A 56920-nucleotide genomic window follows, 5' to 3' on the forward strand; every position below is an offset into this window, starting at 1 on the left:
TGCGTGTGACCACAATTGCGCCGGGGGCTGTCGAGACCGAGTTGCTCAGCCACACCACTGATGAAGCGATCAAGACCGGTTATCAGGCCTGGAAACAGGAAATGGGCGGAACGGTGTTGAGTGCCGAGGATGTGGCGACGGCGATTGCCTATGCGTATGAGCAGCCGCAGGGCGTGTGCATTCGCGAGATCGTCATGGCCGCGACCCGCCAGCAAGCCTGATGTTTTGATTGAATTCCCCTTGTAGGAGCTGCGGCACGCTGCGATCTTTTGATCTTGCTTTTGCATTGAAAAATCACAATCAAAAGATCGCAGCGTGCCGCAGCTCCTACAGGGAGGTGTCGGTGATGTTCAGTTCGTGTAATCGACGTTCGATAAACCTTCGCTCCGGCTCTTGTCGGGTTAATTCCAGAGCTCGGAGGTAAGCCGTTCGCGCTTCCTCCACCCTTCCCAACTGCCGACAGAATTCCGCCCGCGCCGAATGCGCCAGATGGTAATCCTGCAGTTCACCGCGATCCAGAATCCCCTCGATCAAGCGCAACCCGGCCAACGCTCCATCACGTTTGGCCACCGCCACCGCGCGGTTCAACTCGATCACCGGCGACGGCACCGCCCGCAACAGCACGTCATACAACCCGACTATTTGCTCCCAATCGGTCTCCTCGGCTGTAGGTGCCTCGGCATGCACTGCGGCAATCGCCGCCTGCAAACAATATGGGCCAAACCGCCGCGTGGTCAGTGCGCACTCCACCAGTGCACAGCCTTCGGCGATCAACTCGGCATCCCACTGCGCACGATCCTGATCATCCAGCAACACCAGTTCACCACTGGGTGAGGTGCGCGCCGGCCGACGCGATTCGTGCAGCAGCATCAGCGCCAGCAGGCCCATGACCTCGGGTTCCGGCAACAACTCCATCAACAACCGCCCCAGTCGGATCGCCTCGCGGGTCAGATCGTCTCGGGTGACTTCAGCGCCCATCGACGCCGAATAGCCCTCGTTGAACACCAGATAAATCACCCGCAGCACACTGTCGAGGCGCTCGGGCAACTCGCTCAGGCTCGGGACTTGATAAGGGATTTTCGCGTCGCGAATCTTCGCTTTGGCGCGCACGATTCGCTGGGCAATTGCCGCAGGCGCCGAGAGGAATGCGCGGGCGATTTCCTCGGTGGTCAGGTCGCAGACTTCTCGCAAGGTCAGCGGCACTTGCGCATCGGCCGCCAGCGCCGGGTGACAACAGGTGAAGATCAGCCGCAGGCGATCATCTTCCACGTCCTCACCACTCCAGTCGGCCTGTTCGAGTTCTTCCAGTTGCGCCAGCAGCAAGGGTTGCGCGGCCTTGAAGCGCGCACGCCGACGCAACACATCAATCGCCTTGAAGCGCCCGGTGGACACCAGCCAGGTGCGTGGATTGTCCGGCACGCCGTCGCGCTGCCAGCGCTCGACCGCGACGAAGAACGCCTCGTGCAAGGCTTCCTCGGCGAGGTCGAAATCACCCAGCAGACGAATCAGCGTCGCCAGAATCCGCCGCGAGTCTTCGCGATAGACCTGCTCGACCCGCGTGCGCAGCTCAGACATTCAACTGCCGCACCGGCCGCACTTCAACGCTGCCGATTCGCGCCGCCGGAATGTTGCCCGCGACCTGGATCGCTTCATTGAGATCCTTGGCGTCGATCAGGTAGAAACCGGCCAGTTGCTCTTTGGTTTCTGCAAACGGGCCATCGGTGATCGACAATTTGCCGTTGCGCATGCGCACGGTGGTCGCAGTCTGCACCGACTCCAACGCTTCGGCAGCGACCATCCGCCCGCTGCCCTGGATCGACTCGGCGTATGCCCAGCATTCGGCATCTTCGGGGCTGTCGGGCGACGCGTGCAGAAGGCGCTCATCGCTGTAGACCAGGCATAAATACTTCATGGCGGTTCTCCTGATTCGAACGGATCAACTATGGCTGAAGATCACGGCTGCACATCAAACAGGGTCGCGCCGCTCATCGGATCGAACGGGGCCGACCAGTGTTCGTGAGCGATTTTCCACGCCCCGCCGATCTGCCGATAGCACGCGCTGACACGCATCCAGCAGCTCTGGGTTTCGCCCTTGTCATTGGTGCCGCCGCAGTTGGCCACCCAATGGGCGAAAGCGAGGTTGTCGGCGCTCTCGATGGCGATTTCGTGGAACTCGAAAATGTGCGGGCCGGGGCACATTTCCATGCACGCCACCCAATGCGCGCGGTAGGCCGCTTTGCCCTTGAATTGCAGGGCCTTGATCGCGTCGAAAGAAACGATGTCGTCGGCGTACAGCGCCATGACTTTCTCCACGTTCTTGGTCATAACGGCTTCGCGGTAAGTGTTGATCAGGGTCTGGATCTCAGTCTGTGCGCTCATGGTGTTCTCCGTGGTTTTTGTTGTGAAGACACCCTTAGTCGCTCGGCGAGTCGGCAGATCGACAGGCGAAACAAAAGATTTCCACGGAAGGCAAAGTCGCTAGAATCCGAGGTTCATCTTTGTAGGAAAAAGGAAATTCCCGTGTCAGCCCAACTCGTGCCGTACGACAGCTTGAACGCTTTGCAGCGTCAGCAAGTCGAGGCGATTGAAATCCATGCCGAGCAGATCAAGTTCTCCGGTGACATCCATGGCGCTCTGCACACCTTGCTGTCGAAACCCGCCCCCGGCGTGAAGGGCTTCGCGCTGCTGGCTGATGACGTACCCGTAGCGTTTCTGTTGCTCAAACGTCCGCCGGTATTGCCGGCGTGGGCCGATGAACACAGCGCCACATTGCATGCATTGCAGGTTGATCACCGGGCCCAAGGCAAGGGTTATGGCAAAGCCTGCCTGCAAGCGCTGCCGCAGGTTGCGCGTCAGGCGTGGCCGGAGATCAAAGGGCTGGAGTTGTCGGTGGATGCTGACAACGATGCCGCGATTGCGCTGTACGCCAAATACGGTTTCGTCGACAGCGGCGAAGCGTACAAGGGCCGGATCGGTTACGAGCGGCGCATGGGGCTGTTTTTCTAAATCATCGAGGGATGCACGATGATCGATTCAATCGAAGCATTGGAAGCTATTTACGGACTGCCCCACGAACGTGCGGTGCGCAAGCAGATCACCTTTCTCAACGCGGATTATCAGGCGATGGTGCGCGTCTCGCCGCTGGTGATCGTCAGCTCGGTGGGCGCCGATGGCCTCGACAATTCACCGCGTGGCGATGCACCGGGGTTTGTGCGGATCATCGACGAACGCACGCTGGCGCTGCCGGATCGCCCGGGTAACAACCGCATCGATACCTTGCGCAATGTGCTGCACGATCCGCGAGTGTCGCTGCTGTTCATCATCCCGGGGATTGGCGAAACGTTGCGGGTCAACGGCACCGCGACGATCAGCGCAGATCCGGCGCTGCTGGAAAGCTTTGCGGTGAATGGCAAACCGGCGAAAACCGTGTTGCTGGTGACGGTGGAAGCGGCGTTTTTCCATTGTTCGAAAGCTTTTGTGCGCTCGGATGCGTGGAACCCGGAAACGCACCTGCCACGCTCAGCGTTGCCCTCTGCTGGCGCCTTCCACAAGCGCCTGAATGACGGCCAGTTCGATGCGGACAGTTACGACCGCGAAGCGCCAAAACGGGTGCTGGACACGCTGTACTAAACGCAGAGCTGCAAACACAACAAAACCCTGTGGGAGCGAGCCTGCTCGCGAAAGCGCTAGATCAGTCAACAAATCGGTTGGCTGACACGGCCTCTTCGCGAGCAGGCTCGCTCCCACAATTTAGATGGGTGCCGGTTCAGAGAGTGAGGATCATCTCGTGCCACGCCATGCCGCCGTGGTCGGACTCCGACGGTTTGATGTAGGCAAAGCCAAATCCGGCGTATAGGGGAATATGCTTCTCCTTGCACATCAGATGAATCGTCGCTTTATCCATCCCGCGCATCCGTTCGATGAATTCGCCCATCAAACGCTTGGCCAAACCCTGCCCCTGATAATCCGGGTGCACCACCACCGACATGATCACCACGTTCGGCCCTTTCGGGTCATGGCCGATCAGCTCCTTGAACGCCTCATCCGACATCTGCACATCAAACGCTGCGCCTGAATTGACGAACCCCGCCACCACGCCATCCACCTCGGCGACGATAAAACCATCCGGCCAAGTGGCGATGCGCGTGGCGATCTTCTCGCGGGTGGCGGCTTCGTCGCCTTCGTAGGCAACGGCTTCGATGGCGTAGCAGCGATCGAGGTCGGCGGCGGTGACGTTACGAATGAGGGTGTTCATGGCAACTCGAAAATCAGCAGAAGAAAGAGCCGAAAGCATAATTGAATAAGGTCTGCATATCGATCCGCAGGTGCAGCGTAAAGCCTGCGTATAAGCGCTTTTCTTTGGCTTCGCGGGCGGCTACTTGTAGGGCGTGTCTCTGACTACCCTTGAGGGAAACCGCTTATGAGCAGCGTTGAGATTGGCCTGTTGATGGTGTTGGGCATCAGTACTTTCGGCTTTATCACCCTGGGCATCGACCTGATGCGCACGCGTCGGACCAACAAGGCAAAACAGAGATGAAAACGAGGCGGCGGATCGTAAATCCGTCGCCTCATTGTTTGATTACCGCCGGGCTTCGACCGGTACGCAGATTTCCAGCTTGCCGGTTTTACGCGCCGGGTTGAAGTCCGCGCTGTATCGCTCCAGTTCCGGAGCGTTGAGCTCCACGTAGTGGGAGGCTGGCAGCCAGGTCTTGTAGATGTATTGCAGGGTCTGCGGCAGGTGCTCCAGAGAGCCTTTGTGCTCGAACACCGCGTATTGTCGGGGCAAAACCTCAACCCAGCGAAACGTATCCTGAGGCAACTCATCGAGCTTGCTGATTTCCACCCCAGCGATGTAATCGAACCCACCCTTACCATCGAAATTGCAGCAGACGCCGTAGGTGACTTCACCTTTCTGACCCGGAATCTGGCCCAGATGGGGCAGGAATTTTTCCCACAACGCCGGAATGTTATGCGCGGTTTCCTGGGTATATCGCTCACCCAGCCCTGCAATCAGCAGGAAGTGTCCATGTTCGAAGCGAGGTTCAGCCACTTCGACGCGTTTTTGCTCATCCATGACTCGACTCCTGGAACAAAAAAGGGGTTCGGCTGGGAGTATAGAAAGCCAAACCCATTTCGCACGGTTACAACGAATGGAGCTGCTCGACGGCACCCGATCCGACAAACTCGTTATAGCCGGATACGATCACGTACACCGCGAAATAGCAGAAGATCGCTGCAGATGCCATGTAGGAGTAGCGCAACAGCTTGTCGCCGAGCAGCTTGCCGCCGTGGCTGGCGGCAAAGCACAAACCGGCCGACCAGAGCAGCCCGGCGCAGAGGAAACCGCCGAGGAACAGTGCCGAACTCAGCGGGCCACCGCCACCGGAACGAGCGATCAGCGTGCCACCGACCGCGGCGAACCAGAGGATCGCGCTCGGCGACGACATCGCCAGAAAAATCCCCCGAAAGAATTCCTTGCGATGAGAGTTCTGCCCCACTTCCGCCGTCTCGGCCAGCAGCGCTTCGTGATGTATCGCCGAATAGATCATCTTCGCCGCGAAGTAGATCAGCAGCGCCGAACCACCGATCCACAACACCCAGCGCACGGTTTCGTATTGCAGCAGAACCGTCATTCCGGCCAGCGCCAGCACGGCGTATATCAGGTCGCCGACACAAGTGCCGAGACCCAGCGCGAAGCCCTGAAAGTAACCACGCTGCATCGCCAGCGTGATCATTGCGATGTTGGCCACGCCGATATCCAGGCACAGCGAAAGGCTCAGCAAGAAGCCGCTGGTGAATTCCATCAACCATTTTCCTTGGGACAAAATTGTTTACAAACGGGCTGGACAGTATGCCATCACTGACCTTATCTTCCGCCACAGGTCACCGCAGTGACCAGCGTCGCTCGGACGGTTCCGGGCGCTTACGTTATCCGAGGCAACAATGGCTGAACAAGGTTCGCCGCGCCGCTTTGCGCGCATAGATCGACTCCCCCCTTACGTTTTCAACATCACCGCCGAGCTGAAGATGGCTGCGCGTCGTCGTGGTGAAGACATCATCGACTTGAGCATGGGCAACCCCGACGGCGCCACGCCGCCGCACATTGTCGAAAAACTCGTACAAGTTGCCCAACGCGAAGACACCCACGGTTACTCGACGTCCAAGGGCATTCCGCGCCTGCGTCGGGCGATTTCCAACTGGTACAAGCAACGCTACGAGGTCGATATCGACCCGGAAAGCGAAGCCATTGTCACCATCGGTTCCAAGGAAGGCCTGGCGCATTTGATGCTGGCGACGCTGGATCAGGGCGACACGGTGCTGGTGCCGAACCCGAGTTATCCGATTCACATTTACGGTGCAGTGATTGCCGGCGCTCAAGTGCGTTCGGTGCCGCTGGTACCGGGCGTGGACTTCTTCGACGAGCTGGAACGGGCAATTCGTGGCTCGATTCCGAAACCGAAAATGATGATCCTCGGCTTCCCGTCGAACCCGACTGCGCAGTGTGTGGAGCTGGATTTCTTCGAGCGGGTGATCGCCCTCGCCAAGCAGTACGACGTATTGGTGATTCACGATCTGGCGTACGCCGACATCGTCTACGACGGCTGGAAAGCCCCGTCGATCATGCAGGTGCCGGGCGCCAAGGACATCGCGGTGGAGTTTTTCACCCTGTCCAAGAGCTACAACATGGCCGGTTGGCGCATCGGTTTCATGGTTGGCAACCCGGAACTGGTCAACGCCCTGGCGCGGATCAAGAGCTACCACGACTACGGCACGTTCACCCCACTGCAAGTCGCGGCGATTGCTGCGCTGGAAGGCGATCAACAGTGCGTGCGCGATATCGCCGAGCAGTATCGCCAGCGTCGTAACGTGTTGGTGAAAGGCCTGCATGAACTGGGCTGGATGGTCGAGAACCCGAAGGCGTCGATGTATGTCTGGGCGAAGATTCCCGAGGCGTATGCGCATCTGGGTTCGCTGGAGTTCGCCAAGAAACTGCTGGCCGAGGCCAAGGTGTGCGTCTCGCCGGGGGTTGGTTTTGGTGAGTATGGCGATGACCACGTACGCTTTGCGCTGATCGAAAACCAGGACCGGATTCGCCAGGCCGTACGCGGCATTCGCGGGATGTTCCGGGCCGATGGATTAGTCACGAAAACTGGCGCCTGACACCTGCCCCCTGTGGGAACGAGCCTGCTCGCGAAAGCGGTCTGTCAGTCAACATATTGGTTGGCTGGCATGGCCTCTTCGCGAGCAGGCTCGCTCCCACATTGGTTCTGGGTGGAACCTGAAATTCAGGCACAAAAAAACCGCATCGCTGCGGTTTTTTTGTGTCTGCAAGAAGCTGTTTAAACGAACAGCGACAACAGCAGGATAAAGCCCAACGCGACCACCGACAGGATGGTTTCCATCGCCGTCCAGGTCTTGAAGGTCTCGGCCACGGTCATGTTGAAGTACTGCTTCACCAGCCAGAAACCGGCGTCGTTCACGTGCGACAGAATCAACGAACCGGCACCGGTAGCGAGTACCAGCAACTCACGGTTGACGCCCGGAATCATCCCCACCACCGGCACCACAATGCCCGCGCCAGTGATGGTCGCCACGGTGGCCGAACCGGTCGCGATACGGATCACCGCCGCCACCAGCCACGCCAGCAGGATCGGCGAGATCTGCGCGCTGACCGCCATGTGACCGATCACGTCGCCCACGCCGCTGGTCACCAGCATCTGCTTGAAGCCACCGCCCGCACCGATGATCAAAATGATCGCGGCGGTTGGCGCCAGGCTCGCATCAAGCCACTTGAGGATTTGTTGGGAACCGATGCCCTGCTTGTGGCCGAAGGTGTACAGCGACAGCAGCAACGCCAGCAGCAGCGCCGAGATCGGGTGACCGATCATGTCCATCCAGGTGCGGAAGAAGTTACCGTCCGGCAGCGCCACGTCAGCAAAGGTTTTCAGCAGCATCAGGAACACCGGCAGCAGCACGGTGATCAGGGTGATGCTGAAGCTCGGCAGTTTCGCCGAGTCGTCGTTTTCGCGGGCCAGTTGATCGACCAGTTCCTGATTCGGTGTACCGGGAATGTGCTTGGCGATGAACGTACCGAAGATCGGGCCGGCAATGATTGCCGTCGGCAGCGCAACGATCAGACCGTAAAGAATGGTCTTGCCGATGTCGGCGCCGAACACGCCGATGGCCAGCAGCGGACCCGGGTGCGGCGGCACCAGGCCGTGTACGGCGGACAGGCCGGCGAGCAGCGGGATACCGATCTTGATGATCGACACACCGGTACGACGCGCAACGATGAACACCAGCGGAATCAGCAGGACAAAGCCGATTTCGAAGAACAGCGGAATGCCCACCAGGAACGCGGCAAACATCATCGCCCACTGGACTCTTTCTTTACCGAACGCCCGGATCAGGGTCTGGGCGATCTGATCCGCACCGCCCGATTCGGCCATCATTTTGCCGAGCATGGTGCCGAGCGCAAGGATGATGCCGACGAAACCGAGCACGCCACCAAAGCCGTCCTGGAACGCTTTGATGATGGTGCCGATCGGCATGCCCGAGGTCAGGCCGAGAAACGCCGCAGCGATGGTCAGGGAAATGAACGGGTGAATCTTGAACTTGGTAATCAGGACAATCAGCCCGATTACCGTAACCACTGCGTCTAGCAGCAGGAACGTGTCGTGGGACATGCCAAACATTGGGGGTGTCTCCTGGATTGTTGTTGTTATTAAAGCGGGTTAAACAGAAGTCGTGAGGACCGCGCAGTCTCTTTCAACACACTCATACCGCCTGCTTCAGACCGTGGGCCTGCCACCAGACGTGAGCCTGGGACGCCAGTTCATCAACGCTGTGGATCGACGCATTCAGCGCCAATGTCAGCGGCTCGCCCTTGGGCGATTCGAGGGTGGCGAACTGGCTTTCGATCAACGTGGCCGGCATGAAGTGGCCCGGGCGGTGCGACACACGCTCGGCAGCGACTTCAGGGGTCAATTCAAGAAACACGAAGCCCAGGCCCGGCAAGGCACTGCGCAGCACTTCGCGATAACTGTGTTTAAGGGCGGAACAGGTCAACACCGGGCGCTTGCCCAATGCATCGACGCGACGCAGTTCATCGCACAGGCTGTCGAGCCAGCCGGCGCGGTCGTCGTCGTTCAGGGGGATCCCCGCGCTCATCTTTTCGATGTTCGCGGCCGGATGGAAAGTATCGCCTTCAATGGCAGTGGCGCCGCTCAATTGGCACAGGGCCTCGCTGACGCACGTCTTGCCGCAACCGGCAACGCCCATGATGACCAGGGCGGTGATGGGATGACTCATATAACACCTCAGCGCGCAGACAGCGCTACCTTTGCTAGCTATGACTCTAGTGCACAGGCAGAAGTTGCCGACGCCTTCTTGTCGTTTTTTTGGGTTGCAGCAGGTTTGCGCCCAACGCCAAAAAGCGAAGATCAGGCAGGACCTCGCTTACGCATTTACAGCTGCATCAGGACAGCGCTACCTTAGTGCCTTGATTTTTGTTTGGCAAGCCGCCCGATGACCACCCCTAAAAACGATAAAAATACCCGCACCACCGGCCGTCCCACCCTTAATGAAGTTGCCCGCCTGGCCGGTGTAAGTCCGATTACTGCCTCGCGCGCCCTCAGAGGTGTGAGCACTGTGGCCACCGAACTGGTGGAAAAAGTGCAGAAAGCCGCCAGTGAACTCAACTACGTGGTCAACCCTGCTGCTCGCGCATTGGCCTCGGCACAGAGCCATTCGGTGGTGGTTTTAGTACCGTCGCTGTCCAACTTGTTGTTCATCGATACGCTCGAAGCCATTCACCGGGTACTGACGCCCAAGGGTTTTGAAGTGCTGATCGGCAACTTCCATTACTCACGCGATGAAGAAGAAAACCTGCTGCGCAACTACATGGCTTATCAACCGCGTGGTTTTCTGCTGACCGGGTTTGATCGCACCGAAAGTTCGCGACGGATGATCGAGGCCAGCAATATCCCCTGCGTGTACATGATGGAGCTGGACAGCGCCGCCGGGGTGAATTGCGTAGGGTTCTCGCAGCTGAGTGCCGGCGAAACGGCGGCCGAACATTTGCTTTCCCGTGGGCGCCAGCGGCTGGCCTACATTGGCGCGCAACTCGATCAGCGCACCTTGCTGCGCGGTGAAGGTTTCCGCAAAGCGTTGCAGAAGGCCGGTCGTTATGACCCGGACCTGGAAGTGCTGACGCCACGCGCGTCGTCCGTGGGCCTGGGCGGTGAGTTGTTCATGCAATTGCTCGCGGCGCACCCGGACGTCGATGCGATCTTTTTTGGCAACGATGACCTGGCTCAAGGTGCGTTGCTCGAGGCGTTGCGTCACGGCATCAAGATTCCCGAGCAAGTGGCGATTCTGGGTTTCAACGACTTGCCGATGTCCGAACACATGGTGCCGCGTCTGAGCAGCATCAATACCCCGCGCGAAGCGATTGGCCGGCGCGCCGCCGAGCAGATGCTGACGCTGATGGCGGGCAACTCGGTGGCACGCCCGGTTGAAGACATGGGTTTCGAACTGAAAATCCGCGAAAGCACCTGATCCCCAAAGATTCGAGGTTGAAACACCATCCTGTGTGCGAGCCTGCTCGCGAAAGCGGTGTGTCAGATAAGCCTGTGCCGAGCGACACACCGCTTTCGCGAGCAGGCTCGCTCCCACATTGGATCTCCACAGACTTTAGTGACTGAGTAGATCGACCAAGGCCGATGCGCCTTTCTGTAGCGGCTGGCTCTTGAGCCACACCGCATGCACCGGCAGCACCAGGCCGTTTTCGATGTTGCGGAAATTCAGGCGTTTCAGCCGTCCGCTGTCCAGCCGCGACTGCACCACCGACAGGGGAAAATTTCCCCAGCCCAGTCCCGCCTCAACCATTTCCATCGCTGTCTCGAGGCTGTCGGTGCGCCAATAAGACTCCGCCACCAACGGCCGTGTCTCGCTGATGGGTAAATCGCGACTGGCCACAACAACCTGTCGCACATGCACCAGGTCCTCGAGAAACAAATCCCGACCCTGCAACAACGGGCTGTCTGCCGCCAGCGTGGCGGTCATCCGCTCGCTGCCGACAAACTGAAACTGTTCCAACACATTCACGCTCAACCCGGCAAACGCCAGGCACACGCTGACCCGACCGCTGTGCAACATAGCCAACACGTCATCCTGCGGCGCGGTCAGCACTTCGATGTCGAGCAACGGGTGACGCTCGGCAATCACCTTGATCGCCGCCAGCAAACGCCGCCGATCAATGTCCGCAACCACGGCAATCGACAACTTGCTCTCCAGCCCCAACGACAACTCCACCGCGTGCACTTGCAGTTGTTTGAGTTGCTCGGCGATCAATCGCGCGTGGGGCGCCAGTGACAGCGCCATCGCGGTCGGTTGTGGTTCGCGATGACTGCGGTCGAACAACAAATAACCGAGCTCGGCCTCAAGGTTGCCGATACCCATGCTCACCGCCGACGGGACTTTACCCAACGCCCGAGCGGCAGCCGAAAACGAGCCGCGTTCGATCACGGCCAGAAAGAGTTGAATGCTGTCGCTGTTGAAATTCACTTGGTTAACCCGTCAATGCATTTATCTATCAGAGAAACTGAAAGTAGCTGACTTTTTCTGTCAAACCTATTGAAGCTATCTTTCGCCGCCTGCGCCAGCCCCGCTGGCCATTGATTCGACGAAAAGAGGCAATCTGCATGCAAGGCGTTAAACGCAAACTGGTTTACGTGTCGCTCTATGAAATCATCGGCATGAGCTTTTCCGCCCTCGGTCTGGCGCTGTTGTCCGGCACCTCGCCGGGCAGCACCGGGCCATTGGCAGTGATCATCACCACCATCGCCGTGACCTGGAATTTCATCTACACCTCACTGTTCGAGCAGTGGGAAAGTCGCCAGCCATCGCGCACCCGCACCGTAAAACGGCGCATCGCCCACGCCGTTGGTTTTCAACTGACGCTGATCGTGTTTCTGATTCCGCTGATCGCGTGGTGGATGAACATCAGCCTGGTGCAGGCATTTCTGCTCGATCTGGCACTGATCATTTTCATCCCGTGCTACACGTTTGCGTTCAACTGGCTGTTTGACCGGATTTTCGGTTTGCCGGCCTCGGCGTTGCCGGATGCAGCGACAGCGGCATAAATCGTTAATTCGTAAACAGATATTGCAAAAAATCAGCGGTTTAGCCGATTAAACCGCGCATATTCACAATCCGCGAACTCCGATAGCAGGCTAAGCTTTTCCATCAATAAAAAATGGATCAGCCTCATGACCGCTCACGCACCCGCCGCCGCCGCCGCGCAAAGCGACGGCATCGACCCGATTCGCGCCGCCCAGGTTTCCGCCCGCATCGACCGACTCCCCGCCGTCGCGACGATCTGGCGGTTGGTGGCGCTGCTGTCGATCGGTGGATTTTTCGAACTCTACGATCTGTTTCAGACGGCCTATATCAGCCCCGGCCTGATTCGCGACGGCATCTTCGCCACCGGCAATCAGGGTGTGTTCGGTTTCTCCGATCAGGCAGCGTTTGCCTCGGCGACGTTCCTCGGCCTGTTCCTCGGCGCCAGCCTGCTCAGCCCGTTGGCGGATCGCTTCGGCCGTCGGGCGATCTTCACCTTCGCACTGGTCTGGTACACCGTGGCGACGGTGTTGATGGGCATTCAGAGTTCGGCGCTGGGCATCATCGGCATGCGCTTTCTGGTCGGCATCGGTCTGGGTATCGAACTGGTGACCATCGACGCCTACCTCTCGGAACTGGTGCCCAAACGCATGCGCAGTTCGGCGTTTGCCTTCGCGTTTTTCGTGCAGTTTCTGTCGGTGCCGGCGGTGGCACTGATGTCGTGGTGGCTGGTGCCGCAAGCGCCGTTCGGCGTGTCCGGCTGGCGCTGGGTGGTATTGGCCAGTGCGGTGTTTGCGCTGTTTATCTGGTGGCTGCGCAAGCGCCTGCCGGAGTCGCCGCGCTGGCTCGCGCAGCATGGCCGGTTCGATGAAGCCACGCGGATTCTCGACGACATCGAAGCGCGCTGTGAAAAGGATCACGGCAAACCACTGGACACGCCCGAAGCGGTTCCCGTCGATGTCGAAGGCAAGGGCCGTTTCGCCGACATCTGGCAGCCACCCTATCGCCGTCGCGCACTGATGTTGATTGTTTTCCACATTTTCCAGGCCATCGGTTTCTTCGGTTTCGGCAACTGGTTGCCAGCGTTGCTCTCCGGTCAGGGGGTCAGCGTTACGCACAGTTTGATGTATGCGTTCATCATCACCCTCGCCTACCCGCTCGGGCCGTTGCTGTTCGTGAAGTTCGCCAATCGCTTCGAGAACAAATGGCAGATCGTCGGCTCCGCCCTCGGCGCAATGACCTTCGGGACGTTGTTCGCCCTGCAGACCAGCGCATTCGGGCTGATCTTTTGCGGCGTGATGATCACGTTCTGCAACGCCTGGCTGAGCTTCAGTTATCACTCGTACCAGAGCGAACTGTTCCCGACCAATATCCGCGCACGGGCAGTGGGCTTCTGCTATTCGTTCAGTCGCTTGTCGACGGTGTTCAGCAGTCTGTTGATCGGCTTTTTTCTCGACAGCTTCGGCACGCCGGGCGTGTTGGCGTTCATTGCCAGCAGCATGTTGATCGTGATGCTGACCATCGGCTGGTTCGGCCCGCGCACACGCAATCTGGCGCTGGAAAACATTGCCCATCGTTGAGGGCCGGCGGTCATCCCCTGCCGCTCATCGGCAATGGATGACCGCTGTTAACATCGGACTTATTTGCTAACTTGTTGAATTTAAATAACTTAATCGACAGGCACGTTAATTGCTGCGGTACGTCAGTCAGCAATTACCTACAGGTCAATTCATCATGTTGGTCAGCGCCAAACAACAGCAAATCATCCACCTGCCCAAGCAGCTGAATGACGACGCCACCTCCACCGCTGCGGCCGGTCTGCAAGGCGGCCTGCACGGTGCCATGCTGCAGACCCTGCAAAACCAGACGCAGGCGCAAGCCACCGATGCGACCGCCAAGGTCCAGGATTCGGCCACGCAGATCGCCACCCAGCAAGTTGCCGAAGCGACACGCATCAGCGACAACGTCGACGAAGCGTTCGCCAAGACTCGCGTCAACCTGCAATCGACCGACGCCACCACGGCCTCGGCAAAATCCGCCACCGACGAATTCAAGGATTACATGAGCAAGACGCCCGAGCAGCGTCTGCGCGACAGTGTCCTGCAATCCATGGGGCTGACCGAAGACGACATCAAAGCCATGCCGCCGGAGAAACAACTGGCCATCGGCAAGGAGATCGCCGAGCGCTTGCAGGACAAGATGAAGCTGGCGCAGGCGGAAAAGGACAACGATGTGAAGGACAGTGACAAGCAGGCGGGCAAGTTTCTGGCTGCGCTCTGATTTCGGCCTGAATGATAATCCCTTGTAGGAGTGAGCCTGCTCGCGATAGCGGTTAGTCAGTCACCGAAAATGTCACTGATATATCGCTATCGCGAACAGGCTCACTCCTGCAGGTTTGGCTGCGTTTTCAGTTCAGTTGCAGGGTTTCATTGAACTGACTGATCGCATCCACCACATGCCGTGAACCCTGCTGAATTTCCTGAATCACCGCCCCCGCCTCATTCGCCAACTCCACCCCAAGCCCGGTGCGGCTCAAACTCGATTGCATGCTCGACACCGCACTCAACGACAAATCATGGTTCTTGCGCACCACGTCGACAATCTCCAGCGTCGCCTGACTGGTTCGTGCCGCGAGGCTGCGCACCTCGTCCGCGACCACCGCAAACCCGCGCCCGTGTTCGCCGGCCCGCGCCGCTTCGATTGCAGCGTTGAGTGCCAGCAGGTTGGTCTGATCGGCAATGCCGCGAATGGTCTGAACGATGGTGCCGATGATGTCCGACTGTTTGCTCACCGCATCGATGCTCACGGCGGCTTCGTTGAGGTCGCGGGAAATGTCCTGAATGATCTGCACGGTTTGCTGCACGACCTGTGAGCCTTTTTGCGCGCAGGCGTCGTTTTGCACCGACGTGCTGTGGGCCGATTCGGCAGCGTTCTGCAGGGTGGTCATCTGATGGGTGATATCGCTGGCGAACTTGACCACTTTGTACAAACGGCCCTTGGCATCGAACAGCGGGTTGTACGAGGCCTCCAGATAAACCATCTGCCCGGACTTGTTCTTGCGCTCGAAACGATGGGAGTGATATTCGCCGCGATTGAGCGACGCCCAGAATGCCTTGTATTGCGCAGACTCGGCTTCTGCGCGGTGGCAAAACAGACTGTGGTGATGGCCGACGACTTCGTTGAGCGAGTACTGCATGGTTTTCAGAAAGTTGTCGTTGGCGGTGATGACATTGCCTTCCGGGGTGAACTCGATCACCGCCATCGAGCGGCTGATCGCCGCGAGCATGCTTTCTTCTTCGTGTTCCTTGTGCACTCGGGCAGTGATGTCCGATGCCACTTTGATCACACTTCTGACCTGTTTATCCGGGCCGTAAACGGGCATGTAGCTGGCTTCAAGCCAGACTTCCTTGCCAGCCTTGTTCAAGCGCAGAAACGTGCCACTGATCGGTTCGCCACGGGCCAGGTCACGCCACAACCTGGCGTATTCCTCGCTGCGGTAAAACGCTTCTTCGCAAAATACCCGGTGATGTTTGCCGCGCACTTCCTCAGCGCTGTAGCCCATGGTTTTACAGAAGTTTTCGTTGGCATCCAGAACGATGCCGTCAGGGCTGAATTCAATCATTGCCATCGAGCGGCTGATCGCCGCCAACTTGGCGTTGGCTTCGGTCAGGGCGCAGCTGAATCGCTCGATTTCCTGCAGGTCAGCCTTGTGATGTAGGTTGAACATGGTTGTATCACCTTCCGCGCGTTCTTTTGATTTGATGAAAGTTCAGGTCTTTCAGAATCCACCACTACGTTCCACAGAACAGGCACACGCATTCCTCCACAGGAGGAAATTGTCAGGTGATAAATGATGATCAATCGGAGCGTCCATGCAGCAGCGCTCTAATCAAGACATCCTTCTCTTGATAGCCCGCACGCGGGCCAGCCCTAACGCGTTGAAGAACTTCCATGTACAAGATGCTCCTTGTTGGTTCAGTGTCGGTGCCTTGGCTTGCGCACTCTGGCAGCATGAATTTGCGCACTAACCGTGCACGGTCGACATAGTTAGTTACAGAGCAGCATAGCCAGCGCAAAGCCTTGCGCAAGGCCACTAGTCGGCCAGTAGCTGGCACTTTTTGCACAAAAATCGATTCAGCGCGGGAGGTGTTGGCGGGTCTGACGCTATCGCTGGCAAGCCAGCTCCCACAGGGTTCTGCGCTATTTCAAATCAGCGCACTATCTGTGGGAGCTGGCTTGCCAGCGATGAGGCCATTACAAACACTGCGAAAACAACAGAAATGACTTACAGACTTCCACTCACCTTGTCAGCAACTTCTCCCGGCACCCAAGGCTTCCAGACCTGCGGCTGATCACGCAAAAACGCCTCGGCCACCGCCCTTGGTTGCTGGCGTTTTTCACTCATGCCCGCCAGCGTCTGGTTGAGCAAATCAATCGGCAAATCGACCTTCTCGAAGAACGCCACCAAATCCGGATATTGCGACTTGAACGGCGCCGACACGCCAATCGCCAGGCTCGCCGGCATTGAGCGGGTGCCCTTTGGATTCGGGTTATTGGCATCAGCCAGGGTCTTCCAGGCCTCGGCATCAAACGCTGGTTCATCCAGTTTCACCAGTTTGAACCGCCCCAACAGTGGCGTTGGCGACCAGTAATAGAACAGCACCGGTTTGCCACGCTTGATCGACGACGCCACTTCGGCGTCCAGCGCTGCGCCGGAGCCGGTGCGGAAGTTGACGAAGCTGTCGGTCAGGGCATACGCCTTGAGCTTCTGACTGTTGACGATCTCCGAGGTCCATCCGGTCGGGCTGTTGAGGAAACGCCCACGAGTGGGGTCTTCCGGGTCGCGGAAAACATCCTTGTAGCGCGGCAGATCCGCGACCGACTTCAGCTCTGGCGCCAAAGCCTTGATGCCACGCTCGGGGTCGCCCTTGATCACGTACTCCGGCACCCACCAGCCTTCGGTCGCGCCTTTGACCGTGTCACCCAGGCCAAACACTTTGCCTTCGTTGGCCGCCTTGACCCACGCCGGACTGCGCCCGGCCCACTCTTCGCCGATCACTTGAATGTCGTTTTTCGCCAGCGCGGCTTCCAGGCTGACAGTGCTGCCCGGCAATGTGTCGGTCGGGTAGCCGTAACCTTTTTCGACAATCACGCGCAGCACTTCAGTGATGAAACTACCGCTCTCCCAAGTGATGTCACCAAAATGAATCGGCGCAGTGTTGTCCTTCGCCGATACCGCGCCGACGCTCAGGCTCAGCGCCAGCAACGAGCCGCCGAGCAGGGTTTTGATCGATCTCATGCAGACCTCTTGTCTTGTAGGAATTGGTTGGCGCTGTGGCGATCGCACAGCGCTTGGGTACGCGTCATGTACGCACTTACCGAACGTTGGGAGATCCCCAGTTCGGCGGCAATTTGTGGGTACGTCAGGCCGTCGATGCGCGCGAGCAGAAAGGTCGAACGGACTTTGTCCGGCAAGCGCTGCAAGCTGTGGTCGAGACGGTTGAGGGTTTGCGTCAGTTGCGCGAGCACTTCGGGCGAGGTGGCGAAATCGATCTCGACTTGCTGCGCATGACGACGCTCCAGATCGGCCCGGCGCCAACGCTGATAGAGCAGACGCTGGGCGACGGTGGTCAGCAGCGCGCGGGGCTCACGGATGGCGCTCAATGCCGGAGCTTCGAGCAGCTGCGCGAAGGTTTCGGCAGCGATGTCTTCGACGCTGGCTACATCGTGCAGATGACGGCGCAGGTACAGGCAGAGCCACGGGTAGTGGGCGCGGAACAGGGTGTCGAGGTTGTAGCGATGGGACAGATCGGCGCCGGACATAGGGGCTCCTTGGTGAAGGGTCGCTGAATGTCCGGTGATCCGGTGGCGCGATCGTAGCAAGGCGCCTTATGCATTAATAATATTTAAATCTTATTTTTATATTTCCTTTTGGAATTTAAGATCAAAAGATCGCAGCCTTCGGCAGCTCCTACAACGGCAATATGTAGGAGCTTCCGAAGGCTGCGATCTTTTAACGCAAGCGGCCGTACCCCAAATCCTCAGCCTCACACTGATAATCGAGAACCACCCGATAGTCGCCTTCAGTGGCCGGCAGCACTTCAGCCAGTCTCAATGTCTGTGCAACGGCGGGAAGTTCGCGCAGGGCCTGGTTCATCACTTGCCGCAGGAGTTCGACGCGTTCGTCGGTAGCGCTGGCAACCGTGATGAAAGGCAACGTCGGACTGCAAGCACTGCGCGCGAGTACCCGCAAGCCGCTGACCTCTTCAGGCGCGTGTTGCGCAAGATAGGCATAGGTGACGCTGTCGATAGCCGCCAGATCGGCACGCTGGTCGCGCAGCCAGCGCAGACTCTCGCGGTGACCGCCACTGGTGCCGACGGCAGTGAAGAATTGACCGTCCTGTTGCAACGGCGCCAGGCGCTGGCGCAACAGGTTCATGCCACTGTTGGAGTCTTCGCTGTTGATCACCCCACGGCTGTGGCGAAATTCGCCAAGGGTTTTGCGTGAGTCATCGGCTCGGCTGAGAATCAGGCTGCAATGCTTGCCGGCACTGGCGTCGGGCAGTTCGTAACGCGGGCGACCGATGACGCGCACCCGCCCCTTTAAAACCGTCATCAACGGATAGCCGCAGGTTTGCGTGACAAGCAGAGCGGGCGACAGCCAGAGTTGAGGCAGCGACAAGCCTTGAGCATTCAACCGCGTATGCCCGAGGTGTTCGAGAATGCGCGCGAGCCAACGCTCATTGGCCACGCGGATGGGCTCGGGGGCGGCATACATCAGCAGTTCGGCGTGGTGCTGGGTCATACACATGTTTCCAGGCTACACATATATCCGATGTAGGAGTGAGCCTGCTCGCGATAGCGGTGCATCAGTGACATCTGCAGTGCCTGACACACCGCTATCGCGAGCAGGCTCACTCCTACAGGGTCGGTGGTGTTTCTGAGATTAGTGGTAAGGGTGTTGGGGGCTGTCGATCGGTTTGAAGCCATTCTGCCGCCAGAGCTGCCCATACCCGCGCACCAGAAACCCGCCACTGCGCAGCACCCATTGTTCGCGATACAGCCAATAGACCTTGGGCAAGTCGTACCAGGCAAGGCCCGGCAAATCGTGGTGCACCAGATGAAAATTCAGGTTCAGAAACAGCCAGCGCCACGGCCACCCGGCTTCGTTGAGTACGGTACGCATCTCCGGTTGCGCGTGCGGTCGGTGTTCATAGTAGGAGCGGAGCATCGCAATCGACAGTGCCGGCACACTGATCAGCAGCAGGTAATGCCACACCGGCAGCGCACTGTAGCGAGCGATAAACCAGAGCATCAGTAACGTCAGCGCGCCGTGGGTCAGCCACATCAGCCACGCTTGGCGCTCACCGTTGTTCAATCGTTGCAGCTCCTCCCTCGCCAGCGCAATCAGCCCCAGCGGTGCGCCAATCAGGAAACGCCCCAGTACGGTTTTGTTCAGCCAGTGCAGGCTACGTTCGAACAGCGAACTGCCCTGCCAACTTGCACTGCTCAGGTAACGGCTTTCAGGATCGACACCAGGCACGGTCAAGTCTTCGTCGCGGTGATGCAACAAATGGCTGTCGCGATACAGCGTGTACGGATACCAAACCGCCAATGGCGCGTAGCCAAGGATTTTGTTCACGGTTTTGGAGCGCGTTGGATGCCCGTGCAGCAATTCGTGCTGCACCGACAGCCACAGCACCAGCAATGGAATCAACAGCAACGTGCTCAGGCCGAGACCAAGCGTGCGGCTATTGAGAAGGATGGCAAACCAGCCGCCATATACCGCGATCAGCAACAACCAGGTCGGCCATTCGCTGCGGGCCGTGAAGCGTTGGCGCAGGGATTCGATATGCAGACGGTGCGCGGCGTCGAAGTAATGAGGCATGGCGTTGCTCGAAACGGGGATCTTCCCCTTCTGTGCAACGACGCCGATAAATCTTGCAGATTATTTTCAGATTCAGGCGGGAGCCCGAGAACCGGGCTCCGGAAAGGCGTGATCAATGACCGAAGATGTCGACTTTCTTGGCTTTTTTCTCCGCACGTTTTTCAATCGCGGTCTTGGCCGGTTTCTTCTTGTCGGCTTTCTTTGAATTCATACCTTTGGACATGATGGTTACTCCATTCACAGGGCTGTAGGCTCAGGTATACACCTATCCCGAGGCGCGCGTTCTTTTATAATCGCCGCCTCCCCCACCGCCAGTCCGATCCCATGCCAGATACCCAATACAGCCTGCTCGATGAATCTCTTTGGCCGTTGATCAACAAGTTTTACCGCAGCCACCAATCGTCGATGAAAGCGGTGCGCGATGCGCAATTGTGGGTCGCGCGGCGCGGAGAGATTGTGGGTGCGTTGTGTTTGCGGCCGGTGTCCGGCGGGCAATGGTTGACCGGACTGTTTGTTGATCCGGGGTGTCGTGAACAGGGCGTTGCCGCGCAGCTGATCGCAGCGGCGGTGCAGGATGTGAGCGAGCCAGTGTGGCTGTTCTGTCATCCGGATTTGCGCGATTTTTATGAGCGACGCGGGTTCACGTTCGACCCGGCGCTGCCACAAGCGATGGCGGAGCGCTTGAGCCGGTATGCGCGGAGCAAACCGATGATTGCGATGGAGCTGATTCCTGCTCAATCCTGATGTGCAATGCAAAACCAAAATGGCAGCGAGCCTGCTCGCGAAAGCGCTGGGTCAGTCACAGAACCTGTCACTGAAATTACGCATTCGCGAGCAGGCTCGCTCCCACAGGGGTATGTGCCGGGTCTTGGATCAGTCGTCGGCTGTGGGATCGAGATCCGGGAACATCACTTCGGTAAACCCGAACTTGCTGAAGTCGGTAATCCGCGACGGGTACAACCGGCCGATCAGGTGATCGCATTCGTGTTGCACCACGCGCGCATGGAAACCTGCGGCCACACGCACGATCGGCTGGCCCTTGGGATCAAAACCTTCGTAGCGAATCTGTTGGAAACGCTCCACCGCACCGCGCAGACCCGGCACCGACAAACACCCTTCAAAACCCTCTTCCGTGAGCGGATTCAGCGGCGTGATCAGCGGATTGATCAGGATCGTCTGCGGCACCGCTTCCGCGTCCGGGTAGCGTTCGCTGTGCTCGAAACCGAAGATCACCAGTTGCAGATCGACACCGATCTGCGGCGCGGCGAGGCCCACGCCACCGACGCTTTCCATGGTCTGGAACATGTCGTCGATCAGTTGCCACAGTTCCGGGCTGTCGAACATTTCCGGCGGCACCGGCGGGGCGATGCGCAGCAGGCGCTCGTCACCCATTTTGAGGATTTCACGGATCATGGTCAGGCTTCGTCAGTGTCCGGCTTGAGCGAGTGATCGCGGCCCAGGCCCGAGACATGTTGTTTGGGTTGTTCATCGAGTTCGCCGGGGACTTTTTCGCCCGCATCCTTGCCCTCGCTGGACATGTGCTCGATCACCGCGTTCATCTCCGCGCCGAGCAACAGCACTGCGGCGGAAATGTAGAAGTACAACAACAGCACGATGATCGCACCGATGCTGCCATACATCGCGTTGTAGTTGGCGAAGGTTTTGACGTAGAACGCAAAACCCAACGAGGCGATGATCCACACCACCACGGCCAACACCGAACCCGGTGTAATAAAGCGGAATTCCTGTCTGACGTCGGGCATCACGTAGTAGATCAGCGCCACGGCGACCATCATCAAAATAACGATCACCGGCCAGCGCGCAATCGTCCACACGGTGACGATGACTTCTTCAAGGCCGACCTGCGCAGCAATCCAGCCCATCACTTGCGGCCCGAGCACCATCAGTGCGGCGGCCACCAGCAGCATGCCAGCGATGCCGACGGTGTAGACAATCGACAACGGAAAGCGCTTCCAGATTGGCCTGCCTTCGACCACGTCATACGCTGCATTCATTGCGCTCATCATCAGGCGCACGCCGGCAGAAGCGGTGTACAGGGCGATGACGATACCCACCGAAAGCAATCCGCCCTTGGACTGCTGCAACTGATCAATCACCGGGTTGACCTGCTCCAGGGCCTGCGGTGGCAGCACCAGTTCCGATTGCAGGCGCAACCAGGAAAAGAAGTCCGGCAGGTGCAGGAAACCGATCAGGGCAATCAGGAACAGAATGAACGGGAACAGCGAGAACAGCATCTGGTAAGCCAGCGCCGAGGCATAGGTCGACATCTCGTCGTCGACGAATTCAGTGACCGTGCGCACCATTACTCGGTGCAGGGGCAGACCTTTCATGTCTGGAAATATCATTCGCGTCTCCTTTCGCCGCATTACAGGTTGAAGTCGTGGCGACTCAGGGGCCGTTTTTTACATCACGTTAGCCTACTTGGCGACCCTTGGTGGGCGCGCGCAGCCTTTCGACACAAAAACGGCCATCCTTGGATGGCCGCTCGTGTTTTTCGTTCAAGGCTGAATCACGCCTTGTCGACGCCTTTCTTGACAGCATCCTTGGCTTTGCCGACTGCTTGCTGGGCTTCGCCTTTTTTCTCTTGAATCTTGCCTTCGGCTTGCAGTTTGGTGTTGTCAGTGGCTTTACCTACGCCTTGCTTGACGTTACCGACCGCTTCGTTGGCCATGCCTTTTACTTTATCGCCTGTGCTACTCATGGTGTTTCTCCTTGGTGCAATTAGGGGGAAAAGTCAGTACGTAATGATTGACCGGGCAGGTTTGCGCCAAGTTTCATTTATTTTTTGCGGGATCATTTCGTCGCGGCGCGCAGGTTAGGCTTTATGTTTGCGTGCGCAGCCCCGAGAATGCGCAATATATGGGCGCCAAGCGCCATGAACCGATCCCGCAGGAATGTTATGAAACTCGATAAAAAGCTCGCCATCGCCCGTAGAAACCAGGAACTGGGCGGCGCCGTGCTCGGCACCAACAACTGCCACTTCGCCGAACTGAACCGTAACCGCAACATCTGGTGGTTCGATTTGCCGGTGACACGTCTGGCCGTGGGTCAGTACGAGTGGATTCACCTGTTGATGCACACGCCGGCCACCGACGAACTGCTGCACCTGAAAGTGCCGACAGGGTTTCTGCGTGAAAAGCTCGAAGGACTGGTGATCCGCAACGAGGGCAAGCGCAAGGCTGCGTTGAGCCTGGAGTTGAGTGCAGACAAGGATTCGTATCTGCAGGACATGCGTCCGACGGGCACCAACGTCAACTTCGCGCCGTTTCGCCAGTAAAAAATCAAAAGATCGCAGCCTTCGGCAGCTCCTACACAGGAGCGCTGCCCCGAACCGGGGATGCGCTACCACGCCGATCCATGTAGGAGCTGCCGAAGGCTGCGATCTTTTGATCTGTCTTTAAAGAAAAGCCCCGCATCTGCGGGGCTTTTTGGTTTAAGCGGCGGACTTGGCCTTGATCTTCTTCAGCTCTTCGTCGCGCAACTCTCGGCGCAGGATCTTGCCGACGTTGGTGGTCGGCAGCGCATCGCGGAACTCCACCGAACGCGGCACCTTGTAGCCGGTGACGTTGGCGCGCATGTGATCCATCACCGTTTCCTTGGTCAGGGTCACGCCCGGTTTGGCGACGATGAAAATCTTGATCGCTTCGCCCGACTTCTCGTCCGGCACGCCGATGGCCGCGCACTGCAACACGCCCGGCAGGGTTGCCAGCACATCTTCCAGTTCGTTCGGGTAGACGTTGAAGCCAGAGACCAGAATCATGTCTTTCTTGCGATCGACAATGCGCATATAGCCATCCGGCTGAATCAGCGCGATATCACCGGTCTTCAACCAGCCTTCGCTGTCGAGCATTTCATCGGTGGCTTCCTGACGCTGCCAGTAGCCCTTCATCACTTGCGGGCCCTTGATGCACAATTCGCCGATTTCACCCAGCGGCTGCTCGACACCGGCATCGTCGATGACTTTGCACAGGGTCGACGGCACCGGAATGCCGATGGTGCCAATCTGGATGTTCTGGATCGGGTTGACCGTGGCCACCGGGCTGGTTTCGGTCATGCCGTAACCTTCGCAGATCGAGCAACCGGTGACGGCCTTCCAGCGTTCGGCAGCGGCCAGTTGCAGGGCCATGCCGCCCGACAACGTGACTTTCAGCGCCGAGAAATCCAGCTTGCGGAAACCTTCGTTGTTGCACAGCGCGACGAACAGAGTGTTCAAACCGACGAAGCCGCTGAACTTCCACTTCGACAGCTCCTTGACCATCGCCGGCAAATCGCGCGGGTTGCTGATCAGGATGTTGTGGTTGCCGATCAGCATCATCGCCATGCAATGAAAGGTGAACGCATAGATGTGGTACAGCGGCAGCGGCGTGATCAGGATCTCACAACCTTCATTGAGGTTCGAGCCCATCAGCGCCTTGCACTGCAGCATGTTGGCGACGAGGTTGCGGTGAGTCAGCATCGCGCCCTTGGCCACGCCGGTGGTGCCGCCAGTGTATTGCAGCACCGCAACATCACCGCTGTGCGGGTTGGCTTCGGCGACAGGCTGGCCCTGGCCCTTGCTCATCACGTCATTGAACTTGACGGCTTTGGGCAGGTGATAAGCCGGCACCATCTTCTTCACGTACTTGATGACGCTGTTGATCAGCAGACGCTTGATCGGCGGCAGCAAGTCGGCGACTTCGGTGACGATGACGTGTTTGACGCCGGTTTTCGGCACCACGGCCTCGGCCAGATGCGCCATGTTTGCCAGGCAAACAAGGGCTTTCGCACCGGAGTCGTTGAATTGGTGTTCCATTTCCCGCGCGGTGTACAGCGGGTTGGTGTTGACCACGATCAGCCCGGCGCGGATGGCACCGAAGACGGCCACCGGGTATTGCAGAACGTTGGGCAGTTGCACGGCGATTCGATCGCCGGGCTGCAAGTCGGTATGCTGTTGCAGATACGCGGCAAACGCACCGGACAATTCGTACAGTTCACCGTAGGTGATTGTCTTGCCCAGGTTGCTGAAAGCCGGTTTGTTGGCGAAGCGTTGGCAGGACTGCTTCAACACTGCCTGAATATTCGGGTACTCGTCTGGATTGATGTCGGCAGCAATTCCAGCGGGGTACTTATCCTTCCAAAAGTCTTCGATCATGGAAGCCCACTCCTCAGCAACGCGAATTCTTCACCGCATTTGATGCGATTATTATTGGTGTTTGTTTTGTATTGGTGAATCTGGCTTTTATATAGGCCGAGAAGTCACAAAGCGCGCCGAGAGTAGCAGCTTTGCCAAGGGTCGAATAGAGGGAAAAGCAGCCCATGCAGTCATGTTCGTGACTCAAGACTTGCTAACGGTCATTTTAGAGCAAAAATCCTAGAACTCTTTAAAAGCCCCGGAATTTGGGGCTTGGAAGCAAAAGATCGCAGCCTGCGGCAGCTCCTACATGGGATGTGTTCCCTGCAGGAGCTGCCGAAGGCTGCGATCTTTGTGTTTCTGCGCCCTTAGGCGATATCGCGCAACTCACGGCGCAGGATCTTGCCGACCGGCGTCATCGGCAACGACTCACGCAGCACGATGTGCTTGGGCACTTTGTACGCGGTGAAATTCTCTTTGCAGTACGCCTTCAATTCTTCAAGGCTCACGCCGTTCTCGCGCGCCACCACAAACAGCTTCACCGCCTCGCCGGAACGTTCGTCCGGCACGCCGATCACTGCACAGTTGGCGACTTTCGGGTGAGCCATGACCACATCTTCGATCTCGTTCGGGTACACGTTGAAACCGGAGACGATGATCATGTCCTTCTTGCGATCGACGATGCGCACGAAACCGTCCGGATCGATCACTGCAATATCGCCAGACTTGAACCAGCCCTCGGCATCCAGCACTTCCGCGGTGGCTTCAGGTTTGTTCCAGTAGCCCTTCATTATTTGCGGGCCTTTGATGCACAGCTCGCCGCGCTCGCCCATCGGCTGTTCGACGCCGTCATCATTGATGACTTTGAGCTGCGTGCCCGGCACCGGCAGGCCAACCGTGCCCAGCCGTGACTGATCACCGTACGGATTGGTGCAGGCTACCGGAGAGGTTTCGGTCAGGCCGTAACCTTCGGTGATGCGGCAACCGGTCATTTGCTCCCAACGTTCAGCGGTGGCTTTGACCAGCGCGGTGCCGCCGGAGTTGGTGAGTTTCAGGCTGGAGAAATCCAGGGTCTTGAAGTCCGGGTGCTCCATCAGCGCGACGAACAAGGTGTTCAAGCCCAGCAACGCCGAGAAACGCCAGTTCTTCAGCTCCTTGATGAACCCGGCAATGTCGCGCGGGTTGGTGATCAGCACATTGTGGTTGCCGGAAACCATCATGCACATGCAATTCGCGGTGAAAGCATAGATGTGGTACAGCGGCAGTGGCGCGATCATCACCTCCTGGCCTTCGCGCAACAGTGGCTGGCCATCCGGGCCGAGTTGCGCGAGGCAGGCGCGCACCTGTTGCATGTTCGCCACCAGGTTACCGTGGGTGAGCATCGCGCCCTTCGCCAACCCGGTGGTGCCGCCGGTGTATTGCAGCACGGCGATGTCGTCGAGGCCGACCTTCAACGGCTTGATGCCCAGACCCCGGCCCATGCGCAGCGCGCTTTTGAAGGCGATAGCCTGCGGCAGCGAATAGGCAGGAACCATTTTCTTCACTTTGCTGACCACGGTGTTGACCAGCCAGCCCTTGGCGGTGGGCATCAGGTCGCCCATCTTTGCTTCGATCAGGTACTGGATGTCCGTGTCGGGCAGTACTTCCTGGACTTTCTGGCCGAACATGTTCAGGTAAACCAACGCACGCGCACCGCAATCCTTGAACTGATGGCGCATCTCCCGTGCGGTGTACAACGGGTTGGTATTGACCACGATCAGCCCGGCGCGCAACGCACCGAACACGGCAATCGGGTAATGCAGGACGTTGGGCATCTGCACGGCGATACGATCGCCCGGCACCAGGTCGGTATGCGCTTGCAGATAACCGGCGAAGGCAGCGCTCTGGCGTTCAAGCTCGGCGTAGGTCAGCGTGATGCCCATGTTGCTGAATGCCGGGCGATCCGCGAACTTCTTGCAGGAACGCTCAAACACCTCGATCACCGACTTGAACTCGCCCATGTCGATGTCCAGCGGTACGCCGGCCGGGCGTTTGTCGTTCCAGAAATCAGGTTGCATTGTTCTTGTCCTCTTTACCTGAGCCGATCCGGGCCGCTTTCTGTCATTTCTGAAAAAGCGGAGCTTCACGGACACTAGCAGTTATGGCCATTCAGGCAAATAAGGGCAAAGCCGTCATTGATCGTGTGAATCTTCCTGCCGTGGCGTGGGCTGATCAGACGCGCTATACAATGTCCCGACTCTGAGCAAAGGAATCGCCATGACCCACGACACCCTATGGCTGGATGCGAGTGACCGCAGCCGCCTGTACGTCAATCGCTGGTTGCCGCTCGCGCCGCTCAAAGCGGTGGTTCTGCTGGCTCACGGCATGGCTGAACACAGCGCTCGATACGCACGATTGGCCGACACGTTTTGCGACAAAGGATACGGCGTGTACGCCCCGGATCTGCGTGGACATGGCATTACTGCCGAAAACGGTACCCTCGGGCATTTCGCCGATGACGATGGCTGGTGCAAAGTGGTCGGCGACCTCGCCAGCCTCAATCAACACATCGGCCAGCAACACCCCGGTGTACCCATCATCCTGCTCGGCCACAGCATGGGCAGCTATCTCGCTCAGGGTTATCTGCTGCACCACAGCGCCAGTCTGCAGGGGGCGATTCTCAGCGGCTCGAACTTCCAGCCGGTGGCTCTGTATGGCGCCGCGCGACAGATTGCCCGCTTCGAAAAACTGCGTCAGGGCGGCAAGGGCCGCAGTGCGCTGATCGAATGGTTGTCGTTCGGCTCGTTCAACAAAAAATTCAAACCGGTGCGCACGCCGTTCGACTGGCTGAGCCGCGATCCGGCCGAGGTCGACAAGTATGCCGCCGATCCGCTGTGCGGCTTTCGCTGCACCAATCAGCTGTGGATCGACTTGCTCGGCGGCTTGCAGCAAATCAGCAAAGCGTCCAATCTCGCCCAGATCGACCCGGGCCTGCCGTTGCTGGTGATCGGCGGCGAATGTGATCCGGTGAGTGACGGCAAGCGTCTGACAGATCTGGCCAATGCATTACGCTCGGCCGGCAGCCAGAACCTGCAACTGAAGATCTACCCGCAGGCGCGGCACGAATTGTTCAACGAAACCAACCGCGACGAAGTGATCGCCGATGTGCTGGCCTGGATCGACCAGGCGCTGGGCCATCAACGCCCTCACCGCAGCGAATAATTTTTTGTGGATTCATTTAATCCGTCACAGGAATCAAGACCGATGACCCAGGTTACCAACATCCCTTACGAAGCCCTCGAAGTCGGCCAGACCGCCAGCTACAGCAAGACCGTCGAAGAACGCGACATTCAGCTGTTCGCCGCGATGTCCGGCGACCACAACCCGGTGCACCTGGACGCCGAGTTTGCCGCCGCCAGTATGTTCAAGGAGCGCATTGCGCACGGTATGTTCAGCGGTGCGCTGATCAGTGCAGCAGTGGCTTGCGAAATGCCTGGGCCGGGCACTATTTATATCGGCCAGCAGATGAGCTTTCAGAAGCCGGTGAAGATTGGCGACACGCTGACAGTGCGCCTGGAAATCCTCGAAAAACTGCCGAAGTTTCGTGTGCGCATTGCCACTCGCGTATTCAACCAGCGCGATGAGTTGGTGGTGGATGGCGAGGCCGAGATTCTGGCTCCACGTAAACAACAGACCGTGACGTTGCCTACTTTGCCGGCGATCAGCATCGGTTAAGCAGTTACGCAAAAAGTGGGAGCGAGCCTGCTCGCGAAGGGGTCGTGTCAGTCAACAACATCGTTGCATGACACACCGCATTCGCGAGCAGGCTCGCTCCCACAGTTTTTTCAGTGACGCTTACGAACGAGCGCGAGCCTGGTTACGCAGGGCTTTCACCTGGTCGTGGTTGCGTTGTACGCCATGGTATTGGCGCTCAACCAGATCACGAATACCGACCAGATTGTGCTTGTTGATTTTCTCGATGGCTTCACGATAAGCCTTCAGCGCATGGTCTTCACCGCGCTCGGCTTCGTTCAGCACAGCCTCTTCGTCTTTGCCGGTGAACATGGCTTTGACGTCGACCCAGCGACGGTGCAGGTCACCGCTGACGCTGGTGGAAGTTTCCGGATCGCCACCCATCGAACGTACGGCCGCTTGCAGTTCAGCAGCTGCGGTCGCGCAATCGGCAGAGCGAGTGACAAACAGGGTTTTCAGTTCTGGATGCTTGATGTCTTCGGCGCAAGTCTTGAACCCTTCCTGACCGTCCTTGCAGGTTTCAATCAGGTCATTGAGTACAGAGATGGCTTCTTTATTCATGTCGGTCATTTTTCAATTCCTTGCGATCGGTGGAAGATGCAAGGGATATTGCAGTGTGCGTGCCAGCTTTGCAGAAAGATTTAAATCGTTATTTATCAATCACTTAAAGTTAAATGAACTATCTGTATTGCGGTTATTTGCATGATCTGTCATTTGGCCTGCATGCAGAATGCCTGTATTTTCCACTCTGATTTGAAGCCAGACGATCTCACTGATGAATCCCGAAAAACTCGAACTGCTGATCACCCGCGAAATGCCTTTCGGCAAATACAAGGGCCGGATCATCGCCGACCTGCCGGGGCCTTACCTGAACTGGTTTGCCCGCGAGGGTTTTCCTCACGGCGAACTCGGCGGCCTGCTTGCGCTGATGCAGGAGATCGACCACAACGGCTTGTCTGACTTGCTCGAACCGCTGCGCGCCAAACATGGCAAACCCGCCCCGCGCCACTGAAGCGCCCTCCTCTTTAGAGCCAGCCGCCATGCCCGATAACACCCGCCGCGCCCGTGACGAAGCCTTTTGGCAAACGTTCGCCGACCGTTACGACGTTCAACCCGGCCCCGTGAACCTGGAAAACGGTTATTTCGGGCGCATGTCGCGCACGGTGATCGAGGAGTACCAACGTAACGTAGAGCTGATCAACACCAGCAACTCGGTATATGTGCGCCAGCGCTTCGAGCAACACGACAATCTCGACATCCGTGCACAACTGGCCGAGCTGATCGGCGTGCGCGCACAGAGTGTCGCTTTCACGCGCAATGCCACCGAGGGCTTGCAATCGCTGATCCGCAATTACAACCGCCTGGAGCCGGGCGATCAGGTGCTGATCTGCGACCTTGAGTACGACACGGTCAAGGGTGCCATGCGCTGGCTGGCCAAGCATCGCGGCGTTGAAGTCATTGAAATCGCCCATGCGCATCCGGCGAGCTTCGACAGCCTGCTGGACGCCTACCGTGAAACGTTCATCCGTCACCCGAAATTGAAACTGATGGCCCTGACGCACGTCACCCATCGCACGGGTCTGGTGATGCCGGTACAGGCGATTGCCGCGCTGGCCAAGGAGCACGGGGTCGACATCATCCTTGATGGTGCCCACGCCCTCGGGCAGATCGAGTTCGACTTCGAAGCACTCGGCATCGCCTTCGCCGGGTACAACCTGCACAAATGGATCGGCGCCCCGCTGACACTTGGCTTCCTCTATATCGCCCCGCAGCGTCTTGGCGATATCGACCCGGACATGGGCGAGATGCATTACCCCATCAACGACATCCGCGCCCGCACCTCTTACAGCACACCCAACATCCCGGCGCTGATGACGTTGCCGTTGGTCTTCGAGGAGCATCGCTCACTCGGCGGTGCCGCGGCCAAGGGTGCGCGCCTGAATTACCTGCGTAACCTGTGGGTCAGCGCCGTCCGTCATTTGCCGGGCATCGAGGTGCTGACGCCGGACGATCCGCGCCTTTATTGCGGGATCACGGCGCTGCGTTTCACTCGCCATGACGATCAACAGGCGATGGCCGAGCGTTTGCTCAACGACTTCAATCTGTTCACCGTGGTGCGCACCGGTGCCGCGTGCGGGCCGTGCATCCGGATAACGCCGGGGCTGACCACCACCGCGGGTGAAATGCAATTGCTCACCCGCGCGCTGAACGAACTGCGTTAGTTGGCCTAGACGGTGTATTTGTCGAAGTCCTCGGGCTTGATCTGCGACGACACCGCGAAGGTGTCGATGCCGATGGTCAGGTGTCCGAAGAAGCCGTCTTCATAGGTGTCGCGGCCGATCGGCCACACGGCCAGGGTCGAAGCTTCGCCGCCCATGCCAGCGTAGATACTGTCCTCGACATTGTTCAGCGCCGCCGAGGATCGCCCGCGATAGGCTTTGGCATTGAGCACCGAGCGCGAGACGACCTCGGGAAAGTACAACTGGCCGACCCAAGCGACGTTGCGCTCTTCAAGATATTCGCTGCCGGTCACCATGCGCACCGCCACATGAATGTGCAGTGCGCGGCCGGCATAGAAGCCCGGATAGATCGTGGTGAAACGCACCTTGCCTTTTTTATCGCAGAACTGGCTTCCGCGCAGGTAGGTGTCATCGTCGGTACGCGGGATTGAACCGATGGCGTCGGATTCGACTTCAAGGTCCGGGTTGATGCGGCTCCAGCCCGAATACGCGCCTCGCGCGTTGCAATGCCAGATATCCACCAGCGCGCCGCTCACCGGCTCACCGGTCATGGCATCGACAATGCTCAGGCGCAACAGCAGTGGCAGACCATCTGCACCTTCACTGATGTTGCGGCGCAATAGTTGCGGGTTACGGAAATACGGCCCGGCGATTTGTTCGGGGGCCAACTGATACACGGGGTTCGGTGAGGCTGTTGCAGAGTCTCGATCCATGACGCGTTCTCTCTTCCATAAGATGAACGCAGATTAGCGCTACGCAAAAACCTGTGTGCGGTAACTATGTATCGCGTCGTAACGTGCTTTTGTAGGCGCTGCCGAAGGTTGCGATCTTTTTAAAAAGATCAAAAGATCGCAGCCTCGTTTCACTCGACAGCTCCTACAGAAAAACCTGCCATTCCCCTTTAGGCGCTGCCGAAGGTTGCGATCTTTTGATGCTGGATTTTCTGCGGGCAAAAAAAAACGGTGCACCGACCAAGCGCACCGTAAAGCCGTAGAACACACAACGAAGTGTTTGGTAACAATCAGTCCGGCAGCATCAGTCCAGCAGCGCCAACGCCTCGGCAGTGCATTCTTGAATACGCGCCCAGTCGCCGTTCTTGATCCACTCAGGATCCAGCATCCAGCTACCGCCCACGCACATGACGTTTTTCAGCGCCATGTAGCTCTTGATATTGGCCGGGCCGACGCCGCCAGTCGGGCAGAATTTCACTTCACCGAACGGGCCGCCAAGGGCTTTGATCGCTGCTACGCCACCGCTGACTTCAGCCGGGAACAGTTTGAAGCGGCGATAACCCAGACCGTAGCCTTCCATGATGCCGGAGGCGTTGCTGATGCCTGGCAACAGCGGAATCGGGCTGTCGACGCTGGCTTCGAGCAGATCACGGGTGATGCCCGGGGTGACGATGAATTGCGAACCCGCTGCTTCAGCCGCCGCGAGCATGTTGCGATCCAATACGGTGCCGGCGCCGGTCATCAGCTCCGGACGTTGCTCACGCAGGATCTGGATGGCCTTGAGGCCGAACTGCGAGCGCAGGGTCACTTCCAGCGCGGTCAGGCCACCGGCGGCCAGGGCGTCGGCCAGCGGCAGCACGTCCTGTTCACGGGCGATGGTGATTACCGGCAGGATCCGCGCCTTGGCGCAGAGGCTGTCAATCAGGGCAACTTTGTCCGCCATGGAAACGGTCGGGGATGGGATTGTCATAGCGGCTGTTCCTTGGCTCATGGGCACCAGTAAATCTCTAACGTAGGTTGCAGAAACGCGCGCACCGGCATGGCAGCGACGTCGGATGCCAGTGCGGCATTCAGTGTGGTCAGTTTCGATTGACCGGAAATCGACAGAATCTTGTGCCTGGCCGAAGCGAGCAGCGCACGGCTCATGGTCAGGCGCTGACGCGGCACGCTCGGCGCCAGCATCGGCCAGCAACGGCGGGTGCCGTCGACTTGCAGTGCTTCAGTCAGATTCGGGCTGCCAGGAAACAGCGACGCGGTGTGACCGTCATCACCCATGCCCAGTACCAGTACATCGATCGGCGGCAGCTCGGCGAGCAAGCGGTCGGCGTTTTCAGCGGCTTGCTCGACGTTCGCCGCAGCACTGTAGAGGCTGAGGAACTGCGCCTTCGCTGCCGGGCCTTTGAGCAGGTACTGCTTGAGCAAACCAGCATTGCTGTCGGCGTGTTCAACCGGCACCCAGCGCTCGTCGGCAAGGGTCACAACGACCTTCGACCAGTCCAGTTCCTGCTTGGCCAGGTGCTGGAAAAACGCGACCGGGCTACGACCGCCAGACACCACCAGCACGGCGTTGCCGCGTGCTGCGATGGCATCACTCAGTTGCTTGGCCACATTCAGCGCCAGACCTTCGGCCAACAGCACCGGGCTCTTGAATTCGTGAGCGTTCACGCCCGCGGGCAGTTTCACTTCAGATATCGCCATACCACGACCTCCCGTCCCGCGTGATCAATGCAATGGAGCTCATCGGCCCCCACGACCCGGCCGCATACGGCTTGGGCGCGTCACCGGATTTTTTCCATCCGGCGATCAGCTGGTCACACCATTTCCACGCGGCTTCGATTTCATCTTTACGGACAAACAGGTTCTGATTGCCGTTCATCACTTCCAGCAACAACCGCTCGTAGGCATCGGGGATCCGCGCGCTACGCCAGGTGTCGGAGAAATTCAGTTGCAGCGGGCCGCTGCGCAGTTGCATGCCTTTGTCCAGGCCCTGCTCTTTGGTCATCACGCGCAGCGAAATACCTTCGTCCGGTTGCAGGCGGATGATCAGTTTGTTGCTGATCTGCAGGCGCTGCTCCGGGGCGAAGATGTAGTGCGACGGTTCTTTGAAGTGGATGACGATCTGCGACAGTTTCTGCGGCATGCGCTTGCCGGTGCGCAGGTAAAACGGTACGCCGGCCCAGCGCCAGTTGCGGATATCGGCACGCAGGGCGACGAAGGTTTCGGTGTCGCTCTGGGTGTTGGAATTCGGTTCTTCGAGGTAGCCCGGTACCGATTTGCCTTCGCTGTAACCGGCGATGTACTGACCGCGCACAACCTGCGTGGTCAGGCCTTCCGGGCTGATCGGTGCCAGCGCCTTGAGCACTTTTACTTTCTCGTCACGGATGCTGTCGGCGGACAAGTCGGCCGGCGGGTCCATGGCGATCAGGCAAAGCAACTGCAACAGGTGATTCTGGATCATGTCACGCAGTTGGCCTGCCTTGTCGAAGTAACCCCAGCGGCCTTCGATGCCAACCTTCTCGGCCACGGTGATTTCCACGTGGGAGATGTAATTCTGGTTCCACTGGGTTTCGAACAGGCTGTTGGCGAAACGCAGGGCAATCAGGTTCTGAACGGTTTCTTTGCCCAGATAATGGTCGATGCGGTAGGTACGGTTCTCCGGGAAGAACTGCGCCACGGCGTCGTTGACCTTGCGCGAGGACTCCAGATCGGAGCCGATCGGCTTTTCGAGGACCACGCGGGTATTTTCCGCCAGACCGACTTTCGCCAGGTTCTCGCAAATCGCGCCGTAAACGGCTGCCGGCGTGGCGAAGTAGGCAATCATGCGTTGCGTGCTGCCAGCCAGTTCGGCCAGCGCGACATAGTCTTCTGCCTTGAGGAAGTCGACGTGCAGGTAGGTCAGGCGAGCGAGAAACCGCTCGGCGACGGCTTCGTCCAGCTCTTTGCCGACGTAGCGGCGCAATTCGGCGGCGATGAACGCCATGTGCTGCTGCTCGCTGCCTGCTTCACGGGCCAACGCGATGATGCGCGTGTCCTCATGCAACAAGTCAGCGCCATCGAGGTGATAAAGGGCAGGAAACAGTTTGCGCAGGGCCAGATCGCCAAGAGCGCCGAACAAGGCAAAGGTGCACGGTTCAACCGTAATCGAAGGCATGATGTTTGTTCTTTTATCAAGTTAAGCTACAAATACCTTTTTTCAAGGCATCACTCAAGGGAAAATGTAGTAATAACCACAACATTTTCGCAAAATACAGATTCCGAGTGGTGGTCGGTCGGAGCCATCAGTAGGATAGGCCACCGTTACGGGCCATATCAAAGGCCCAATTTGCATAGCCCGGCGCAACTTTGCGCAGGTGAATTAGGAATTCCATATGGACCGCGTGCGAAATTTACTGGAACAGATCCAGAGTCGCCTTGAAGACCTGAACAAGGCCGAACGCAAAGTCGCCGAGGTGATCCTGCTCAACCCGCAGCAGGCCACCCGCTTCAGCATCGCTGCCCTCGCCCAGGCTGCGTCGGTGAGCGAACCGACGGTCAATCGTTTCTGCCGTTCATTCGGTGTCAGCGGTTATCCCGAGCTCAAGCTGCAACTGGCGCAGAGCCTGGCCAGCGGCGCGGCGTATGTCAGCCGTGCGGTGGAAGCCGATGACAATCCCGAGGCGTACACGCAAAAGATTTTCGGCAGCGCCATCGCATCCCTGGACAGTGCTTGCCAGGCGCTGGACCCGAACCTGATCAGCCGCGCCGTCGACCTGTTGATTCAGGCGCGGCAGATCCACTTCTTCGGCCTCGGCGCTTCTGCACCGGTGGCGCTGGATGCGCAGCACAAATTCTTCCGCTTCAACCTTGCGGTCACGGCGCACGCCGATGTGTTGATGCAGCGGATGATTGCTTCGGTAGCGCACACCGGTGAACTGTTCGTGATCATTTCCTACACCGGCCGCACCCGTGAGCTGGTCGAGGTTGCGCGCATTGCTCGCGAGAACGGCGCTTCGGTGTTGGGTTTGACGGCGGAGAACTCGCCGCTGGCCAAGGCCAGTACCTTGAGCCTGAATATTCCGCTGCCGGAAGACACCGACATCTATATGCCGATGACTTCGCGGATCATTCAGTTGACGGTGCTGGATGTGCTGGCGACGGGGATGACCCTGCGTCGCGGGGTGGATTTCCAGCCGCATCTGCGCAAGATCAAAGAGAGCTTGAACGCCAGCCGGTATCCGGTGGGTGACGAGTTCAACTGATCCAGGATCTCGGCGACTGATCAACCGCCATCGCGAGCAGGCTCACTCCTACAGGGGAACGCATTTCAAATGTAGGAGTGAGCCTGCTCGCGATAGGGCCAGCAGCGACACCACACAACTAAGCCGCAGCCCACGCCTGCAAGCTCAGATGTGCCTTCTCCCCCGGCGCCAGGTGCAAGCTGTCCGTCCCGCCCGCCGCCGCTTCCACGCAGACAAACTCCGAAATCTCATCCCACGTCACGCCCAACAGCGGCCGCGAGCCCGGATGCCAGACCACCGTGTCGGCACTGTCACCGGTATCGATGCACAACTCGCGCTGCCATGCGTGATCCTTGAGCTGTAATTCGCCGTCATGCTGAAACACTCGCTGACAACCGCCATCAACCCGCAACTCGCCTTCCTGCTGGCAAATCTGGCGGTTCAACTGGTCGTAACCCTGCGCACCCTCGAGCCCAGACAGCGCTATCTCACCGACATCGCCAATACGCCAGTAAGCATGCAAAGCCTGGCTCAACTGGCACGGCATGTCGTCCTGATGCTCGGTGCTCAGGCGTAATTCCATGCGTTCACCCAAGTGTGCGTGCAGGTCGACCTGCCAGTCGCACAGCTGCAATTGCCAATGCAGGCGCACGCCGTCATCGGCGCTGCTGCTGTCGAGCAACTTCCAGTCGAGCAATCGTGCCCAGCCATGCGACGGCCACGCGTTTTCGCTGGGATGACGGCCATACCACGGCCAGCAAACCGGCACGCCGCCACGAATCGCGCCGACATGCGGCCACTTCGCCGCACACCACAACCACGGCTTTTGCCCGCGCGGCTGAAAGTGCAGCAACTGCGCACCCTGACGACTGAACACCGCCTGACACAGCGGATGATCGATCACCAACACGTCGCGCATCTGATAGCGCTCCCAGGCGAACACCGGTTGTTCGCGCAGGGATTTGAAGAAGCGTTGTAGCGGATGCTCATGCATTTGCCACGGTCCTGAAAATCATGGGGGTACTTATCAATCCACATTGTTCTTGTGGCGAGGGAGCTTGCTCCCGCTGGGCTGCGAAGCGGCCCCTGAATCATTCACTACGGTGTGTCAGTTAAACCTCATCAGCAGCTCTTACGACTGCTGCGCAGCCGAGCGGGAGCAAGCTCCCTCGCCACAGAGGCATTACCTTTGATTGCATCGACCTGTGTTGCAAAAAAAGCGGACAGCCTTGGCTGTCCGCAAATATGCGCACATAGAGAGGAGCTTATCGCAGACGCGTTAGAACACCGACTGAATTTTCAGGCCAGCGACCAATGCGTTGTCCACTGCATCCACACCGCCCGGGTGAGTGATGTATTGCAGGTTAGGACGTACGGTCAGCCAGTTGGTGACGTGGAAGCCGTAGTTGATCTCGTAGTTGTATTCGGTTTCACGAATCGGCGAGAACACCGGGTTGTCGTAGTCCGACACGCCGTTGGAAACGTTAAGCAACTCGGCGTTTTTCTTCACGTCGTCGTTGACGTGGATACGCGCCGCGCCGATACCGACGTCATCCTTTGGACGCGCGTCGAATGGGCCTTTGTAGACAAACATCACCGACTGGTAGTTGTCGATGAAGTTGGTGTCTTTGTCGTGGAACGTGGCGTTCGCCGCGATGTTCAGACCGCGCGAAGCATCACCGTTGTGGCTGGTGAGTTGCTGTTGCGCGACGAACCAGTAGCCGTGTTTGCTGCTGTGGGTTTTGTAGGCGTCGCCAGTGGTAGCAGCGTCGAACCCGTTGACGTCTTCACGAACGTCGCTGGCATCAGCGGTGCTCTTGTAGTAACCGACACGGTATTCGCCCGGCAGGCTGTTGACCTTCGGCGACCAGACCAATTCGACCGGCAGAACAGTACCGGCGGTGCCGCTGCCGCTGAGTTTGAAGCCGTTGCCGTGTTCCAACTGCGACGGGTTCTGGTTGTACGCACCAATCTGCGCGTACAACTCGTCGTTGATGTTGTACTTCACGCGAATCGCGGCTTGGCTAACCGGCCAGTTGTACCAGATGTTGGTCGCCCAGTTACCCACTTGCGAACCGCAGAACGCCAGGTTCTGGAAATCGCACGGGAAGGTGTTGAAGTCTTCGCCTTCGCCGAAGTAACCGGCCTTGACGTCGAGCTTGTTGTCGAAGAACTGGTGCTGAATCCACAACTGGGTCAGACGCACCATGTGGCCACGGCCATACACTTCTTGCGACGAACTCAAGGTGCCGGCACGCGGATCGCCAACGCGATCGTTGGAGATGTTGTAGCCGTTACGGTTGGTCAACTGGATCTTCGCCTGGGTATTATCCCAGCCCCACAGCTTTTGCAGATCGAGTGCCACGCCCAGACCAAACTGGTCGGCGTAACGCGCGGTCTTGTCGTCGTTGTAGCCACCGTGCAGGTTGCCACCGACTTCCCCAACGTAGTCGGCCTTGATGTCGATACCCTGCTCGATCAGCTTGGTCCGCTCACCGCCCCAGTCACCGGTCATCCACTTGGAGTCGGAGCTGAAAGCATCCGCAGCCATTGCATTGCCGGCCAGCACCAATGCTGCCGCAGCTGACATTTGGCAGATCAACCGGGCATTGACGTGTTTCTTTTTCATCCCTACATCCTCGTCTTTATTGTTATTAACTGTTTTTATCTAACGCGGTTTACATAAATTGCGACGAATGACAAACCATCCACCGCGTGCTCCTTTGTGGGAGCGAGCCCTGTGGCGAGGGGATTTATCCCCGTCGGGCTGCGCAGCAGACCCCGCTTTTATGGGGCCGCTACGCGACCCAACGGGGATAAATCCCCTCGCCACAAAAGCCCGCTCCCACATTTGTTTTTCAGCGGCCTTTGAATTGCGCCACGTTCGCAGACCGCGCATCGGTCTGTGGTTGGCCGGCAGTGCCGAGGCGCTCACCGGTATTGGCATCAAACAACAACACTTTCGACGGATCGAATTGCAGCGTCAGGCTCTCGCCCACCTGCGGTGCCACGTCCGGCGCCAGACGGCAGCAGACTTTGGTTTCATTCAGATTGACGAACACCAGCGTGTCCGGGCCGGTCGGCTCGGTGACCTGCACTTCGGCACGAATGCTTGGCAGGCCATTGCCCTCGCCGTTCGACAGAACGATCTGCTCCGGGCGCAGACCGAGGATCACTTCGCGATCTTCAAGCCCGGCGTCCTGCATGCTCATCGGCAGTTCACAACGCGCCTGACCGCTGTCGAGCAGCGCCAGCAGACGACCGTCCTTGCGTTGCAGACGCAGCGGAATGAAGTTCATCGGCGGCGAACCGATGAAGCTCGCCACGAACAGGTTGGCCGGGTCGTTGTAGATCTCCTTCGGCGTACCGAACTGCTGAATGATGCCGTCCTTCATCACCGCCACTTTGTCGCCCAGGGTCATCGCTTCGATCTGGTCGTGGGTCACGTAGACCGTGGTGGTTTTCAGGCGCTGGTGCATCAGTTTCATTTCGGTACGCATCTCGACGCGCAGCTTGGCGTCGAGGTTGGACAGCGGTTCGTCGAACAGATAGATCTTCGGACGACGCGCCAAGGCACGGCCCATGGCCACGCGCTGTTGCTGACCACCGGAGAGCTGACCCGGTTTACGGTTCAGCAAATGTTCGATCTGCAGCAGCTTGGCGACACGCGCGACTTCTTCGTCGATCGCCGACTGGGCCATTTTGCGAATCTTCAGACCGAACTCGATGTTCTCGCGCACGCTCATGGTCGGGTACAGCGCGTAGGACTGGAACACCATGGCGATGTCGCGATCTTTCGGGCTCATGCCGCTGACGTCCTGGTCACCGATCATGATCGCGCCGCCAGTGATGGTTTCCAGACCGGCAATGCAGTTCATCAATGTTGATTTGCCGCAGCCCGACGGGCCGACGAGGATCAGGAATTCGCCTTCCTTGATCGACAGTTCGATGTTCTTCAGGGTGTCCGGCAGGCCGGCACCGTAGGTCTTGTTTACGTTGCGAAGTTCGAGCGTTGCCATGATTACCCCTTGACTGCGCCGGCCGTCAGCCCGCGCACGAAATACTTGCCTGCGACCACATAGACCAGCAGGGTCGGCAGGCCGGCGATCATCGCCGCTGCCATATCAACGTTGTATTCCTTGGCGCCGGTGCTGGTGTTGACCAGGTTGTTCAGCGCCACCGTGATCGGTTGCGAATCACCGCTGGAGAACACCACACCGAACAGGAAGTCGTTCCAGATCTGGGTGAACTGCCAGATCAGGCAGACCATGATGATCGGCGTCGACATCGGCAGAATGATCCGCCGGAAAATCGTGAAGAAACCCGCGCCATCAAGGCGTGCGGCTTTCACCAGCGCATCCGGGATGCTCACGTAGTAGTTACGGAAGAACAGCGTAGTAAACGCCAGACCGTACACCACGTGGATAAACACCAGGCCGGTGGTGGTGCTCGCCAGGCCCATTTTGCCGAGGGTGAACGAGGCCGGCAGCAGCACGGTCTGGAACGGCAGGAAGCAGCCGAACAACAGCAGACCGAAGAACAGCTGCGAACCACGGAAGCGCCAGAACGACAGCACATAACCGTTCAACGCGCCGATGGCGGTGGAGATGATCACGGCCGGAACGGTGATCTTGATCGAGTTCCAGAAGTAACCGTCAACCGTGGCCCAGGCCTTGACCCAGCCGATGCCGCTGACCACGGTTGGCCAGCTCAGCAGGTTGCCGGTGCTGATGTCTTCCGGGGTTTTGAAGCTGGTCAGCAACATGACCACCAGCGGCACCAGATAAAGCAGTACGGCGAGGATCAGCACCGCGTAGATCGCGATGCGACTCAGGCTGATAGCAGGTTTGGCAGCGAGACTAGTCATTGCGCTTGGTCCTCAGCTCGGAATACAGGTAAGGCACGATGATCGCGAGGATCGCACCGAGCATCAGAATCGCACTGGCCGAGCCCATGCCCATCTGGCCGCGACTGAAGGTGAAGGAATACATGAACATCGCTGGCAGGTCGGAGGAATAACCCGGACCACCGGCGGTCATCGCCGCGACCAGGTCGAAGCTCTTGATCGCGATGTGCGCCAAAATCATTACCGCACTGAAGAACACCGGACGCAGGCTTGGCAGCACCACTTTCCAGTAGATCATCGGCATGCTCGCGCCATCGATCTGCGCAGCGCGGATGATCGATTGATCAACGCCACGCAGGCCGGCAAGGAACATTGCCATGATGAAGCCAGAGGCTTGCCAGACAGCGGCGATCACCAGGCAATAAACCACGCGATCAGGGTCGATCAGCCAGTCGAGACGGAAGCCTTCCCAGCCCCAGTCACGCAACAATTTGTCCAGGCCCATGCCCGGGTTGAGCAGCCATTTCCATGCGGTACCGGTGACGATCATCGAGAGCGCCATCGGGTACAGGTAAATGGTGCGGATAAAGCCTTCGCGACGGATACGCTGGTCGAGGAACACCGCCAGCAGCACACCAATCACCAGCGTGATGCCGATGAACATGCCACCGAACACCGCGAGGTTCTTGCTCGCAACCCACCAGCGATCGTTGTCGAACAACCGTGCGTATTGCGCCAGACCGGCCCATTTGTAGTTGGGCAGGAACGTCGAGGTGGTGAACGACAGCACGAACGTCCACAGGATGTAGCCATAGAAGCCCACCAGCACGATGAACATGCTCGGCGCCAGCACCAGTTTGGGTAGCCAGCGCTGCAATGCATCGAACGGCGAGGCCTTGCTGAACACAGCAACAGAACTCATGGGGAAATCCAGAATAAAGATGACAAGGGCATTTCCCTGTAGGAGTGAGCCCTGTGGCGAGGGGATTTATCCCCGTTCGGCTGCGAAGCAGTCGCAAAACCATTGCATGCGGTGTTTCTGAAACTGCGCCGCTGCAACTTTCTGGGGTCGCTGCGCAACCCAACGGGGATAAATCCCCTCACCACAAAAGCTCACTCCTACAGGTCCAAGCATTACTTGGCGGACTTGATCGCTGCGCCGAGTTTCTTGGCGGTGTCGGCCGGGTCGGCTTTCGGGTCGTTGATGTAGTTGGTCACGACATCAAAGAACGCGCCTTGCACGGCCAGCGTGGTCGCCATGTTGTGCGCCATGCTCGGCTGCAAACCGCCGGATTTGGCGTCCGCCAGGAAGTCCTTGGCAGCGGTTTGTGCGCAGGAGTCGAAGCCGAGCTTCTCCATGTTGTTCAACATGTCGTTGCGAACCGGGATCGAGCCTTTGTTGATGCTGAAGACTTTCTGGAAGTTTTCACCCAATACAACTTTGGCGATGTCCTTCTGACCGGCCGCAGTACCAGCGTCTTTCTGCTTGAACACCGCCAGCGAGTCGATGTTGTAGGTGAACGCCTTGTCGGTGCCCGGGAACGCTACGCACTCGTAATCCTTGCCGGCGACTTTCTTGGCAGCGGTCCATTCGGACTTGGCCCAGTCACCCATGATCTGCATGCCGGCCTTGCCGTTGATGACTTTGGCTGCTTCCAGGTTCCAGTCCTGGCCTTTGCCGTCGACGTCCATGTAGGTCGCGACTTTCTTCAGCTCGGTCAACGCCTTGACCATTTCCGGACCGGTCAGCGCGCCGTTGTCCAGATCAACCAGGGCTTTCTTGTAACCATCGACACCCATGACCGAAAGCACCACGGCTTCGAACACGGTGCTGTCCTGCCAAGGCTGACCGCCGTGGGCCAGCGGAATGAAGCCCGCGGCTTTCAGCTTGTCGCCCGCAGCATAGAATTCTTCGAGGGTGGTCGGGTTCTTGGTGATACCGGCTTTCTTGAAGACTTCCGGGTTGATCCACAGCCAGTTCACACGGTGAATGTTCACCGGCACGGCCACGTAATCACCGTCGTACTTCACGGTATCGGAGACTTTCTTGTCGAGCAGGCTGTCCCACTTCTCTTCTTTGGCAACGTCTTTCAAGACGTCGGTGTCGAGCAAACCGGTCGACGCCCATTCCTGAATGTCCGGCCCCTTGATCTGGGCAACGCCAGGCGGGTTACCGGCAACGGCACGGCTTTTCAGCACGGTCATGGCAGTCGCACCGCCACCACCGGCGACAGCGCCGTCTTTCCAGGTGAAACCGTCTTTTTCGACTTGGGCCTTGAGCACATCAACGGCAGCTTTTTCGCCACCGGACGTCCACCAGTGCACGACTTCGACCGAACCTTTGGATTCGGCAGCGGAAACACTGAGAGGCAGAATTGCGAGCGGGAACAGGGAGGCGACAGAAATGACAGTAGCGAGGCGAGAAATCGCATTCATCTGAGATGTACCTTTCTTGTTGTTATGCATGCAAGTCTGGTGCTTGCGCTGCACAGGAGTTTAAACAGGGCGATTCCCTTCGCAGGTAACGAAGGGACGCGCGAATGTCACCACATGGTTACACAGGACTGCTCTGGGACAACTGCGCCAAAGCAGTCGCCATACTCGGTGACAAGGGTAGACGAGGGATCAGCACGGCTTGCCAGGCGTGATACAGATCGGGTTTGCCCGCCCAGATATCGGCGCTTGGGGTGTTTTGCGGATTGAGTTCGTGGTGCCAACTGCCATCGCAGCGGTCGATGAAATTCACCTCGCAGAATTCCCAGAACAGCCGGTACCAGGTTTCGTATTGCTCATCGCCAGTGCGTTTGAGCAGGGCGCTGGCAGCAGCGCTGGCTTCGGCGTGCGTCCAGTGCAGGCGATGGCGGACGACGGCTTTGTTGCTCCAGTCGAGGGTATAAACGATGCCCGGCAAACCATCGACGTCCCAGCCGTTGCGGCAGTTGTTCTCGAAGAGTTTTTGCGCGTCGGTGGCGAGCCAACCCGGCGTGAGCATACCCGCCTGCACCCGCGCCGCTTCGAGGTGCAGCAACAGCCGCGCCCACTCGAAACCATGGCCTGGGGTGGTGCCGTAAGGACGGAAACCGTCGGCGGGATTGTCATGGTTGTATTCGCGCAGCGGTTGCCAGTCGCGATCGAAATGCTCGATGACCATGTAACCGTTGGCGGCAGCGTGACCGTGAATCACCCGCTCGACGATACGTTGCGCACGCACCAGCCAGCGCGTGTCGTCGGTGACATCGGCCAGCGCGAGGAATGCCTCGGTCGCGTGCATGTTGCTGTTGGCGCCGCGATAGGCTTCTTCTTCGCTCCAGTCGCGGTTGAAGAATTCGCGCATGGCGCCCTCTTCTTCGCTCCAGAAACAGGTGTCGATGATGTCGATGGCGTCATCCAGCAATACCTGTGCGCCGGGGCGTTTGGCGACCACGGCCGAACTGGCGGCCAGGGCGACGAAAGCATGCAGATAGGCGTTTTTGCCAGTGTTGTCATCGCGGTGTTCGGCGACGGCGAACCAGCCGCCGTGCAGCGCATCACGCAATGGCCCGCGCAGGGCGGCAATGCCGTGATCAACCAGTTCGGCGAAACCCGGCAAGCCTTGAATATGGGCCATGGCGAAGCTGTGGGTCATGCGCGCGGTGTTCATGGTTTCGGCACGTGCGTTCGCCGGCAAACGGCCGCGTTCGTCGAGGTTGCCGAAGCCTTCGGGCAGTTTGGACGCCTTGGCGAATTCCAGCAGGCGCAGGCCTTCGGCGGCGAGCCATTGCTGGTGGGCAGGGGCGTTCAGCCAACTGCTGAAGCCTGGGTGGAAAAGATCCATGGGTGGCCTTTTTTGTTGTTATGACTGCGGGGAGTCTAAACAACGGGCCGCGGTGGGCTTGTAACGAAGGGGGCGGGGTTTGTCACAAGCCTGTGACATTGATAGATCTAGAGTGAGATCTGTGGCGAGGGAGCTTGCTCCCGCTGTGGCGCGAAGCGGCACTCAAAAATAAGGCCTGCTGCGCAGTCCAGCGGGAGCAAGCTCCCTCGCCACAATGATGGGTGTCAATCAGCACTGCGCGGCAATTGCAGGGTCACGCGCAAGCCACCCTCACGCAGATTCTGCAACGTCACCTCACCCCCATGGCTATGGGCAATGTTGCGCGCAATTCCCAAACCGAGGCCATACCCCTGCTGCTGCCCCGCCAAGCGAAAGTGCGGCTCGAACACCTGCTCCAGCCGCTGCTCCGGCACCCCCGGCCCTTCATCGTCGACGTGCAGGACAAACGCACTCTCATCGTCATCGATATGCAAATGCGCGTTCTGCCCATACTTCAGTGCGTTGTCGATCAGGTTGCCAATGCAACGCTTCAACGCCAAAGGCTTGCCCGAATACGCCGCCAGCGCACGCCCGTGCTGGGTCACGCGACCATTGCCGTTGGGCGCCAGATACGGCTCGACCAGACAATCGAGCACATGGTTGAGATCCACCGGTTCGATGTTCTCGTGGATATCGGTGTCTTTCACGCATTGCAGCGCGCCTTTGACCAGCAGCTCCAGCTCATCCAGATCACGGCCGAACTTCGCTTGCAACGCCTCGTCCTCAAGCAACTCGACGCGCAAGCGCAAACGCGTGATCGGCGTGCGCAGGTCATGGGAAATCGCGCTGAACAATTGGCTGCGTTCGGTCAGGTAACGGCTGATGCGTTCGCGCATGCTGTTGAACGCGCGGCCCACTTCCACCACTTCGCTGCCGCCGCCCTCAGCCACCGGCTCGACGTCGGCGCCCAGCGACATATCCCGCGCGGCACGCGCCAGACGCTTGAGCGGCCGACTCTGCCAGTGCACCAGCAGGCCGATGAACAGCAGCAAAAAGCCGCTGGTGAGGACGATGAACCACACCTGTTGCGACGGCAGCCCTTGTTCTTCCAGGCTGGTGTACGGCTCGGGCAACAGCGAGGCGATGTACAGCCATTCGCCCGGCGCCATTTGAATCTGCGTGACCAGTACCGGCGGGTTCACCGGCTCAAGGGTCAAGGCGTAATGCGCCCAGGAACGCGGCAGTTCATCAAGTTTCAACCCGGCGTTGAAAATCCGCAGGTCCTCGGGGCTGACAAATGTCACCGAAATATCGGTGTCATTGCCCAGGGTCTGGCGCAGGACTTCATCCACCGCTTTCATCACCGCCGCTTTACGCGGCGTGACCGGTAGCACGTCCATGCCCAGCGGTTTGTCATTGAGCGTCACCACGAAGCGGGTGCCGCCCATGCTGCGCAACTGGTCGAGCACCAACGGCCGATAGGCCACCGGCAGCGAGCGGAAATAGCTGACGCTGGCGGTCATCGAATGGGCAAGGCTGCGGGCGCTGGTGACCAGTCCTTCGAGCTGGGTGGCGCGCAGTTGCGACACCCAGATCACGCTGGATAACGTCTGTGCGAACAACACCGCGAGCAAGGTCAGCAGGAGCATCCGCCCGAGCAGCGAGCGCGGCACCGGCACCTTGGCGGCAAGTTTACGCAGCGACTCAGTGACCATTGCCGGCAACCACGTTGGCTGCCAGTTGGTAACCGCTACCGCGCACGGTGCGGATCAGCCGTGGCGGTTTTTCCGTGTCGCGCAGGCGTTGGCGCAAGCGACTGACCGCCATGTCGACGATGCGATCGAGCGGCATCAGATCGCGGCCACGGGTAGCGTTGCCGATGGTGTCGCGGTCGAGAATTTCCTGCGGGTGATCGAGGAACAGTTTCAGCAGGGCGAAGTCGGCGCCGGACAGGATCACTTCCTCGCCATCGGTGTGGAACAGTCGATGGCTGACCATGTCGAGCCGCCACTCGTCGAACGCCAGCACCTCACTGCCACTGCGTTCCTGGCCAAATTGCGCACGGCGCAGCAGGGCTTTGATGCGCGCTTGCAGTTCGCGGGGGCTGAAGGGTTTGCCGAGGTAGTCGTCGGCACCGAGTTCCAGACCGATCACGCGATCGGCTTCGTCGGAACTGGCGGTGAGCATGATGATCGGCACCTGCGCCTGACGCGGATGCTGACGCACCCAACGGCAGAGGCTGAAGCCATCTTCGTCGGGCAGCATGACGTCGAGGATCACCAGATCGCTCGGCGCCTCATTGAGTGCCTGGCGGAAACTGGCGCCATCGGCGGTGGCCCGCACCTGAAACCCGGCGCGGGTCAGGTAGGTTTCCAGCAACTCGCGTATTTCCTGGTCGTCATCGACCAACAATATCGACTTGTTGACTGAGCTCACTTCGAAGGCATCCTTGTTGTTGGAATTGGGGCGGATTATGCCTTAAGCACTGATTTTACAAACACCACAAAACCACTGCGGGAGCAAAACCTGTGGTGAGGGGATTTATCCCCTCACCACAAGGGCTCACTCCTACAGTTTGATTGCATTTCAGGCCGGGATTGATTGCTCCAAGGCTACTCCGGCACCCATCAGCCCGGAATACGGCGCTGTCACCAGCCACACAGGAATGCCTTTGAAATAATCGCTCATGCAACCCTTGTCAGCAAAGCTGCGGGCGAAACCACTTTCGAGGAAGAAATCGGCAAACCGTGGAATCACCCCACCCACGATGTACACACCGCCGCGACCGCCAGTAGTCAGTACGTTGTTACCGGCCACACGCCCGAGCCAGCAGCAGAACTGTTCCAGCACTTCCAGCGCAATCGGGTCGCCCGCGAGGCCCGCAGCCGTGATGGCTTCCGGCGTATCAAGCTTGGGTTCGTGACCATCCACCGCGCAGATCGCCCGGTAAACACGCGGCAATCCACCACCGCTCAACGCCGTTTCCGCGCTGACATGGCCGATCTCGTTGTGGATGTGCTGCCACAGCTGTGTTTCACGCGGGCTGCTCAGCGGCAGATCGACGTGACCGCCCTCGCCCGGCAACGCGGCAAACCGGCCTTCGCCCAAATCGAGCAACGTGCCGACGCCAAGGCCAGTGCCAGGCCCAATCACCACAGCAGGACGCAACGGCTCCGGCGTGCCCTCGCAAACCACACGAAACTCGTCAGGCTGCAATCGGGTCATGCCCAGCGCCATCGCCGAGAAGTCATTGACCAGCAACAACTGCTCGACCTGCAAGGCCTGGCAGAACGCCTTGCGACTCAGCCGCCAGTGGTTGTTGGTGAACCTGAATTCATCGCCGCTGACCGGACCTGCCACCGACAGGCACACCGAACCGATCGAACCCGGCGCCAGGCCGAGCCCGCTCAGATAGAGGCTGATCGCCTCTTCCGGGCTGGCGTGGTCGGCGGTAGCCAAGACCTCAACCGATTCCAGTTGTTGGTTTTTCCACAACGCGAACCGCGCGTTGGTGCCTCCGATATCACCGACCAAAGCCAGTTTCAATTAAGCGTCTCCAGGGCAGAAGTGAAGGCGCTGGCGCCCTGCTCCGCCGAGCTGAAGGCCAAACGCATGAAACCAAACAGCTCGCGCCCGCTGCCGATGTTGTTGCCCAACAGGCCTTTGGCGGGTTCGCGCGCAGCAAATTCGTCGGCGTCCACCTTAAGCTCCAAGGTGCCTTTGACGCCATCGACGCGGATGATATCGCCCTCTTGCACGCGCGCCAAAGCACCGCCGACATAAGCTTCCGGGCTGACGTGGATCGCCGCCGGAATTTTCCCCGAAGCGCCGGACATGCGCCCGTCAGTCACCAGCGCGACTTTGAAGCCGCGATCCTGCAGCACGCCAAGGAACGGCGTCATCTTGTGCAACTCGGGCATACCGTTGGAGCGCGGGCCCTGGAAGCGCATCACCGCGACAAAATCTTTTTCCAGCAGGCCAGCCTTGAACGCATCGGCCAGATCCTGTTGATCCTGGAACACCATCGCCGGCGCTTCGACGATCTGGTTTTCCAGCGCCACGGCAGAAACTTTCATCACACCGCGACCGAGGTTGCCCTCCATCACGCGCAAACCGCCCTCCGTGGAGAACGCGCGAGCGACTGGACGCAGGATGTTTTCGTCGAGGCTGTCGACCGGGCCTTCGCGCCAGACCAATTCACCGTTATCGAGGAATGGCTCTTTGGTGTATTTGCTCAAGCCGTGGCCCAGGACAGTATTGACGTCTTCGTGCAGCAGGCCTGCAGCGAGCAGTTCGCGGATCAGGAACGACATGCCGCCCGCGGCCTGGAAGTGGTTGATGTCAGCTTTGCCATTCGGATAAACGTGGCTCAGGGTTGGCACGACTTCAGAGAGGTCGGCCATGTCCTGCCAGGTCAGTTGAATGCCCGCAGCCATGGCGATGGCCGGCATGTGCAGGGTGTGGTTGGTCGAGCCACCGGTGGCGTGCAGCGCGACGATCGAGTTGACCAGCGACTTCTCGTCGACGATTTCGCCGATTGGCATGAAGTTGCCGTTCTGCTTGGTCAGGCGCGTCACTTGATGCGCGGCTTCGCGGGTCAGCGCATCACGCAGCGGCGTGTTCGGGTTGACGAAAGAGGCGCCCGGCAAGTGCAGGCCCATGACTTCCATCAGTAACTGGTTGGTGTTGGCAGTGCCGTAGAACGTGCAGGTGCCCGGGCTGTGGTAGGACTTCATCTCCGATTCCAGCAGCTCTTCGCGGGTTGCCTTGCCTTCGGCGTATTTCTGCCGCACGTCGGCTTTTTCCTTGTTGGAAATCCCCGAGACCATCGGCCCGCCCGGTACGAAGATCGTCGGCAGATGACCGAAGCGCAGCGAGCCCATCATCAGGCCCGGCACGATTTTGTCGCAGATGCCGAGCATCAGCGCGCCATCGAACATGTTGTGCGACAGCGCCACAGCGGTCGACATGGCGATCACTTCGCGGCTCGGCAGGCTCAGCTCCATGCCTGGCTCGCCCTGGGTCACGCCGTCGCACATCGCCGGAGTGCCGCCAGCGAACTGGCCGACCGAGCCGATTTCGCGCAGGGCATTCTTGATTTGCTCGGGAAACACTTCGTACGGCTGATGCGCCGAGAGCATGTCGTTATATGAAGAAACAATGGCGATGTTCGCCGAGTTCATCATCCGCAGGCTGTGCTTGTCTTCGCTGCCGCAGCCGGCCACGCCGTGGGCGAAGTTGGCGCATTGCAGCTTGCCGCGCATCGGGCCATCCGTCGCGGCGCCGCGAATCAGTGCAAGGTAAGCCTGACGCGTGGCGCGGCTGCGGGCGATAAGCCGTTCGGTGACCTCAAGAACGCGGGGATGCATGTGTAGAACTCCAGGCTAACGGATGTGGCGACCTGATTGTCTATGCTGATCAAACGCCGTTGTCGTTGGAATGACAGACGGTTTTTTTGACCATTCGGACCAGTTGATTCAGGTCACTCGTTGTAGATAAAACAAAATATTGCCACTAAAAAGGCTTGTTTTCTATTTTTATGCGAATAATCTTGTAATTCCAACAACAAAACGACGGCGGCGCTGTTCCATGACTCTACGAATCGCAATCAATGGTTTTGGCCGCATCGGCCGTAATGTCCTACGCGCACTGTATACCCAAGGCTATCGTCAGGATTTGCAGATCGTCGCCATCAACGATTTGGGCGACAGCTCGATCAACGCTCATCTGCTCAAATACGACACCGTTCACGGCACGTTCGACGCACAGGTCGAGCATGACAACGAAAGCCTGACAGTCAACGGCGACCGCATTGCCGTCAGCGCTATCCGCAACCCGGCCGAGTTGCCATGGGCTGCGGAAAAAATCGACGTGGTATTCGAATGCACCGGTCTCTTTACCGACCGTGCCAAAGCCGCTGCGCATATTACTGCCGGCGCACGCAAAGTAATCATCTCGGCACCGGCCAAAGGCGCCGACGCCACCGTCGTTTATGGTGTGAACCATGACATTTTGCGCCAGTCGCATCAGATCATCTCCAACGCTTCGTGCACCACCAACTGCCTGGCGCCGGTGGCGCAGGTGCTGCACCGCGAGCTGGGAATCGAAAGCGGTCTGATGACCACGATTCATGCTTACACCAACGACCAGAACCTGACCGACGTCTACCACACCGACCCGTACCGCGCGCGTTCGGCCACGCAGAACATGATCCCGAGCAAGACCGGCGCCGCCGAAGCGGTGGGCCTGGTGCTGCCGGAGCTGGCGGGCAAACTGACCGGCATGGCCGTGCGGGTGCCGGTGATCAATGTGTCGCTGGTCGATCTGACCGTGCAACTCAAGCGCGAAGCCTCGGCGGATGAGGTCAACGCTCTGCTCAAGGCTGCGAGCCAGCATTCGAAAATTTTGGGTTACAACACGTTGCCGCTGGTTTCCAGCGACTTCAACCACAACCCGCTGTCGTCGATCTTCGACGCCAACCACACCAAATCCAGCGGCAAATTGCTGAAAGTACTGGCTTGGTACGACAACGAATGGGGCTTCTCCAACCGCATGCTGGATAACTGCCTGGCGCTGTGTAACGCAGAATAAATTCCCAATCCCAGTGGGAGCGAGCCTGCTCGCGAATACGATCTGTCATTCAACATTCATGTTGGCTTATACAGCGCTTTCGCGAGCAGGCTCGCTCCCACAGGTTTTCGATTTCAATTCAAAATCAAGGCTTGACCATACGGGCAGATGATAAGCATTATCATTCGCTCGAAATGGATCAGGTTCCCCCGTGAGTCAATCGCGCTTCAACCACGTCTTCCTCACCCAGCGCACCTCGCTCCTGCGCACGCTGGAACGGATGGTCAACAATCACAGCACCGCTGAAGACCTGCTGCAGGAAACCTACCTGCGTGTGACGCGGGCGTTGAGCGAGCGGGCCATCGATCATCTTGAACCCTTTGTTTTCCAGACCGCGCGCAATCTGGCCCTGGACCATTTGCGTGCGCGCAAGATTCATTCACGGACGATGGTCGATGACGTCCCGCAGGATGTCGTGCACAGCATTGCCGCCCCCGCCAGCAGCGCCGAAGACGCCGCCCACGCCGAACAGATGCTGGAGCGCTTGAACGTGAGCCTCAGTGAACTCAGCGCCCGTCAGCAGCAGATTTTCATCCTCAGCCGCCTGCACGGGCACAGCTATCAGGAAATCGCCGATGAACTGAGCGTTTCCCTCAGCACCGTGCAGAAAGAATTGAAACTGATCATGTCCATTTGCATTGGCGTTGCCGAACGCCTGAATGGCGACTGAACGATCCGGCACACATCAGGATCGACTGCACTGATCATTGGGCTTTGTTACCCTTGCCCGACTTTTACGCTTCACTTAAAAAAACAGCCGTGCGCAGACACCGCCGAGGAAACACCGTGACGGACACCCACCGCTCGCCTTCGCCAGACTCGGCGCAGGACGCTGCAAACGCAATGGACCAGGCGCTGGACTGGCTCATCGTGCTCGGCAGCCCGGACGAGGAACAGACCCGGCAGTTCCATGCCTGGCTGGCGGCTGATCCCTTGAATGCCGAGGCGTTCGCCAAGGCGCAGGCGATCTGGGACGGCCCGCAAGTCGCCCAGTGCGCGCAAAGCCTTGCGTTGAAACCGGCGAAAGTCACCTTCCTCCAACGCTTGCGCCCGCACTGGAAACCGCTGGCCACCGCGGCGGTGCTGGTTCTCGGTCTGTTCAGTTTCAGTAATTTGCCGATGCGCCTTCAGGCCGATCATCTGACCGTGGTCGGTGAGCGCCAGCGCCTGCAACTGGAGGACGGCTCGAAAGTCCTGCTCAACACCAACTCCGCATTCTCCAGCACCATCAACGATCAACAGCGCGTCGCGCGGCTGTATCAGGGCGAAGCTTTTTTCGAAGTGGCTGGCAGCCGCAATCAACCGCTGGAAATCGATGCCGGCCCGGTCAAGGCCAGCGTGCGCGACACCGCGTTCGCCGTGCGTTATCTCGATGGCGTGGCGCAGGTCAACGTGCAACGCGGCGATGTCGATTTGCGCGCGACGCACAACGATAGCCACGTGCGCTTGTCGGCGGGGGAAAGCATTCGCATCGGCCCTAACGGTTTCGACCGCCCGGCCAAACTCGATGCCGCCACCGATCTGGCCTGGGTACAGGGCCGACTGGTGTTCGAGAACTGCCCGCTGAACCAGGTGCTGGCCGAACTGCGCCGCTACTATCCGGGCTGGATCATCAACAACAACGAGCAATTGGCCGACGTCGCCGTGACCGGCAATTACCGCCTCGATCAACCGCTCGACGTGGTCCGCTCCCTTGCCCACATCACCTCCGCGCGCTTGCAGGAATTCCCCGCGCTGGTGATCTTGAACTAAATGAGAATTATTTTTACTCGATAGCCGAAGCAGGTACGTCTAGTTATAGCCAATGCAATTGATTCGCATCACGCGATGCCAATCTGCACCTATAAAGATTCGTGCGACACGGAGCGCTATCGATGTCCTCACGCCTTACCCGCCAGACCTCTTCCCCTTCCCGCGTATTGTCGCTGCTGACCGCTGCCATCCTCATGGCCGGCACCGCACCGCTGATGGCTGCCACCGAGCAACCCGCGCGCAACATGGGTGATTACTCGTTCTCCATCAGCCAGCAACCGCTGGTGTCGGCGCTCAATGCCTTCACCGCCGTCACCGGTTGGCAAGTCGGCCTGCCGGCAGAACTGGGTCAAGGCGTCTCGTCGCCGGGCGTGCGCGGCTCGCTGCCACCGGAAAAAGCCCTGGAGCGCCTGTTGGTGGGGACCAACCTGAACTTCCGCAAGCTGAGCAACAACAACGTCGTGCTGGAAAAACGCAACAACAGCGGCACCCTCAATCTTGATCAGGTGACCATCAGCGCTACTCGTCAGGAACAGTCGGTCAGCAGCGTGCCGGCCAGCGTTACCGTGCAGACCCGCGAGGATCTGGACCGCAACAACGTCAACACGATCAAGGATCTGGTGCGTTACGAGCCGGGGGTTTCGGTCGGCGGTGCCGGTCAGCGTGGCGGTATCAGCGGCTACAACATCCGCGGTATCGACGGCGACCGCATTCTCACTCAGGTTGACGGTGTCGAAATACCGGACGGTTTCTTCAACGGCCCCTACGCCAAGACCCAGCGCAATTACGTCGACCCGGAAATCGTCAAACGCGTGGAAATCCTTCGTGGCCCAGCCTCGGTGCTGTACGGCAGCAACGCCATCGGCGGCGCCGTCAGCTACTACACCCTCGATGCCGACGACATCATCAAACCGGGCAAAGACGTCGGCGCGCGACTGAAAACCGGCTACAGCTCCGCCGATGACAGCTGGCTGAAGTCCGCCACCGTGGCCGGTCGTGCCGAGCAGTTCGACGGTTTGCTGCATTACAGCCAGCGCGACGGTCACGAAACCGATTCCTACGGCAGCAACAACGGCACTGGCCTTGAGCGCACCGCCGCCAACCCGGAAGACGTCAAAGCCACCAACGTGCTTGCCAAGGCCGGCTGGAACTACAACGAAGATTCACGCCTGGGCCTGACCTACGAAAAGTACAAGGATGATCGCGACACCGATCAGAAAAGCGCCTACGGCGGCCCGTATTTCAACGGTGCCCCGACAATCCCGAACAGCATGCTGCCCGGCGGCATGTACCAGTGGCGCACCGGCAACGACACCATCACCCGTGAACGTTTCGGCATCGAGCACCGCTTTGCTCTCGACAGCCTGCTGGTCGACAACGTGAAGTGGAGCCTCAACCACCAGATCGCCAAAACCGATCAGAGTACCGAAGAGTTCTACTACCCGATGTCGCGTAAAGTGTTGCGCACCCGCGACACGATTTATGAAGAAAAACAGTGGGTCTTCGACGCGCAACTGGACAAGGCGTTCGCCATCGGCGACACCGATCACGTGCTGACTTACGGCACCACCATCAAGCAGCAGAAAGTCACCGGTTCGCGCAGTGGCAACGGCACCTGTGTCGCAGTCCTCGGCAGTTGCCGCCAGATCGGCGCAGTCAGTTCGGCGGATGTATTGAAGAAGGCCAGCGACTTCCCCGACCCGACCATCAATACCTATAGCCTGTTTGCCCAGGATCAGATCAGCTGGAACAACTGGACCTTCCTGCCAGGCCTGCGCTACGACTACACGCAGCTCAAGCCCCACATCACCGAGGAATTCCTCAACACCGTGGCGGCGGATGGCCAGGGCACGGTCAGCGACGAGAACAAGACCTGGCACAAAGTCTCGCCGAAATTCGGCCTGACTTACGCCCTGACCGAGAACTACACCTGGTACGGTCAGTACGCCGAAGGCTTCCGCACCCCGACGGCGAAAGCGCTGTACGGTCGTTTCGAAAACAGCACCACCGGCTACAACGTCGCGCCGAACCCGGACCTCGAACCGGAGAAGAGCAAAAGCTACGAAACCGGTCTGCGCGGCAACTTCGAACAAGGCTCGTTCGATGTGGCGGTGTTCTATAACAAGTACCGCGACTTCATCAACGAAGATGCCGTCACCCCCGGCTACAGCGAGCTGACCTTCCAGTCGAGCAACATCAAGCACGCGACCATCAAGGGTGCGGAAGTCAAAGGTCGTCTGAACCTGGACTCCTTTGGCGCCCCGCAAGGCCTCTACACCCAAGGCTCGATTGCCTACGCCTACGGTCGCAACAACGACAACGGCGAGCCGCTCAACAGCGTCAACCCGCTGACCGGCGTGTTCGGCATGGGTTACGACCAGGACAACTACGGCGGCCTGCTGAGCTGGACCGTGGTGAAGAAAAAGGATCGCGTCGACGACAGCAACTTCAAGTCGCCGGATGGCGTCAGCAATCAGTTCAAGTCGCCAGGCTTCGGCATTCTTGATCTGGCCGGGTACTACAAAGTCACCGACGACGTCACCGTCAGCGGCGGCATTTACAACCTGACCGACAAGAAATACTGGCTGTGGGATGACGTGCGCGGTTACGACAGCGTCGGCGAGGCCTCGGTGACGCAACCGGCCAACCTTGACCGCCTGACCCAGCCGGGCCGCAACTTCGCGATCAACCTGATCTGGGACATCTGATCCGGTCGACCTCACTGCGCGTGGGACTCACCGCGCAGTGAGGTTTTTTTACGCTCTGGCGTGTTGTGGTTCGTCTCGTTAACAAGCGCCTCTTTTTCTCAAGGACTCCTCATGACAGCTCAAGACACCGAACAACGCCCTGCCCTGCGTTCGCAACGCTTGAACCAGATCACCAACGAGCCGCACACCAAGCTCGATGCGCTGGTGAAGGCGCATGCGCCGTTCGAGACCCGCGCCAACTTCGCTCGTTTCGTCGTCGCGCAGTACTTGTTTCAGTCGGAACTGGTCGACTTGTACAACGATGCCGAGTTGACCGCGATCGTGCCTGACCTGCCAGCGCGTTGCCGCGCCGAAGCGGCCAAGGCAGACCTAGCAGACTTGCACACCGAAGTCCCGGCGCCAGTGGCCGGCGCGGTGAAAAACCCGAGCAAGGCCCGTGCATTGGGCTGGATATTCGTCTCCGAAGGTTCCAAGCTCGGCGCTGCGTTCCTGATCAAACGCGCCGTGGCGCTGGAGTTGAGCGAAAACTTTGGCGCCCGTCACCTCGGCGAGCCAGAAGGTGGCCGTGCCGAAGGCTGGAAAAGCTTTGTCAGAACCCTCGACTCGCTGCAGTTCACGGCCCAGGAAGAGGCTGAAGTCGAGCAAGGCGCGATTGACGCGTTCAACCGTTTCACCGTGCTGCTGGAACAGGCGTACGCCACCGAAGCCGAACCGGCCTGAAGCAACACCCCCCTGTAGGAGCCAGGCTTGCCCGCGAAGGCGTCAGCCCATTCAACATCACCGTTGACTGACCCGCCGCCTTCGCGGGCAAGCCTTGCTCCTACAAGGGGCCGCGTAAGCCTGTAAGATCTCCATTCCGCTTCAGAAGCAATCCGCTGAGCCCATGCCGCAACCAGCCTCCTCGAAACTCGCCCGCCTGCTGTTCGGCTTGTTGGCCTACGTCAGCCTCGGCATTGGCTTGATCGCCATCGTCGTGCCCGGCCTGCCGACCACCGAGTTCATCCTTCTCGCCGCATGGGCCGCGACCCGCAGCTCGCCGCGCCTGAGTGCCTGGCTGGAAAACCATCGCCTGTTCGGGCCGATCCTCTTCAATTGGCGCAACGGCAGGATCATTGCGCGCAAGGCCAAG

Annotated in this window: 56 protein-coding genes and 1 pseudogene (2 of these 57 cut by a window edge); 21 read left to right on the forward strand and 36 right to left on the reverse strand. The window is 59.0% G+C overall.

Going from position 1 to position 56920, the window contains the following annotated elements:
• Positions 1-221, forward strand: the end of a protein-coding gene (locus tag JFT91_RS11800; RefSeq protein ID WP_201228190.1) for an SDR family oxidoreductase. It extends 505 nt beyond the left edge of the window; 221 of the gene's 726 nt are visible here — the last part of the coding sequence; its start codon lies off the left edge, out of view; its stop codon occupies positions 219-221.
• A gap of 106 nt (positions 222-327) precedes the next feature.
• Here JFT91_RS11800 and JFT91_RS11805 read toward each other — a convergent pair whose 3' ends face one another.
• The 3 genes from JFT91_RS11805 to JFT91_RS11815 are packed head-to-tail and all read right to left on the reverse strand — an operon-like array spanning position 328 to position 2379.
• A complete protein-coding gene (locus JFT91_RS11805) occupies positions 328-1575 on the reverse strand; it encodes an RNA polymerase sigma factor (protein WP_201232470.1) in 1248 nt (415 codons plus the stop codon).
• Positions 1568-1912 (reverse strand): YciI family protein, encoded by a 345-nt coding sequence (locus JFT91_RS11810; RefSeq protein ID WP_201228192.1) that lies wholly within the window; start codon positions 1910-1912, stop codon positions 1568-1570. The genes JFT91_RS11805 and JFT91_RS11810 overlap by 8 nt, the downstream gene beginning before the upstream one ends.
• A gap of 41 nt (positions 1913-1953) precedes the next feature.
• Positions 1954-2379: a YybH family protein gene (locus JFT91_RS11815; protein WP_201232471.1), complete on the reverse strand. Its 426-nt coding sequence runs from the start codon at positions 2377-2379 to the stop codon at positions 1954-1956.
• Positions 2380-2520: 141 nt separating this feature from the next.
• Between JFT91_RS11815 and JFT91_RS11820 the strand changes: the two genes are divergently transcribed.
• Entirely contained in the window at positions 2521-3006 is a 486-nt protein-coding gene (locus JFT91_RS11820) for a GNAT family N-acetyltransferase (RefSeq protein ID WP_201228194.1), read from the forward strand.
• Positions 3007-3024: 18 nt separating this feature from the next.
• Positions 3025-3630: a pyridoxamine 5'-phosphate oxidase family protein gene (locus tag JFT91_RS11825; RefSeq protein WP_201206039.1), complete on the forward strand. Its 606-nt coding sequence runs from the start codon at positions 3025-3027 to the stop codon at positions 3628-3630.
• Positions 3631-3766: 136 nt separating this feature from the next.
• Here the strand turns inward: JFT91_RS11825 and JFT91_RS11830 are convergent, their stop codons facing one another.
• The 3 genes from JFT91_RS11830 to JFT91_RS11840 all read right to left on the reverse strand — a co-directional run bounded on the left by JFT91_RS11830 (position 3767) and on the right by JFT91_RS11840 (position 5804).
• Complete coding sequence (locus JFT91_RS11830; RefSeq protein ID WP_201232472.1) at positions 3767-4255, reverse strand: GNAT family N-acetyltransferase; 489 nt, start codon at positions 4253-4255, stop codon at positions 3767-3769.
• A 324-nt stretch (positions 4256-4579) separates the two neighbouring features.
• On the reverse strand, positions 4580-5074 hold the full coding sequence (locus tag JFT91_RS11835; RefSeq protein ID WP_201206043.1) for a GyrI-like domain-containing protein: 495 nt from the start codon (positions 5072-5074) through the stop codon (positions 4580-4582).
• 67 nt (positions 5075-5141) lie between these two features.
• Positions 5142-5804 (reverse strand): LysE family translocator, encoded by a 663-nt coding sequence (locus tag JFT91_RS11840; protein WP_150707499.1) that lies wholly within the window; start codon positions 5802-5804, stop codon positions 5142-5144.
• Positions 5805-5943: 139 nt separating this feature from the next.
• Here JFT91_RS11840 and alaC point away from each other — a divergent pair, with 139 nt between their 5' ends.
• A complete protein-coding gene (gene alaC, locus JFT91_RS11845; RefSeq protein ID WP_201228198.1) occupies positions 5944-7161 on the forward strand; it encodes an alanine transaminase in 1218 nt (405 codons plus the stop codon).
• Positions 7162-7340: 179 nt separating this feature from the next.
• Here alaC and JFT91_RS11850 read toward each other — a convergent pair whose 3' ends face one another.
• Together JFT91_RS11850 and JFT91_RS11855 are read right to left on the reverse strand one after the other, a co-directional pair.
• Positions 7341-8696: a GntP family permease gene (locus tag JFT91_RS11850; RefSeq protein ID WP_201228199.1), complete on the reverse strand. Its 1356-nt coding sequence runs from the start codon at positions 8694-8696 to the stop codon at positions 7341-7343.
• Positions 8697-8778: 82 nt separating this feature from the next.
• Entirely contained in the window at positions 8779-9312 is a 534-nt protein-coding gene (locus JFT91_RS11855) for a gluconokinase (protein ID WP_105706948.1), read from the reverse strand.
• 216 nt (positions 9313-9528) lie between these two features.
• Between JFT91_RS11855 and gntR the strand changes: the two genes are divergently transcribed.
• The gene (gene gntR, locus JFT91_RS11860) at positions 9529-10560 is read left to right on the forward strand and encodes an HTH-type transcriptional regulator GntR (RefSeq protein ID WP_201232473.1); all 1032 of its coding nucleotides are present in this window, start codon (positions 9529-9531) and stop codon (positions 10558-10560) included.
• A 135-nt stretch (positions 10561-10695) separates the two neighbouring features.
• On the opposite strand, the gene JFT91_RS11865 is transcribed toward gntR, so the two are convergent.
• Complete coding sequence (locus tag JFT91_RS11865; RefSeq protein WP_201228201.1) at positions 10696-11568, reverse strand: LysR substrate-binding domain-containing protein; 873 nt, start codon at positions 11566-11568, stop codon at positions 10696-10698.
• Positions 11569-11705: 137 nt separating this feature from the next.
• Between JFT91_RS11865 and JFT91_RS11870 the strand changes: the two genes are divergently transcribed.
• From JFT91_RS11870 to JFT91_RS11880, 3 genes are all read left to right on the forward strand, one after another.
• Positions 11706-12146 carry a PACE efflux transporter gene (locus tag JFT91_RS11870; protein WP_201232474.1) on the forward strand — a complete coding sequence of 147 codons (441 nt, stop codon included), beginning with the start codon at positions 11706-11708 and terminating at the stop codon, positions 12144-12146.
• Between the two features lie 126 nt (positions 12147-12272).
• A complete protein-coding gene (locus JFT91_RS11875) occupies positions 12273-13703 on the forward strand; it encodes an MFS transporter (protein ID WP_201232475.1) in 1431 nt (476 codons plus the stop codon).
• 154 nt (positions 13704-13857) lie between these two features.
• Positions 13858-14403 (forward strand): hypothetical protein, encoded by a 546-nt coding sequence (locus JFT91_RS11880; protein ID WP_201232476.1) that lies wholly within the window; start codon positions 13858-13860, stop codon positions 14401-14403.
• A 127-nt stretch (positions 14404-14530) separates the two neighbouring features.
• On the opposite strand, the gene JFT91_RS30180 is transcribed toward JFT91_RS11880, so the two are convergent.
• The 6 genes and pseudogenes from JFT91_RS30180 to JFT91_RS11905 form a co-directional block, all read right to left on the reverse strand.
• Positions 14531-15070, reverse strand: a complete 540-nt coding sequence (locus JFT91_RS30180; RefSeq protein WP_232013121.1) for a methyl-accepting chemotaxis protein — start codon at positions 15068-15070, stop codon at positions 14531-14533.
• A gap of 3 nt (positions 15071-15073) precedes the next feature.
• Positions 15074-15850, reverse strand: a pseudogene (locus JFT91_RS30185) (PAS domain-containing protein); the annotation flags it as partial.
• A gap of 558 nt (positions 15851-16408) precedes the next feature.
• Positions 16409-17422 (reverse strand): ABC transporter substrate-binding protein, encoded by a 1014-nt coding sequence (locus JFT91_RS11890; RefSeq protein ID WP_201232477.1) that lies wholly within the window; start codon positions 17420-17422, stop codon positions 16409-16411.
• Positions 17419-17946: a sigma-70 family RNA polymerase sigma factor gene (locus JFT91_RS11895; RefSeq protein ID WP_201232478.1), complete on the reverse strand. Its 528-nt coding sequence runs from the start codon at positions 17944-17946 to the stop codon at positions 17419-17421. The genes JFT91_RS11890 and JFT91_RS11895 overlap by 4 nt, the downstream gene beginning before the upstream one ends.
• A 190-nt stretch (positions 17947-18136) precedes the next feature.
• On the reverse strand, positions 18137-18928 hold the full coding sequence (locus JFT91_RS11900; RefSeq protein ID WP_201232479.1) for a phosphate/phosphite/phosphonate ABC transporter substrate-binding protein: 792 nt from the start codon (positions 18926-18928) through the stop codon (positions 18137-18139).
• Positions 18929-19069: 141 nt separating this feature from the next.
• Positions 19070-20011, reverse strand: coding sequence for a fatty acid desaturase (locus tag JFT91_RS11905; RefSeq protein WP_201232480.1), 942 nt, complete (start codon positions 20009-20011; stop codon positions 19070-19072).
• Between the two features lie 324 nt (positions 20012-20335).
• Here JFT91_RS11905 and JFT91_RS11910 point away from each other — a divergent pair, with 324 nt between their 5' ends.
• Positions 20336-20755 carry a GNAT family N-acetyltransferase gene (locus JFT91_RS11910; RefSeq protein WP_201228210.1) on the forward strand — a complete coding sequence of 140 codons (420 nt, stop codon included), beginning with the start codon at positions 20336-20338 and terminating at the stop codon, positions 20753-20755.
• Between the two features lie 129 nt (positions 20756-20884).
• On the opposite strand, the gene def is transcribed toward JFT91_RS11910, so the two are convergent.
• From def to JFT91_RS11925, 3 genes are all read right to left on the reverse strand, one after another.
• Positions 20885-21424, reverse strand: a complete 540-nt coding sequence (def, locus tag JFT91_RS11915) for a peptide deformylase (protein WP_201228211.1) — start codon at positions 21422-21424, stop codon at positions 20885-20887.
• Between the two features lie 2 nt (positions 21425-21426).
• Positions 21427-22377: a YihY/virulence factor BrkB family protein gene (locus JFT91_RS11920; RefSeq protein WP_201147519.1), complete on the reverse strand. Its 951-nt coding sequence runs from the start codon at positions 22375-22377 to the stop codon at positions 21427-21429.
• A 164-nt stretch (positions 22378-22541) separates the two neighbouring features.
• Positions 22542-22733 carry a CsbD family protein gene (locus JFT91_RS11925; RefSeq protein WP_008082339.1) on the reverse strand — a complete coding sequence of 64 codons (192 nt, stop codon included), beginning with the start codon at positions 22731-22733 and terminating at the stop codon, positions 22542-22544.
• 198 nt (positions 22734-22931) lie between these two features.
• On the opposite strand from JFT91_RS11925, the gene JFT91_RS11930 reads away from it, so the two are divergent.
• Positions 22932-23309: a hypothetical protein gene (locus JFT91_RS11930; RefSeq protein WP_201232481.1), complete on the forward strand. Its 378-nt coding sequence runs from the start codon at positions 22932-22934 to the stop codon at positions 23307-23309.
• Positions 23310-23465: 156 nt separating this feature from the next.
• On the opposite strand, the gene fadD1 is transcribed toward JFT91_RS11930, so the two are convergent.
• Positions 23466-25163: a long-chain-fatty-acid--CoA ligase FadD1 gene (gene fadD1, locus JFT91_RS11935; protein WP_201232482.1), complete on the reverse strand. Its 1698-nt coding sequence runs from the start codon at positions 25161-25163 to the stop codon at positions 23466-23468.
• Between the two features lie 347 nt (positions 25164-25510).
• Positions 25511-27199, reverse strand: a complete 1689-nt coding sequence (gene fadD2 / locus JFT91_RS11940) for a long-chain-fatty-acid--CoA ligase FadD2 (protein ID WP_201228216.1) — start codon at positions 27197-27199, stop codon at positions 25511-25513.
• A gap of 199 nt (positions 27200-27398) precedes the next feature.
• On the opposite strand from fadD2, the gene JFT91_RS11945 reads away from it, so the two are divergent.
• Positions 27399-28343: an alpha/beta hydrolase gene (locus JFT91_RS11945; protein WP_201232483.1), complete on the forward strand. Its 945-nt coding sequence runs from the start codon at positions 27399-27401 to the stop codon at positions 28341-28343.
• A 42-nt stretch (positions 28344-28385) separates the two neighbouring features.
• Positions 28386-28856, forward strand: a complete 471-nt coding sequence (locus JFT91_RS11950) for a MaoC family dehydratase (RefSeq protein ID WP_053123003.1) — start codon at positions 28386-28388, stop codon at positions 28854-28856.
• A gap of 120 nt (positions 28857-28976) precedes the next feature.
• On the opposite strand, the gene JFT91_RS11955 is transcribed toward JFT91_RS11950, so the two are convergent.
• Positions 28977-29444: a ferritin-like domain-containing protein gene (locus JFT91_RS11955; protein WP_201228218.1), complete on the reverse strand. Its 468-nt coding sequence runs from the start codon at positions 29442-29444 to the stop codon at positions 28977-28979.
• A gap of 205 nt (positions 29445-29649) precedes the next feature.
• Between JFT91_RS11955 and JFT91_RS11960 the strand changes: the two genes are divergently transcribed.
• Both JFT91_RS11960 and JFT91_RS11965 read left to right on the forward strand, forming a co-directional pair.
• Positions 29650-29886, forward strand: a complete 237-nt coding sequence (locus tag JFT91_RS11960) for a DUF3820 family protein (RefSeq protein ID WP_003227425.1) — start codon at positions 29650-29652, stop codon at positions 29884-29886.
• A 28-nt stretch (positions 29887-29914) separates the two neighbouring features.
• Positions 29915-31096: an aminotransferase class V-fold PLP-dependent enzyme gene (locus JFT91_RS11965; RefSeq protein ID WP_201232484.1), complete on the forward strand. Its 1182-nt coding sequence runs from the start codon at positions 29915-29917 to the stop codon at positions 31094-31096.
• Between the two features lie 5 nt (positions 31097-31101).
• Here the strand turns inward: JFT91_RS11965 and JFT91_RS11970 are convergent, their stop codons facing one another.
• From JFT91_RS11970 to zwf, 4 genes are all read right to left on the reverse strand, one after another.
• The gene (locus tag JFT91_RS11970) at positions 31102-31827 is read right to left on the reverse strand and encodes an intradiol ring-cleavage dioxygenase (RefSeq protein WP_201206091.1); all 726 of its coding nucleotides are present in this window, start codon (positions 31825-31827) and stop codon (positions 31102-31104) included.
• 322 nt (positions 31828-32149) lie between these two features.
• Positions 32150-32815, reverse strand: a complete 666-nt coding sequence (locus JFT91_RS11975) for a bifunctional 4-hydroxy-2-oxoglutarate aldolase/2-dehydro-3-deoxy-phosphogluconate aldolase (protein WP_201228221.1) — start codon at positions 32813-32815, stop codon at positions 32150-32152.
• A gap of 17 nt (positions 32816-32832) precedes the next feature.
• Positions 32833-33543, reverse strand: a complete 711-nt coding sequence (gene pgl, locus JFT91_RS11980; RefSeq protein ID WP_201228222.1) for a 6-phosphogluconolactonase — start codon at positions 33541-33543, stop codon at positions 32833-32835.
• Positions 33530-34996: a glucose-6-phosphate dehydrogenase gene (zwf, locus tag JFT91_RS11985; protein WP_201147531.1), complete on the reverse strand. Its 1467-nt coding sequence runs from the start codon at positions 34994-34996 to the stop codon at positions 33530-33532. The genes pgl and zwf overlap by 14 nt, the downstream gene beginning before the upstream one ends.
• Before the next feature lie 226 nt (positions 34997-35222).
• Here zwf and JFT91_RS11990 point away from each other — a divergent pair, with 226 nt between their 5' ends.
• Positions 35223-36083, forward strand: a complete 861-nt coding sequence (locus JFT91_RS11990; protein ID WP_171057240.1) for a MurR/RpiR family transcriptional regulator — start codon at positions 35223-35225, stop codon at positions 36081-36083.
• A 118-nt stretch (positions 36084-36201) separates the two neighbouring features.
• On the opposite strand, the gene JFT91_RS11995 is transcribed toward JFT91_RS11990, so the two are convergent.
• The 11 genes from JFT91_RS11995 to edd all read right to left on the reverse strand — a co-directional run bounded on the left by JFT91_RS11995 (position 36202) and on the right by edd (position 50070).
• Entirely contained in the window at positions 36202-37056 is an 855-nt protein-coding gene (locus JFT91_RS11995) for a D-hexose-6-phosphate mutarotase (protein WP_201232485.1), read from the reverse strand.
• A gap of 285 nt (positions 37057-37341) precedes the next feature.
• Positions 37342-38691: a carbohydrate porin gene (locus JFT91_RS12000; RefSeq protein WP_201232486.1), complete on the reverse strand. Its 1350-nt coding sequence runs from the start codon at positions 38689-38691 to the stop codon at positions 37342-37344.
• 229 nt (positions 38692-38920) lie between these two features.
• Positions 38921-40081 (reverse strand): ABC transporter ATP-binding protein, encoded by a 1161-nt coding sequence (locus tag JFT91_RS12005; RefSeq protein ID WP_201228226.1) that lies wholly within the window; start codon positions 40079-40081, stop codon positions 38921-38923.
• Positions 40082-40083: 2 nt separating this feature from the next.
• Positions 40084-40929, reverse strand: coding sequence for a carbohydrate ABC transporter permease (locus JFT91_RS12010; protein ID WP_007917872.1), 846 nt, complete (start codon positions 40927-40929; stop codon positions 40084-40086).
• Entirely contained in the window at positions 40922-41830 is a 909-nt protein-coding gene (locus JFT91_RS12015) for a carbohydrate ABC transporter permease (RefSeq protein WP_008082808.1), read from the reverse strand. Before JFT91_RS12015 ends, JFT91_RS12010 begins: the two co-directional genes overlap by 8 nt.
• A 212-nt stretch (positions 41831-42042) precedes the next feature.
• Complete coding sequence (locus JFT91_RS12020) at positions 42043-43344, reverse strand: ABC transporter substrate-binding protein (RefSeq protein WP_201232487.1); 1302 nt, start codon at positions 43342-43344, stop codon at positions 42043-42045.
• Between the two features lie 118 nt (positions 43345-43462).
• Positions 43463-44722 (reverse strand): D-mannose isomerase, encoded by a 1260-nt coding sequence (locus JFT91_RS12025; RefSeq protein ID WP_201232488.1) that lies wholly within the window; start codon positions 44720-44722, stop codon positions 43463-43465.
• 224 nt (positions 44723-44946) lie between these two features.
• The gene (locus tag JFT91_RS12030) at positions 44947-46416 is read right to left on the reverse strand and encodes an ATP-binding protein (protein ID WP_201228230.1); all 1470 of its coding nucleotides are present in this window, start codon (positions 46414-46416) and stop codon (positions 44947-44949) included.
• Positions 46406-47137, reverse strand: coding sequence for a response regulator (locus tag JFT91_RS12035; protein WP_025112821.1), 732 nt, complete (start codon positions 47135-47137; stop codon positions 46406-46408). The genes JFT91_RS12030 and JFT91_RS12035 overlap by 11 nt, the downstream gene beginning before the upstream one ends.
• Before the next feature lie 150 nt (positions 47138-47287).
• On the reverse strand, positions 47288-48247 hold the full coding sequence (locus JFT91_RS12040) for a glucokinase (protein ID WP_201232489.1): 960 nt from the start codon (positions 48245-48247) through the stop codon (positions 47288-47290).
• Entirely contained in the window at positions 48244-50070 is a 1827-nt protein-coding gene (gene edd / locus JFT91_RS12045; protein ID WP_201228232.1) for a phosphogluconate dehydratase, read from the reverse strand. Before edd ends, JFT91_RS12040 begins: the two co-directional genes overlap by 4 nt.
• A 220-nt stretch (positions 50071-50290) precedes the next feature.
• On the opposite strand from edd, the gene gap reads away from it, so the two are divergent.
• The 6 genes from gap to JFT91_RS12075 form a co-directional block, all read left to right on the forward strand.
• Positions 50291-51292 (forward strand): type I glyceraldehyde-3-phosphate dehydrogenase, encoded by a 1002-nt coding sequence (gap, locus tag JFT91_RS12050; protein WP_201147539.1) that lies wholly within the window; start codon positions 50291-50293, stop codon positions 51290-51292.
• A gap of 190 nt (positions 51293-51482) precedes the next feature.
• Positions 51483-52001, forward strand: coding sequence for a sigma-70 family RNA polymerase sigma factor (locus tag JFT91_RS12055; protein ID WP_201228234.1), 519 nt, complete (start codon positions 51483-51485; stop codon positions 51999-52001).
• Between the two features lie 116 nt (positions 52002-52117).
• A complete protein-coding gene (locus JFT91_RS12060) occupies positions 52118-53083 on the forward strand; it encodes a FecR domain-containing protein (protein ID WP_201232490.1) in 966 nt (321 codons plus the stop codon).
• 122 nt (positions 53084-53205) lie between these two features.
• Positions 53206-55791 carry a TonB-dependent receptor gene (locus tag JFT91_RS12065; RefSeq protein WP_201232491.1) on the forward strand — a complete coding sequence of 862 codons (2586 nt, stop codon included), beginning with the start codon at positions 53206-53208 and terminating at the stop codon, positions 55789-55791.
• A gap of 111 nt (positions 55792-55902) precedes the next feature.
• A complete protein-coding gene (locus tag JFT91_RS12070; protein ID WP_201232492.1) occupies positions 55903-56511 on the forward strand; it encodes a biliverdin-producing heme oxygenase in 609 nt (202 codons plus the stop codon).
• Positions 56512-56674: 163 nt separating this feature from the next.
• Positions 56675-56920 carry the 5' portion of a YbaN family protein gene (locus JFT91_RS12075; RefSeq protein ID WP_201232493.1) on the forward strand. Its footprint extends 144 nt past the window's final position, so only the first 246 of its 390 coding nucleotides appear in the window; its start codon is at positions 56675-56677; its stop codon lies off the right edge, out of view.

Origin of the sequence: Pseudomonas sp. TH08, assembly GCF_016651275.1 — a bacterium.
GTDB lineage: Bacteria > Pseudomonadota > Gammaproteobacteria > Pseudomonadales > Pseudomonadaceae > Aquipseudomonas.

Coding starts and splice junctions, on each gene's coding strand:
- fadD1 (WP_201232482.1), bottom strand. CDS start 25,163: ATGATCGAAGACTTTTGGAAGGATAAGTACCCCGCTGGAATTGCTGCC.
- JFT91_RS11930 (WP_201232481.1), top strand. CDS start 22,932: ATGAAACTCGATAAAAAGCTCGCCATCGCCCGTAGAAACCAGGAACTG.
- JFT91_RS11995 (WP_201232485.1), bottom strand. CDS start 37,056: ATGCATGAGCATCCGCTACAACGCTTCTTCAAATCCCTGCGCGAACAA.
- JFT91_RS12065 (WP_201232491.1), top strand. CDS start 53,206: ATGTCCTCACGCCTTACCCGCCAGACCTCTTCCCCTTCCCGCGTATTG.
- JFT91_RS11830 (WP_201232472.1), bottom strand. CDS start 4,255: ATGAACACCCTCATTCGTAACGTCACCGCCGCCGACCTCGATCGCTGC.
- JFT91_RS11825 (WP_201206039.1), top strand. CDS start 3,025: ATGATCGATTCAATCGAAGCATTGGAAGCTATTTACGGACTGCCCCAC.
- JFT91_RS11950 (WP_053123003.1), top strand. CDS start 28,386: ATGACCCAGGTTACCAACATCCCTTACGAAGCCCTCGAAGTCGGCCAG.
- JFT91_RS11855 (WP_105706948.1), bottom strand. CDS start 9,312: ATGAGTCATCCCATCACCGCCCTGGTCATCATGGGCGTTGCCGGTTGC.
- JFT91_RS30180 (WP_232013121.1), bottom strand. CDS start 15,070: ATGACCACCCTGCAGAACGCTGCCGAATCGGCCCACAGCACGTCGGTG.
- gntR (WP_201232473.1), top strand. CDS start 9,529: ATGACCACCCCTAAAAACGATAAAAATACCCGCACCACCGGCCGTCCC.
- JFT91_RS12020 (WP_201232487.1), bottom strand. CDS start 43,344: ATGAATGCGATTTCTCGCCTCGCTACTGTCATTTCTGTCGCCTCCCTG.
- JFT91_RS11895 (WP_201232478.1), bottom strand. CDS start 17,946: ATGTCCGGCGCCGATCTGTCCCATCGCTACAACCTCGACACCCTGTTC.
- JFT91_RS12030 (WP_201228230.1), bottom strand. CDS start 46,416: ATGGTCACTGAGTCGCTGCGTAAACTTGCCGCCAAGGTGCCGGTGCCG.
- JFT91_RS11840 (WP_150707499.1), bottom strand. CDS start 5,804: ATGGAATTCACCAGCGGCTTCTTGCTGAGCCTTTCGCTGTGCCTGGAT.
- JFT91_RS11905 (WP_201232480.1), bottom strand. CDS start 20,011: ATGCCTCATTACTTCGACGCCGCGCACCGTCTGCATATCGAATCCCTG.
- JFT91_RS11925 (WP_008082339.1), bottom strand. CDS start 22,733: ATGAGTAGCACAGGCGATAAAGTAAAAGGCATGGCCAACGAAGCGGTC.
- JFT91_RS12025 (WP_201232488.1), bottom strand. CDS start 44,722: ATGGATCTTTTCCACCCAGGCTTCAGCAGTTGGCTGAACGCCCCTGCC.
- JFT91_RS11815 (WP_201232471.1), bottom strand. CDS start 2,379: ATGAGCGCACAGACTGAGATCCAGACCCTGATCAACACTTACCGCGAA.
- JFT91_RS11835 (WP_201206043.1), bottom strand. CDS start 5,074: ATGGATGAGCAAAAACGCGTCGAAGTGGCTGAACCTCGCTTCGAACAT.
- JFT91_RS11900 (WP_201232479.1), bottom strand. CDS start 18,928: ATGACCCAGCACCACGCCGAACTGCTGATGTATGCCGCCCCCGAGCCC.
- JFT91_RS11810 (WP_201228192.1), bottom strand. CDS start 1,912: ATGAAGTATTTATGCCTGGTCTACAGCGATGAGCGCCTTCTGCACGCG.
- JFT91_RS12005 (WP_201228226.1), bottom strand. CDS start 40,081: ATGGCAACGCTCGAACTTCGCAACGTAAACAAGACCTACGGTGCCGGC.
- edd (WP_201228232.1), bottom strand. CDS start 50,070: ATGCATCCCCGCGTTCTTGAGGTCACCGAACGGCTTATCGCCCGCAGC.
- alaC (WP_201228198.1), top strand. CDS start 5,944: ATGGCTGAACAAGGTTCGCCGCGCCGCTTTGCGCGCATAGATCGACTC.
- JFT91_RS12015 (WP_008082808.1), bottom strand. CDS start 41,830: ATGAGTTCTGTTGCTGTGTTCAGCAAGGCCTCGCCGTTCGATGCATTG.
- JFT91_RS11975 (WP_201228221.1), bottom strand. CDS start 32,815: ATGACAATCCCATCCCCGACCGTTTCCATGGCGGACAAAGTTGCCCTG.
- JFT91_RS11890 (WP_201232477.1), bottom strand. CDS start 17,422: ATGAGATCGATCAAAACCCTGCTCGGCGGCTCGTTGCTGGCGCTGAGC.
- zwf (WP_201147531.1), bottom strand. CDS start 34,996: ATGCCTTCGATTACGGTTGAACCGTGCACCTTTGCCTTGTTCGGCGCT.
- JFT91_RS12000 (WP_201232486.1), bottom strand. CDS start 38,691: ATGAAAAAGAAACACGTCAATGCCCGGTTGATCTGCCAAATGTCAGCT.
- JFT91_RS11920 (WP_201147519.1), bottom strand. CDS start 22,377: ATGATATTTCCAGACATGAAAGGTCTGCCCCTGCACCGAGTAATGGTG.
- JFT91_RS11910 (WP_201228210.1), top strand. CDS start 20,336: ATGCCAGATACCCAATACAGCCTGCTCGATGAATCTCTTTGGCCGTTG.
- JFT91_RS11955 (WP_201228218.1), bottom strand. CDS start 29,444: ATGACCGACATGAATAAAGAAGCCATCTCTGTACTCAATGACCTGATT.
- JFT91_RS11875 (WP_201232475.1), top strand. CDS start 12,273: ATGACCGCTCACGCACCCGCCGCCGCCGCCGCGCAAAGCGACGGCATC.
- JFT91_RS11970 (WP_201206091.1), bottom strand. CDS start 31,827: ATGGATCGAGACTCTGCAACAGCCTCACCGAACCCCGTGTATCAGTTG.
- fadD2 (WP_201228216.1), bottom strand. CDS start 27,199: ATGCAACCTGATTTCTGGAACGACAAACGCCCGGCCGGCGTACCGCTG.
- JFT91_RS11805 (WP_201232470.1), bottom strand. CDS start 1,575: ATGTCTGAGCTGCGCACGCGGGTCGAGCAGGTCTATCGCGAAGACTCG.
- JFT91_RS12070 (WP_201232492.1), top strand. CDS start 55,903: ATGACAGCTCAAGACACCGAACAACGCCCTGCCCTGCGTTCGCAACGC.
- JFT91_RS11850 (WP_201228199.1), bottom strand. CDS start 8,696: ATGTTTGGCATGTCCCACGACACGTTCCTGCTGCTAGACGCAGTGGTT.
- pgl (WP_201228222.1), bottom strand. CDS start 33,543: ATGGCGATATCTGAAGTGAAACTGCCCGCGGGCGTGAACGCTCACGAA.
- JFT91_RS11965 (WP_201232484.1), top strand. CDS start 29,915: ATGCCCGATAACACCCGCCGCGCCCGTGACGAAGCCTTTTGGCAAACG.
- JFT91_RS12010 (WP_007917872.1), bottom strand. CDS start 40,929: ATGACTAGTCTCGCTGCCAAACCTGCTATCAGCCTGAGTCGCATCGCG.
- JFT91_RS11880 (WP_201232476.1), top strand. CDS start 13,858: ATGTTGGTCAGCGCCAAACAACAGCAAATCATCCACCTGCCCAAGCAG.
- JFT91_RS11870 (WP_201232474.1), top strand. CDS start 11,706: ATGCAAGGCGTTAAACGCAAACTGGTTTACGTGTCGCTCTATGAAATC.
- JFT91_RS11945 (WP_201232483.1), top strand. CDS start 27,399: ATGACCCACGACACCCTATGGCTGGATGCGAGTGACCGCAGCCGCCTG.
- gap (WP_201147539.1), top strand. CDS start 50,291: ATGACTCTACGAATCGCAATCAATGGTTTTGGCCGCATCGGCCGTAAT.
- def (WP_201228211.1), bottom strand. CDS start 21,424: ATGATCCGTGAAATCCTCAAAATGGGTGACGAGCGCCTGCTGCGCATC.
- JFT91_RS11960 (WP_003227425.1), top strand. CDS start 29,650: ATGAATCCCGAAAAACTCGAACTGCTGATCACCCGCGAAATGCCTTTC.